Annotated in this window: 48 protein-coding genes, 2 tRNA genes and 1 other RNA gene (1 of these 51 cut by a window edge); 24 read left to right on the plus strand and 27 right to left on the minus strand. The window is 54.6% G+C overall.

Going from position 1 to position 57671, the window contains the following annotated elements; all coding sequences use genetic code 11:
* Positions 1–1034 carry the end of a bifunctional acetaldehyde-CoA/alcohol dehydrogenase gene (gene adhE, locus N1249_RS12525; protein ID WP_259829681.1) on the plus strand. Its footprint begins 1648 nt before the window's first position, so only the last 1034 of its 2682 coding nucleotides appear in the window; the start codon falls outside the window, past its left edge; it ends in the stop codon at positions 1032–1034.
* A gap of 80 nt (positions 1035–1114) precedes the next feature.
* Here the strand turns inward: adhE and tdk are convergent, their stop codons facing one another.
* Complete coding sequence (tdk, locus tag N1249_RS12530) at positions 1115–1729, minus strand: thymidine kinase (RefSeq protein ID WP_259829683.1); 615 nt, start codon at positions 1727–1729, stop codon at positions 1115–1117.
* A 551-nt stretch (positions 1730–2280) separates the two neighbouring features.
* Between tdk and hns the strand changes: the two genes are divergently transcribed.
* On the plus strand, positions 2281–2694 hold the full coding sequence (gene hns, locus N1249_RS12535; protein ID WP_008502781.1) for a histone-like nucleoid-structuring protein H-NS: 414 nt from the start codon (positions 2281–2283) through the stop codon (positions 2692–2694).
* A 205-nt stretch (positions 2695–2899) separates the two neighbouring features.
* Here the strand turns inward: hns and galU are convergent, their stop codons facing one another.
* The 3 genes from galU to rssA all read right to left on the minus strand — a co-directional run bounded on the left by galU (position 2900) and on the right by rssA (position 6014).
* Complete coding sequence (galU, locus tag N1249_RS12540; protein ID WP_014070544.1) at positions 2900–3808, minus strand: UTP--glucose-1-phosphate uridylyltransferase GalU; 909 nt, start codon at positions 3806–3808, stop codon at positions 2900–2902.
* 197 nt (positions 3809–4005) lie between these two features.
* A complete protein-coding gene (rssB, locus tag N1249_RS12545) occupies positions 4006–5019 on the minus strand; it encodes a two-component system response regulator RssB (protein ID WP_014070545.1) in 1014 nt (337 codons plus the stop codon).
* Positions 5020–5111: 92 nt separating this feature from the next.
* Positions 5112–6014, minus strand: coding sequence for a patatin-like phospholipase RssA (rssA, locus tag N1249_RS12550; protein ID WP_259829687.1), 903 nt, complete (start codon positions 6012–6014; stop codon positions 5112–5114).
* A 114-nt stretch (positions 6015–6128) separates the two neighbouring features.
* Between rssA and N1249_RS12555 the strand changes: the two genes are divergently transcribed.
* From N1249_RS12555 to N1249_RS12575, 5 genes are all read left to right on the plus strand, one after another.
* Entirely contained in the window at positions 6129–6587 is a 459-nt protein-coding gene (locus N1249_RS12555; RefSeq protein WP_259829690.1) for a YchJ family protein, read from the plus strand.
* Positions 6588–6635: 48 nt separating this feature from the next.
* Positions 6636–7478 carry a formyltetrahydrofolate deformylase gene (gene purU, locus N1249_RS12560; RefSeq protein WP_014070548.1) on the plus strand — a complete coding sequence of 281 codons (843 nt, stop codon included), beginning with the start codon at positions 6636–6638 and terminating at the stop codon, positions 7476–7478.
* Positions 7479–7635: 157 nt separating this feature from the next.
* Positions 7636–7720 (plus strand) — tRNA-Tyr (locus tag N1249_RS12565).
* 139 nt (positions 7721–7859) lie between these two features.
* Positions 7860–7944, plus strand: a tRNA-Tyr gene (locus N1249_RS12570).
* A 45-nt stretch (positions 7945–7989) separates the two neighbouring features.
* A non-coding RNA gene (locus tag N1249_RS12575) (RtT sRNA) lies at positions 7990–8120 on the plus strand.
* Positions 8121–8317: 197 nt separating this feature from the next.
* Here N1249_RS12575 and N1249_RS12580 read toward each other — a convergent pair.
* Complete coding sequence (locus N1249_RS12580; RefSeq protein ID WP_259829700.1) at positions 8318–8761, minus strand: Lrp/AsnC family transcriptional regulator; 444 nt, start codon at positions 8759–8761, stop codon at positions 8318–8320.
* Positions 8762–8868: 107 nt separating this feature from the next.
* Here N1249_RS12580 and N1249_RS12585 point away from each other — a divergent pair, with 107 nt between their 5' ends.
* Positions 8869–9765, plus strand: coding sequence for a DMT family transporter (locus N1249_RS12585; protein ID WP_259829701.1), 897 nt, complete (start codon positions 8869–8871; stop codon positions 9763–9765).
* Here the strand turns inward: N1249_RS12585 and narI are convergent.
* From narI to N1249_RS12610, 5 genes are all read right to left on the minus strand, one after another.
* On the minus strand, positions 9762–10439 hold the full coding sequence (narI, locus tag N1249_RS12590; protein ID WP_259829702.1) for a respiratory nitrate reductase subunit gamma: 678 nt from the start codon (positions 10437–10439) through the stop codon (positions 9762–9764). The two genes, N1249_RS12585 and narI, sit on opposite strands and share 4 nt — an antisense overlap.
* Positions 10439–11149 (minus strand): nitrate reductase molybdenum cofactor assembly chaperone, encoded by a 711-nt coding sequence (gene narJ, locus N1249_RS12595; RefSeq protein ID WP_166715645.1) that lies wholly within the window; start codon positions 11147–11149, stop codon positions 10439–10441. The genes narI and narJ overlap by 1 nt, the downstream gene beginning before the upstream one ends.
* The gene (gene narH, locus N1249_RS12600; RefSeq protein WP_259829703.1) at positions 11146–12681 is read right to left on the minus strand and encodes a nitrate reductase subunit beta; all 1536 of its coding nucleotides are present in this window, start codon (positions 12679–12681) and stop codon (positions 11146–11148) included. The genes narJ and narH overlap by 4 nt, the downstream gene beginning before the upstream one ends.
* On the minus strand, positions 12678–16421 hold the full coding sequence (locus N1249_RS12605; protein ID WP_259829705.1) for a nitrate reductase subunit alpha: 3744 nt from the start codon (positions 16419–16421) through the stop codon (positions 12678–12680). The genes narH and N1249_RS12605 overlap by 4 nt, the downstream gene beginning before the upstream one ends.
* Positions 16422–16801: 380 nt before the next feature.
* Positions 16802–18199 carry a NarK family nitrate/nitrite MFS transporter gene (locus N1249_RS12610; RefSeq protein ID WP_259829706.1) on the minus strand — a complete coding sequence of 466 codons (1398 nt, stop codon included), beginning with the start codon at positions 18197–18199 and terminating at the stop codon, positions 16802–16804.
* A 309-nt stretch (positions 18200–18508) separates the two neighbouring features.
* Between N1249_RS12610 and narX the strand changes: the two genes are divergently transcribed.
* Both narX and narL read left to right on the plus strand, forming a co-directional pair.
* Positions 18509–20305 (plus strand): nitrate/nitrite two-component system sensor histidine kinase NarX, encoded by a 1797-nt coding sequence (narX, locus tag N1249_RS12615; protein WP_259829707.1) that lies wholly within the window; start codon positions 18509–18511, stop codon positions 20303–20305.
* Complete coding sequence (gene narL, locus N1249_RS12620) at positions 20298–20948, plus strand: two-component system response regulator NarL (protein ID WP_003856701.1); 651 nt, start codon at positions 20298–20300, stop codon at positions 20946–20948. The genes narX and narL overlap by 8 nt, the downstream gene beginning before the upstream one ends.
* Positions 20949–20950: 2 nt before the next feature.
* On the opposite strand, the gene N1249_RS12625 is transcribed toward narL, so the two are convergent.
* The 7 genes from N1249_RS12625 to nasR form a co-directional block, all read right to left on the minus strand.
* Entirely contained in the window at positions 20951–22357 is a 1407-nt protein-coding gene (locus tag N1249_RS12625; RefSeq protein ID WP_259829708.1) for a YchO/YchP family invasin, read from the minus strand.
* A gap of 164 nt (positions 22358–22521) precedes the next feature.
* A complete protein-coding gene (locus N1249_RS12630; protein WP_259829710.1) occupies positions 22522–25020 on the minus strand; it encodes a nitrate reductase in 2499 nt (832 codons plus the stop codon).
* Complete coding sequence (gene nirB / locus N1249_RS12635; protein ID WP_259829712.1) at positions 25017–29003, minus strand: nitrite reductase large subunit NirB; 3987 nt, start codon at positions 29001–29003, stop codon at positions 25017–25019. The genes N1249_RS12630 and nirB overlap by 4 nt, the downstream gene beginning before the upstream one ends.
* Positions 29004–29016: 13 nt before the next feature.
* A complete protein-coding gene (locus tag N1249_RS12640) occupies positions 29017–29805 on the minus strand; it encodes an ABC transporter ATP-binding protein (protein WP_259829716.1) in 789 nt (262 codons plus the stop codon).
* A 9-nt stretch (positions 29806–29814) separates the two neighbouring features.
* Positions 29815–30696, minus strand: a complete 882-nt coding sequence (ntrB, locus tag N1249_RS12645; protein WP_259829718.1) for a nitrate ABC transporter permease — start codon at positions 30694–30696, stop codon at positions 29815–29817.
* A 2-nt stretch (positions 30697–30698) separates the two neighbouring features.
* Positions 30699–31946: a CmpA/NrtA family ABC transporter substrate-binding protein gene (locus N1249_RS12650; RefSeq protein ID WP_259829721.1), complete on the minus strand. Its 1248-nt coding sequence runs from the start codon at positions 31944–31946 to the stop codon at positions 30699–30701.
* A gap of 229 nt (positions 31947–32175) precedes the next feature.
* Positions 32176–33360, minus strand: a complete 1185-nt coding sequence (gene nasR / locus N1249_RS12655) for a nitrate regulatory protein NasR (RefSeq protein WP_259829734.1) — start codon at positions 33358–33360, stop codon at positions 32176–32178.
* 73 nt (positions 33361–33433) lie between these two features.
* Between nasR and N1249_RS12660 the strand changes: the two genes are divergently transcribed.
* From N1249_RS12660 to N1249_RS12670, 3 genes are all read left to right on the plus strand, one after another.
* A complete protein-coding gene (locus N1249_RS12660) occupies positions 33434–33787 on the plus strand; it encodes a DsrE/DsrF/TusD sulfur relay family protein (RefSeq protein ID WP_259829736.1) in 354 nt (117 codons plus the stop codon).
* Between the two features lie 106 nt (positions 33788–33893).
* Positions 33894–35678, plus strand: coding sequence for a methyl-accepting chemotaxis protein (locus N1249_RS12665; RefSeq protein ID WP_259829738.1), 1785 nt, complete (start codon positions 33894–33896; stop codon positions 35676–35678).
* A gap of 213 nt (positions 35679–35891) precedes the next feature.
* Positions 35892–36131, plus strand: a complete 240-nt coding sequence (locus N1249_RS12670) for a DUF1883 domain-containing protein (protein ID WP_010432930.1) — start codon at positions 35892–35894, stop codon at positions 36129–36131.
* 42 nt (positions 36132–36173) lie between these two features.
* Here the strand turns inward: N1249_RS12670 and N1249_RS12675 are convergent, their stop codons facing one another.
* Positions 36174–36869, minus strand: coding sequence for a gamma-glutamylcyclotransferase (locus N1249_RS12675; RefSeq protein ID WP_014070566.1), 696 nt, complete (start codon positions 36867–36869; stop codon positions 36174–36176).
* 177 nt (positions 36870–37046) lie between these two features.
* Positions 37047–37277 carry a putative cation transport regulator ChaB gene (gene chaB, locus N1249_RS12680; RefSeq protein WP_259829741.1) on the minus strand — a complete coding sequence of 77 codons (231 nt, stop codon included), beginning with the start codon at positions 37275–37277 and terminating at the stop codon, positions 37047–37049.
* 270 nt (positions 37278–37547) lie between these two features.
* On the opposite strand from chaB, the gene chaA reads away from it, so the two are divergent.
* Positions 37548–38648 (plus strand): sodium-potassium/proton antiporter ChaA, encoded by a 1101-nt coding sequence (chaA, locus tag N1249_RS12685; protein WP_259829742.1) that lies wholly within the window; start codon positions 37548–37550, stop codon positions 38646–38648.
* Between the two features lie 114 nt (positions 38649–38762).
* On the opposite strand, the gene kdsA is transcribed toward chaA, so the two are convergent.
* From kdsA to hemA, 6 genes are read right to left on the minus strand one after another with little or no spacing between them, the layout of a single operon-like run.
* Positions 38763–39617 (minus strand): 3-deoxy-8-phosphooctulonate synthase, encoded by an 855-nt coding sequence (gene kdsA, locus N1249_RS12690; protein WP_166715679.1) that lies wholly within the window; start codon positions 39615–39617, stop codon positions 38763–38765.
* Positions 39618–39653: 36 nt separating this feature from the next.
* A complete protein-coding gene (gene sirB1 / locus N1249_RS12695; RefSeq protein ID WP_259829743.1) occupies positions 39654–40463 on the minus strand; it encodes an invasion regulator SirB1 in 810 nt (269 codons plus the stop codon).
* Positions 40464–40466: 3 nt separating this feature from the next.
* The gene (gene sirB2, locus N1249_RS12700) at positions 40467–40859 is read right to left on the minus strand and encodes an invasion regulator SirB2 (RefSeq protein WP_259829754.1); all 393 of its coding nucleotides are present in this window, start codon (positions 40857–40859) and stop codon (positions 40467–40469) included.
* A complete protein-coding gene (prmC, locus tag N1249_RS12705; protein ID WP_259829762.1) occupies positions 40856–41686 on the minus strand; it encodes a peptide chain release factor N(5)-glutamine methyltransferase in 831 nt (276 codons plus the stop codon). Before prmC ends, sirB2 begins: the two co-directional genes overlap by 4 nt.
* Positions 41686–42768: a peptide chain release factor 1 gene (gene prfA, locus N1249_RS12710; RefSeq protein WP_259829764.1), complete on the minus strand. Its 1083-nt coding sequence runs from the start codon at positions 42766–42768 to the stop codon at positions 41686–41688. The genes prmC and prfA overlap by 1 nt, the downstream gene beginning before the upstream one ends.
* Positions 42769–42809: 41 nt before the next feature.
* Positions 42810–44066 carry a glutamyl-tRNA reductase gene (hemA, locus tag N1249_RS12715; RefSeq protein WP_259829766.1) on the minus strand — a complete coding sequence of 419 codons (1257 nt, stop codon included), beginning with the start codon at positions 44064–44066 and terminating at the stop codon, positions 42810–42812.
* 234 nt (positions 44067–44300) lie between these two features.
* Here hemA and lolB point away from each other — a divergent pair, with 234 nt between their 5' ends.
* The 4 genes from lolB (at position 44301) to dauA (ending at position 48669) form a co-directional block, all read left to right on the plus strand.
* Positions 44301–44912: a lipoprotein insertase outer membrane protein LolB gene (gene lolB, locus N1249_RS12720; protein ID WP_217186517.1), complete on the plus strand. Its 612-nt coding sequence runs from the start codon at positions 44301–44303 to the stop codon at positions 44910–44912.
* Positions 44909–45778: a 4-(cytidine 5'-diphospho)-2-C-methyl-D-erythritol kinase gene (gene ispE, locus N1249_RS12725; protein WP_259829785.1), complete on the plus strand. Its 870-nt coding sequence runs from the start codon at positions 44909–44911 to the stop codon at positions 45776–45778. The genes lolB and ispE overlap by 4 nt, the downstream gene beginning before the upstream one ends.
* Positions 45779–45902: 124 nt before the next feature.
* Positions 45903–46850, plus strand: coding sequence for a ribose-phosphate diphosphokinase (prs, locus tag N1249_RS12730; RefSeq protein ID WP_003856663.1), 948 nt, complete (start codon positions 45903–45905; stop codon positions 46848–46850).
* A 124-nt stretch (positions 46851–46974) separates the two neighbouring features.
* Positions 46975–48669, plus strand: coding sequence for a C4-dicarboxylic acid transporter DauA (gene dauA / locus N1249_RS12735; protein WP_259829787.1), 1695 nt, complete (start codon positions 46975–46977; stop codon positions 48667–48669).
* Here the strand turns inward: dauA and N1249_RS12740 are convergent.
* Positions 48652–49698 (minus strand): MerR family transcriptional regulator, encoded by a 1047-nt coding sequence (locus tag N1249_RS12740; protein WP_259829788.1) that lies wholly within the window; start codon positions 49696–49698, stop codon positions 48652–48654. The genes dauA and N1249_RS12740 overlap by 18 nt on opposite strands.
* Before the next feature lie 118 nt (positions 49699–49816).
* On the minus strand, positions 49817–50092 hold the full coding sequence (gene ychH / locus N1249_RS12745) for a stress-induced protein YchH (protein ID WP_014070579.1): 276 nt from the start codon (positions 50090–50092) through the stop codon (positions 49817–49819).
* A gap of 274 nt (positions 50093–50366) precedes the next feature.
* On the opposite strand from ychH, the gene pth reads away from it, so the two are divergent.
* The 6 genes from pth to N1249_RS12775 all read left to right on the plus strand — a co-directional run bounded on the left by pth (position 50367) and on the right by N1249_RS12775 (position 57668).
* Entirely contained in the window at positions 50367–50951 is a 585-nt protein-coding gene (pth, locus tag N1249_RS12750; protein ID WP_166715694.1) for an aminoacyl-tRNA hydrolase, read from the plus strand.
* 126 nt (positions 50952–51077) lie between these two features.
* Positions 51078–52172, plus strand: coding sequence for a redox-regulated ATPase YchF (gene ychF / locus N1249_RS12755; RefSeq protein ID WP_014070581.1), 1095 nt, complete (start codon positions 51078–51080; stop codon positions 52170–52172).
* A gap of 458 nt (positions 52173–52630) precedes the next feature.
* Entirely contained in the window at positions 52631–53527 is an 897-nt protein-coding gene (locus tag N1249_RS12760) for a YafY family protein (RefSeq protein WP_259829789.1), read from the plus strand.
* Positions 53528–53530: 3 nt separating this feature from the next.
* Positions 53531–54520, plus strand: coding sequence for a dynamin family protein (locus tag N1249_RS12765; RefSeq protein WP_259829790.1), 990 nt, complete (start codon positions 53531–53533; stop codon positions 54518–54520).
* Between the two features lie 10 nt (positions 54521–54530).
* On the plus strand, positions 54531–56795 hold the full coding sequence (locus N1249_RS12770) for a dynamin family protein (protein WP_259829791.1): 2265 nt from the start codon (positions 54531–54533) through the stop codon (positions 56793–56795).
* A gap of 6 nt (positions 56796–56801) precedes the next feature.
* Positions 56802–57668, plus strand: coding sequence for a hypothetical protein (locus N1249_RS12775; protein WP_259829792.1), 867 nt, complete (start codon positions 56802–56804; stop codon positions 57666–57668).
* The last annotated feature ends 3 nt before the right edge of the window (positions 57669–57671 follow it).

Raw genomic sequence — 57671 nt, forward strand, 5'->3', positions numbered from 1 at the left:
ACGCCGCGAAAATCATGTGGGTCATGTACGAGCATCCAGAAACTCACTTCGAAGAACTGGCCCTGCGCTTTATGGACATCCGTAAACGTATCTACAAGTTCCCGAAAATGGGCGTAAAAGCGAAAATGATCGCCGTTACTACCACTTCCGGTACCGGTTCTGAAGTAACGCCGTTTGCGGTTGTTACCGACGATGCAACAGGTCAGAAATACCCACTGGCTGACTACGCGCTGACTCCAGATATGGCAATTGTTGACGCCAACCTGGTAATGGATATGCCGAAGTCACTGTGTGCGTTCGGTGGTCTGGATGCAGTGACTCACGCCCTGGAAGCTTACGTTTCTGTACTGGCATCTGAGTTCTCTGACGGTCAGGCTCTGCAAGCGCTGAAACTGCTGAAAGAAAACCTGCCTGCGTCCTACAACGAAGGGTCTAAAAACCCTGTAGCACGTGAGCGTGTACACAGTGCAGCAACTATCGCGGGTATCGCGTTTGCTAACGCCTTCCTGGGTGTTTGTCACTCAATGGCGCACAAACTGGGTTCTCAGTTCCACATTCCTCACGGTCTGGCAAACGCCCTGTTGATCAGCAACGTTATCCGTTATAACGCGAACGACAACCCAACCAAACAGACTGCATTCAGCCAGTACGACCGTCCGCAAGCACGTCGTCGTTACGCTGAAATCGCAGACCATCTGGGTCTGAGCGCTGCGGGCGACCGCACTGCTGCGAAGATTGAGAAACTGCTGGCATGGCTGGAAAGCATCAAAGCTGAACTGGGTATTCCTAAATCTATCCGCGAAGCTGGCGTTCAGGAAGCTGACTTCCTCGCTCACGTAGATAAACTGTCTGAAGATGCCTTCGATGACCAGTGTACTGGTGCTAACCCGCGCTACCCACTGATCTCCGAGCTGAAACAGATCCTGCTGGATACCTACTACGGCCGTGAGTTCAAAGAAGGTGAAGTTGCAGCAGCTAAAGTTGAAGCGGCTCCTGCGGCAAAAGCTGACAAAAAAGCGAAGAAAAGCGCTTAATTGACAGCCTGATAAAAAACCCGCCATTGGCGGGTTTTTTTATGTCTGCCTGTCAGGCAATTAAAGGAACAAACCTTATCTTATTTCCGGTTATCGCTCTGAATGGCTGTCAGCGAGCCCACGACCAACGCTTCTTTATAGTGTTTACGGCAGACCGAAACATAGCGTTCATTCCCCCCTATCACCACCTGCTCACCATCAGCGTAGGGTCTTCCGGATTGATCAAGACGCAGTACCATGCTGGCTTTGCGGCCGCAGAAACAGATTGTTTTTAATTCGACGAGTTTGTCTGACCACGCGAGTAAATATTGGCTGCCGGCAAATAGCTCTCCACGGAAATCTGTTCGCAGACCATAACAAAGCACCGGGATATCCAGCTCATCAACGACCTCTGAAAGGGCATGCACCTGCTGGCGCGTCAGGAACTGGCTCTCGTCCACCAGCACGCAATGAACGGGCCGTGAAGCATGTTCTGCACGGATATCCGCTAACAGGTCAGTCTCGGGGTTATACAGCTTCGCAGGAGACGAAAGACCTATTCTTGAACTCACTTTCCCTGCGCCAAAGCGATCGTCAATTTCGGCTGTGTAAACCACCGTATGCATCCCCCTTTCCTGGTAATTGTAGGAGGACTGGAGTAACGCTGTCGATTTCCCTGCATTCATTGCCGAATAGTAGAAATATAGTTGTGCCATTGGCCGTAAAACCCTAATCAATGTGTAATATTCCCGATGGTTCATTGTACCATATTTTGTCTCTCCATCAGCGACACGCAGCACAGAGTATGGGATTCAGGGGGGTGGCATCAGCAGGCAGATTAAGAAAATAATCCGTTAAAACATGAAGTAAACGCATTTTTCAGCAAAGTTTGGTTAAGCGTTTAGTCATAGATAACACTTCTTTTTATACTGGATTCTGCATTCATTAAAATTCACTATTTATTAACTATTCTCGGCAACGCTCTGCTTTTCTGGAGTAATACAAAAGGCTGATATTTATCCGCCGCAACTATAATTCCTGCGGTAAATGTCACAAAAACAAACATGTGTTCGGCAACCTTATGAACTATGACGTGATAAGTAGCATCTCAGGGAGGGGATGAAATTTAAGTTAGCGTAATTAATAATAGCGTCTCATATTTAGTATTTTTTGAATTCCTTACATTCTCACCTATTGCACAAGTCAATTTATGGCTCTATTATTAGGACAACAAACCACCCCCCATTATAAGTTTGAGATTACTACAATGAGCGAAGCACTTAAAATTCTGAACAACATCCGTACTCTTCGTGCGCAGGCAAGAGAATGCACCCTTGAAACGCTTGAAGAAATGCTGGAAAAATTAGAAGTTGTAGTTAATGAGCGTCGTGAAGAAGAAAGCGCAGCTGCTGCTGAAATCGAAGAACGCACTCGCAAACTTCAGCAATATCGTGAAATGCTGATTGCTGATGGTATCGATCCAAACGAATTGCTGAACAGCATGGCTGCTGCTAAAACCGGCACCAAAGCGAAACGCGCTGCTCGCCCTGCTAAATATAGCTACGTTGATGAGAACGGCGAAACTAAAACCTGGACCGGCCAGGGTCGTACTCCTGCTGTTATCAAGAAAGCAATGGATGAGCAGGGTAAACAACTGGATGACTTCCTGATCAAGGATTAATCAGGACGCATTCTAAAAAATCCCGCTAAATGCGGGATTTTTTGTATCTGTAATTCACGCCGAACATCCCCTTACACTCTGTCATATAGCGACAAGACACTATTTAAAAACCCTTACAATCCGGCTCAGGTAACCCCGCCCGGGTTATGGGCATAAAAAAACCGGTGGGCAATGCCACACCGGTTTAGTTCATCCGGGAAACAGATTATTTTTTAATACCCATGCTCTCCTGGAGCCAGGATTTAAATTCTTCACCCAGAGTATTGTGGCGAATGCCATATTCAACAAACGCCTGCATATAACCGAGTTTATTACCGCAGTCATGGCTCTTACCTTTCATGTGGTAAGCTTCAACGGTTTCTTTCTCGATCAGCATATCAATGCCATCAGTCAGCTGGATCTCATCACCCGCTCCTGGAGGGGTTTTCGCCAGCAGCGGCCAGATTTCTGCGCTCAGGACGTAACGACCCACAACGGCCAGATTAGACGGTGCAACATCCGCTTTTGGCTTTTCAACAACGCCAACCATCGGCACGCTTTCGCCAGGCTCGAGATTAACGCCTTTGCAGTCTACAACGCCATATGCGGTCACATCCGCAACAGGCTCAACCATGATCTGGCTGCTGCCGGTTTCATCGAAGCGTTTAATCATCTCAGCCAGGTTATCCTGGGACAGATCGGATTCGAATTCGTCCAGAATAACGTCTGGCAGAATAACAGCCACAGGCTCGTCACCCACAACAGGGTGAGCACACAGCACTGCATGGCCCAGGCCTTTCGCCAGACCCTGACGCACCTGCATGATGGTGACATGCGGTGGACAAATAGACTGAACTTCCGCTAACAGCTGACGCTTAACGCGTTTTTCCAGCATGGCTTCAAGTTCAAAACTTGTATCGAAATGGTTTTCGATTGAGTTTTTGGATGAATGCGTTACCAGCACAATTTCGGTAATTCCGGCAGCGATACATTCATTAACGACATACTGGATTAATGGCTTATCAACCAACGGCAGCATCTCTTTAGGGATTGCCTTCGTTGCGGGTAGCATCCTGGTTCCCAATCCCGCTACCGGGATAACGGCCTTTCTGACTTTCGAATTTAGGGCAGCCATTGAAATTCTCCTGAGCTGTTCAAGTTTTGAACTTATTCAATAAATAACGCGTTGAGTATATCAGCCTCACCATACAGTCCGGGTCTGAAAAGGACGCGTTGCCGATCAATTAGGATAAATACGTATGAATCTGGCGGTGATAGTAGCACTGTCAGCAAAACACCGGAAAAGCAATCTGACGAATAAAAGTCAATTGCTTATTCCGTGGACAACATTAAGCGTAACCGTCCCCCTGCCCCCCAAATTTGGCACTGCCAGGAGGAGCAGCGTTGGCTAATTTGATTAAGATAAGCTGTTCCTAATGTCCCTAAAGGAACGCCATTGCTTACCTGAATATGATGTTCCCCCGTATTGAGCGTTGCGTTTAGCCCGGCAGAGACGAGGATAAGGTTTTTCAGACCGCTGTGGTAATAACCAACCAGCAGGGGAAATTGCCCCGGCAAATTGGCCTGGCGAAAAAGATGATTAACCTGCTTAAGTAAACTGCCTAATTCAGGAAGTCGTTGACCCTGATGGGATAACTGTTCCTGCAAGAGCCCATTAAATAGCGCCCGAAGTAACAGCGCAGCTAATACACCGTTATCACCTGCCCGCGTAACATCCAGACAATAAAACGCGAGGTCGGAATCCGATAAAGGTGCAATATCAAGCACCAGCCCGGGTTCATCCGCGGCGACCAGTTGGCGATAATTTATACGGCAATGAGAAATAGTCTGTTGAACCGGCGGCTGGAGTTCCTGCAACAATTTTGAGGCTGCCAGCGGATTACTGACTAACGCATCCCAGTCCTGGAAAAGGCGTTCTTCTTCCTCAACCCGGGAATTAAACATATTGGGATACAGGCAAGCCAGTACCGTTTCACGCAGGCGATTCAAATCTTTGACCGGTTTTAACAAAATATCCTGCACGCCTAAACGCAATGCCCGGGCAATATCGGCCATGTTTTCGGTGGCAGAAATCACCAGAATCGGGATCTGGTCCCCCTCGTTTCGAAGATGTTCGACCAGTTTGAGTCCGTTCATGCGCGGCATGGCAATGTCACAAATCATCAGATCAGGCGTGATAGTGACCATTTTTTCCAGAGCATCAATACCGTCCTCGGCAAGCGATGTCATCGCGCCTAACGAGGATAACCACGAATCCAGCAGCGAACGGAAAACGGGCTCGTCTTCAACTATCAATATGTGTTTTCCGGCCAATGGCTGCGTCATGGTTCCTCCCCTGGCTGACAGTTACTAAATAGTGGCATGTGATCGGCACTATCGCCTGTCAGATTTTGCTGAAGTAATCAAAAAAAGGGTGCTCAGGCTGATGTCCGCACAAACGGCAACAGCTCATCCAATTTCTTCTCAACGGCTAGCGAGCCCGCAGCAATGGCGGCTTCGGCACGATGGAAGTCCAGGGTAGCAATTTGCGGGCAATACGGTTGAATAAGGATGTCAGGCGGGTCACCCGCCATGCGGTTACGTTTAAGGCGGTTTTCAAGCACCTGGATTGAGGTCGTCATGATTTCGATTGCCGTCGGTGCGGCTACCGCACGACGCGCCGCCATCCGCCCGATTCGCCCACGCAGGCGTTCATGCCAGGCGAGTTTTTCGCCTTCCGCATCCTCGCTTTGCAGATTGACGGGCAAAAGCTCCTGCTGCATCAGGTGCGCATCGTGTTGCAGATCGACGGCAATCACGATGTCTGCACCCATCGCGCGGGTGAGTGAGATAGGGATCGGGTTCACCACGCCACCATCGACCAGCCAGTAGCCGTTATGCGGAACGGGCGCCATTAAACCCGGCATACTACAGGAGGCACGTACGGCGAGATGGATATCGCCTTCGGTAAACCAAAGTTCCCGGCCCGTGCTGAGGTTGGTCGCTACAGCGCCGAAAGGCAGCTGGCAATCGCTGAAGTCTTCAAGAGGCATTATCTGGCGGAACTGATTAAACACTCGTTCGCCACGCAGCAAACCGCCGCGTTGCCAGGAGAGATCCATAAGGCGCAGAACATCCCAGTAACTGAAGGAACGCACCCAGGTTTCCAGCTCAGGGAGCTTTCCGCAGGCATACGCAGACCCGACCAGCGAACCGATAGAACACCCTGCAACGATATCAATCTCAATGCCCATCTCTTTTAAGGCACTAATTACGCCGATATGTGACCAGCCGCGAGCTGCACCTGAGCCCAGCGCCAGTCCAATTTTAACCTTTCTCATTAGCCCTGATTTACTTCCCCTGGATTCCCAACATAGCGTCAACGCAACTGCTCAGTTAACATGGTGCTACCCGAAGCGTTTTACGCCCTTAATTTTTGTTCCAGGAAGAGAATCGTGTCTCAACTCTGCCCCTGTGGTAGCGCTCTGGATTATAGCCTATGTTGCCAGCGATATCTTACTGGCGAGCAGGTTGCACCAGACCCGTCACACCTTATGCGTTCGCGTTATACTGCTTTTGTGATCAAAGACGCAGACTATCTGATTAAGACCTGGCACCCGTCTTGTCATGCCGCCGATTTTCGTCAGGACATTGAAGCTGGCTTCGCCAACACGCAGTGGCTTGGCCTGACCGTTTTTGAAGCATCAGCCGGAAGCAACGACAACGAAGGCTACGTCAGCTTTGTTGCCCGCTTTACCGAGCGCGATAAATCGGCTGCCATTATCGAACGCTCCCGTTTCTTAAAGGAAAGCGGGCAGTGGTATTATATTGACGGTACGCGCCCGCAAATCGGTCGTAACGATCCCTGCCCTTGTGGTTCAGGTAAAAAATTTAAAAAGTGTTGCGGGCAGTAATGCCTGACAACTCAGATTTCGCAAATACTCAAACAGGATTTCCCGGCGATGCAATCATTACAACGTAAAGTTCTGCGCACCATCTGTCCCGATCAAAAAGGGCTGATCGCACGAATTACCAACATTTGTTACAAACATGAACTGAATATCGTGCAGAACAACGAGTTCGTTGACCACCGTACCGGTCGCTTCTTTATGCGTACCGAACTGGAAGGTATTTTCAACGACACCACCCTGCTTGCCGACCTGGATAGCGCATTACCTGAAGGCTCTGTTCGTGAACTGACGCCAGCTGGCCGTCGTCGTATCGTGATTCTGGTCACCAAAGAAGCGCACTGCCTGGGCGATCTGCTGATGAAGGCAAACTACGGTGGGCTGGATGTGGAAATTGCCGCCGTTATTGGTAACCACGACACGCTGCGTACGCTGGTGGAACGTTTTGATATTCCGTTCGAACTGGTGAGCCACGAAGGTCATACCCGTGAAGAGCACGACGACTTAATGGCGCAGGCCATTGAAGCGCATAATCCGGACTACGTGGTGCTGGCAAAATACATGCGTGTGTTGACCCCAACCTTCGTGTCACGTTTCCCGAACAAGATTATCAATATCCACCACTCGTTCCTGCCGGCATTTATCGGCGCTCGTCCATACCACCAGGCGTATGAGCGTGGTGTGAAGATCATCGGTGCAACCGCGCACTACGTGAATGACAACCTGGACGAAGGCCCAATCATCATGCAGGACGTGATTCATGTGGATCACACCTACACAGCAGAAGACATGATGCGTGCCGGGCGTGACGTAGAGAAGAATGTATTAAGCCGCGCGCTGTATCAGGTACTGGGTCAACGCGTCTTTGTTTACGGTAACCGGACGATTATTCTTTAATCGACTGAGAAATGAATTGGTTAGCTTTGCGTCTTTGCGCATAAAATTCAGCCAACCAGTTTATTTTTATCGTGGTAACGCTTTACAGGGGCGCCTCATTTGATATGATGCGCCCCGCTTCCAACAGGAAGCAGGCCTGTAAATAGCATTCCCCCGTGGTGGGGTTCCCGAGCGGCCAAAGGGAGCAGACTGTAAATCTGCCGTCATCGACTTCGAAGGTTCGAATCCTTCCCCCACCACCATTATTCACCACAGCGATGTGGTAACACCGATAAGATAATGTGAAGTTTGCACTTATCGGGAAGGGTGAGGAGCGAAGCGACGAATAATCCTTCCTCCACCACCATCTTCAAGCTGTACCTCAAAATTAGCATTACCCCCGGTGGGGTTCCCGAGCGGCCAAAGGGAGCAGACTGTAAATCTGCCGTCATCGACTTCGAAGGTTCGAATCCTTCCCCCACCACCATCATTTTTAAATCACTCCACATTCACTCTTTGCACCATGCCACATATATTTCCGATGCAGGGAAGGATGAGAAGCTTCGACTAAGGTTCGATTCGAGCGCAGCGAGAAAGCGTTGCCGAAGGCAACGACCCGAAGGGCGAGGCGCAACGCGCCGGGTAATCCTTCCCCCACCACCATCACTTTTAAATCACTCCGCATTCACTCTTTGCACCATGCCACATTTATTTCCGATGCAGGGAAGGATGTATACCAATGCCTGTATCTGGCATCTGCACACCTGCTTTCCCCGGTGGCGCTTCGCTTACCAGGGCTACAAATCGTACTCCCCCCTTGTAGGCCGGGTAAGGCGCAGCCGCCACCCGGCAACAGACAGCTACATCGGCGGCAGCCGGCGCTTCACAGGCGAACTCTTCACAATAGATGTATTGCACTGGGCATGTTCAGCGAGACCATCCAGCAACGTATCAAGCTGCTCAATTGAGCGCACCACCAGCCTGATAACAAAACAATCCTCACCGGTCACTTTGTCGCTCTCAATACACTCCGGCATGGCCTGAATGTATTTATCCACCTTATGTAACAATCCCGGCAGCGGCCGCACACGCACCAGCGCCTGCAAGGTATATCCCAGCACAGCTAAATTCACGCGTGCGCCATACCCCTGAATCACGCCCCGCTCCTCCAGTCTTTTCAGCCGCTCTGCGGTGCTTGGCGATGTCAGCCCGACACGGCCACTCAGCACTTTCAACGACACGCGCGCATCCTCCACCAGGCAGGCTAATATCTGGCGGTCGATATCATCGAGAAGGTAATCCATAGCATTCACCTAATTTAAAAACGCCATAACTGTATTTCACCTTATATCACCACTGTAAAAGCCCACACGCTTTTTCGACAATATAGCCATTAATCAGGAGGTACATTATGGGTGATAGACAAAAAGGCGTCTGGCAAATGAGCCTGGCGATGCTTATTTCCGGCTCAATCGGAGCTTTTGTTTTACTCTCCGGTTTACCGGTCACAGAAGTCGTGTTCTGGCGCTGCCTCATCGGCGCCGTTGCTCTGTTTCTTTTTATCCGTATCAACAAACAGCCTTTTAGCCCGTTAACCAAAGTTACCCTGGGGCTGGCCATCCTCGGCGGTATCGCGCTGGTCGTTAACTGGATGCTGCTTTTTGCCGCCTACGCGCGCATCTCGATAGGTCTGTCGACCGTGGTCTACAACACGCAGCCGTTTATGCTGGTAATGATGGGGATGCTGCTGGGTGAACGCGTGAGTCTGGCAAAATGGGGATGGCTCCTGCTGGCCTTCGGCGGCGTGGTGGTTCTGCTCTCAGGCGAATTGACCGGCAAAAGGGAAGCTGGCTGGCTTAGCGGTATTGCGCTGGCGCTCGGTGCAGCCTTCTTTTACGCGCTGACGGCCATTATCACCCGCAAGCTCAGAAGTATTGCGCCACCACATATTGCGTTTATCCAGGTCTTAACCGGGGTGGTTATGCTATTGCCGCTGGCGCAGATGCCCACGTTTTCCGGGCACTTCCCGTGGGGAATGCTCTTAACACTGGGGATTGTGCACACCGGCATAATGTACCAGTTGCTCTATAGCGCCATTCAGAAGCTCCCTACCCCTGTCACCGGCTCCCTCTCCTTTATTTACCCGGTGGTAGCGATTGTGGTTGATAATCTGGTCTTCGGGCATTCGCTGACTGCACCTCAACTGGCAGGTGGTGCGCTGATCCTGGTTGCCGCCGCGGGCAACAACCTGGGCTGGGGCGAAAAAAAACCCCGCGAATGCGGGGTTGGTATCAAAACAGTTAACTAGCGGCGGGCACGCACAATCTGGTATTTGCGCGTCAGGTACTCCACCGGCGCGCTCCAGATGTGCACCAGACGAGAGAACGGGAACAGCACAAACAGGGTCATCCCCAGCACCAGGTGCACGCGGAAGATAAACGCCACGCCATCCAGATGCTCAGACGCACCACCGTGGAAGGTCACGACAGACTGCGCCCAGCCCACCAGCTTCATCATTTCGCTGCCGTCCATATGTTGGGCAGAGAATGGAATGGTCAGCAGACCCAGCGCACACTGCACCATCAGCAGGGACAGGATCAGGATGTCTGCACCGGTTGTGGTGGCACGCACGCGCGGGCTAAACAGACGACGTTTCAGCAGCAACAACCCGCCGACCAGACACATCACACCGCTGGCGCCACCCGCAAACATCGCCATCTTCTGCTTCACTTCGATTGGCAGCCAGGCTTCGTACATCCAGTGCGGAGTCAGCATCCCCAGGAAGTGACCGGCAAAAATACCCAGAATACCGATATGGAACAGGTTAGAGGCCAGGTTCATCCCTTTGCGATCCAGCATCTGGCTGGAGGCCGCACGCCAGGTGTACTGACCGTAGTCATAACGCAGCCAGCTTCCCACCAGAAACACGGTGCCTGCAATATACGGATAGATATCAAAGAAGAACATATTCAGGAAGTGCATTATTGCTGTCCTCCGTTAGAGATATTCAAATATTGCGGGGCAACAGCTCCGGCAAAACGACGCTGGTGAGCCGAGATTTCTGACTCGCCGCAATTCTGGTCAGCAAAGAATTTCACCTGCTCTTCTTCCCAGACCGCATCCAGCGCCTGCGGGGTATCATCGCGAGCTTCATCGGCAATTTTTTCCGCCACTTTCTCGCTATCGACTGCCGCATTCGCGAGTTTCACCAACAGGTCGAACAGCACCGCATAGCGGCTCTCACGCTGTTGCAGACGCGCACTGAGCAGCGCCAGAATCGGGGCGATGTCCTGCAACCCGCCGAGCGCTTCTTCTTTTGGCAGCTGCGCCAGATATTCAAGGTACAGCGGCAGGTGATCCGGCAGCTCGCGGCTGTCGAGTTGCAGACCGTGCTGCTCGTACTGCGCCATCAGGTCGACCATTGCCTGACCCCGGTCACGGGATTCGCCATGAACATGTTCAAACAGCAGCAGTGAAGTGGCACGGCCACGGTCAAACAGCTGGCTGTAGTCAGCCTGTGCATCCAGAAGATCGCGCGCTAACAGATCGCGCAGGAAAACGCCCAGGCTCTGGGCATCTTCTTTATCCAGGTTTTCAGATGACGCGAGTGCATCGAAAAGTTCCTGTTGATGCTGCGCAAGCGCAGCATCCGGGTACTCGAGCAGACGCGAAACAATGACGAGTTCAATCATTGGTGCGGCTCCGTTTTGCTGGTCACATCCATGGCATCAATGCGACGGCTGTTGAACAGGTTGAATTTGGTATCTGAACCGTGGCAACCGTCACCGAAGGTAAATCCACAGCCGCCCTTTTCCGGGAAGGCTTCACGCGCCTGTTCACGGTGGCTGCTTGGTACCACGAAACGGTCTTCGTAGTTAGCAATTGCCAGATAACGGTACATTTCCTGCGCCTGCGCTTCGGTCAGACCCACTTCCTCCAGTGCACGGGTATCAATCACGCCGTCCACGGTTTCGGTGCGTTTAAAGTGACGCATTGCCAGCATACGTTTCAGTGCCAGCACCACCGGCTGGGTATCACCCGCAGTCAGCAGGTTTGCCAGATACTGAACCGGGATACGCAGGCTTTCCACGTCCGGCAGAATGCCATTGCTGCCCAGTTCACCGGCATCCGCAGCAGACTGAATCGGTGACAGAGGCGGCACATACCACACCATTGGCAGCGTGCGGTATTCCGGGTGCAGTGGCAGAGCCAGCTTCCAGTCCATCGCCATTTTATATACCGGTGACTGCTGTGCGGCGTCGATCACGCTCTGCGGCACGCCGTCTTTTAGCGCCTGCTCAATCACTTTCGGATCGTTCGGATCGAGGAACACATCCAGCTGACGCTGGTACAGATCTTTCTCGTGTTCAGTGCTCGCTGCGCTCTCAATGGCGTCCGCGTCATACAGCAACACTCCTAGGTAACGAATACGGCCTACGCAACTTTCGGAACAGACGGTAGGCATCCCTGCTTCAATACGTGGATAACAGAAAATGCACTTCTCTGACTTACCGCTCTTCCAGTTGAAGTAGATTTTTTTGTACGGGCAACCGGTGATACACATGCGCCAGCCGCGGCACTTGTCCTGGTCGATCAGTACGATACCGTCTTCTTCGCGCTTGTAGATGGCGCCGCTCGGACAGGTCGCCACGCACGCCGGGTTCAGACAGTGTTCGCACAGACGCGGCAGGTACATCATGAAGGTGTTTTCGAACTGGCCGTACATCGCCTTCTGCATGTTCTCGAAGTTTTTATCTTTCGACAGCTTCTCGAATTCACCGCCCAGATCGTCTTCCCAGTTCGGACCTTTCTCGATCTTGTTCATCCGCTGACCGGTGATCAGCGAGCGAGGACGAGCGATCGGCTGATGCTTACCTTCCGCGGCGTTATGCAGGTTCTGGTAGTCAAAATCAAACGGCTCGTAGTAATCATCAATGCCCGGCAGATGCGGGTTAGCAAAGATTTTTCCCAGCAGCATGGTACGGTTACCCATGCGCGGCTGGATCTTACCGTTGATTTTGCGGATCCAGCCGCCCTTGTACTTCTCCTGATCTTCCCAGTTGGTCGGGAAGCCGGTACCTGGCTTAGTTTCAACGTTGTTGAACCACGCGTACTCGGTACCTTCACGGCTGGTCCAGACGTTTTTACAGGTGACTGAGCAGGTATGACAGCCGATGCACTTATCCAGATTCAGCACCATGCCGACTTGTGAACGAATTTTCATTTTACGCTCTCCTGTACCTGGTCATTACCTTCGCCGTCTAACCAGTTAATATTCTTCATCTTACGAACCACCACAAACTCATCACGGTTAGAACCCACGGTGCCGTAGTAGTTAAAGCCGTAGGCCAACTGCGCATAGCCACCAATCATATGGGTTGGTTTCGGCGTAATACGGGTGACCGAGTTATGGATACCACCGCGCTGCTCGGTAATTTCTGAGCCAGGAATGTTCACGATACGTTCCTGCGCGTGGTACATCATGGTCATACCGGCTGGCACACGCTGGCTGACGACGGCACGCGCCGTCAATGAACCGTTGGTGTTAAACACTTCAATCCAGTCGTTATCCACGATCCCCAGGTCTTTAGCATCGGCTTCGCTCATCCACACAATCGGACCACCGCGACCTAACGTCAGCATCAGCAGGTTGTCGCTGTAGGTGGAGTGGATACCCCACTTCTGGTGCGGCGTCAGGAAGTTCAGCGCTTTTTCCGGGTTACCGTTGGATTTCTCGCCCATCACCGCTTTCACCGAACGGGTGTCGATTGGTGGACGGTAAACCAGCAGGCTTTCACCGAAATCACGCATCCACTGGTGATCCTGATACAGAGACTGACGACCTGTCAGGGTGCGCCATGGGATCAGCTCGTGAACGTTGGTATAACCGGCGTTATAAGACACGTGCTCATCTTCAAGGCCAGACCAGGTCGGGCTGGAGATAATTTTGCGTGGCTGCGCCTGAATATCGCGGAAGCGGATCTTCTCGTCTTCTTTGTTCAGCGCCAGATGCTTGTGGTCACGACCGGTGAATTCACTCAGCGCTTCCCAGGCTTTCACTGCCACCTGACCGTTGGTTTCCGGTGCCAGAGTCAGGATCATCTCTGCCGCATCAATCGCCGTGTTCAGCATTGGCTGGCCTTTTGCCGGGCCGTCTGCTTTGGTGTAATTGAGCTTGCGCAGCAGATCCATTTCGCTCTGGGTATTCCAGGCAATCCCTTTACCGCCGTTACCGATTTTTTCCATCAGCGGGCCGATAGAGGTAAAGCGCTCATAGGTCGCCGGGTAGTCACGTTCAACCGGAATGATGTGCGGAGCAGTAACGCCCGGGATCAGGTCACACTCGCCTTTTTTCCAGTCCTTCACGTCCAGCGGCTGCGCCAGTTCGGCAGCGGAGTCGTGCTGGATTGGCAGCGTAACCACGTCAGTTTCTTTGCCCAGATGCCCTACGCACACTTCGGAGAATTTCTCAGCGATGCCTTTGTAGATCTCCCAGTCGCTTTTGGATTCCCATGCCGGGTCAACGGCCGCAGACAGTGGATGAATAAACGGATGCATATCCGAGGTATTCATGTCGTCTTTTTCGTACCAGGTCGCGGTTGGCAGCACAATGTCGGAGTACAGGCAGGTGCTCGACAGACGGAAGTCCAGCGTCACCACCAGATCCAGTTTGCCGTCCAGACCGTTGTCTTTCCATTCCACTTCTTCAGGCTTCACACCGCCCTGCTTGCCGAGATCTTTCCCCTGAATACCGTGATCGGTACCGAGCAGATACTTCAGCATGAACTCATGGCCTTTACCGGATGAACCCAGCAGGTTGGAGCGCCAGATGAACAGGTTACGCGGATGGTTTTTACCGTTTTCAGGCTGTTCCGCCGCAAAGCGAATAGAGCCTTCTTTCAGGGATTTGACGGTGTAATCCACCGGCGTCATGCCCGCTTTCTTCGCCTCTTCGGCGATACGCAGCGGGTTGGTGCCCAGCTGTGGAGCAGACGGCAGCCAGCCCATACGTTCAGCACGTACGTTGAAGTCAATCAGGTGACCGCTGTAGCGGGATTTATCCGCCATCGGTGACAGCAGTTCCTGCGCGGTCACGGTTTCGTAGCGCCACTGGCTGGAGTGGTTATAGAAGTAAGAGGTACTGTTCATGTGACGTGCCGGACGCTGCCAGTCAAGCGCAAACGCCAGTGGCTGCCAGCCTGTCTGTGGACGCAGTTTTTCCTGGCCCACATAGTGTGCCCAGCCGCCGCCGCTCTGACCGACGCAACCGCAGAAGATCAGCATGTTGATCAGGCCGCGATAGTTCATATCGAGGTGATACCAGTGGTTCAGACCGGCACCGACGATGATCATCGAACGACCGTGCGTCTTGTCAGCGTTCTCCGCAAATTCGCGTGCGATACGGGTGATCTGTGCAGCAGGTACGCCAGTGATTTGCTCTGCCCAGGCCGGGGTGTACGCTTTCACTTCGTCATAGCTGGTCGCGCAGTTTTCATCATTCAGACCGCGCTCCAGGCCGTAGTTGGCCATGGTCAGGTCGTAAACGGTGGTTACCAGCGCCGTGGAGCCATCCGCCAGTTGCAGGCGCTTGACCGGCAGCTTGTGCATTAAGACGTTTTGCAGCTCAACTTTGTTGAAGTGTTCGGAACCTTCCCCCCCGAAGTACGGGAAACCTACATCAGCGATCTCATCCTGGCTGCCCAGCATACTCAGGCGCAGGTCAGTTTCTTCACCGGAGGTACCATCGCGCTGCTCAAGGTTCCATTTCCCTTTTTCACCCCAGCGGAAGCCGATAGATCCGTTTGGTGCCACCAGCTCACCATTGCTGTTACAGGCAACGGTTTTCCATTGCGGGTTGTTTTCCTGACCGAGTGCATCCACGAGGTCGGCCGCGCGCAGCATCCGGCCTGCCGCGTAGTAGCCATCGCGCTCTTCCAGCATGACCAGCATCGGGAAGTCGGTGTAGCGACGCACGTAGTCGGTGAAGTACTGGCTCGGTTTATCGAGGTGGAACTCACGCAGCATGACGTGGCCCATCGCCAGCGCCATCGCGGAATCGGTACCCTGTTTTGGTGCTAACCACAGGTCGCACAGTTTGGCGATTTCTGCATAGTCAGGGGTAATGGCGACAGTCTTGGTGCCTTTGTAACGCACTTCAGTAAAGAAGTGGGCATCCGGTGTACGGGTCTGCGGAACGTTAGAACCCCACGCCAGAATGTAGCTGGAGTTATACCAGTCGGCCGATTCAGGAACGTCGGTCTGCTCACCCCAGGTCTGCGGAGACGCAGGCGGCAGGTCGCAGTACCAGTCGTAGAAGCTCAGGCAGGTACCGCCAATCAGGGAGAGGTAGCGCGCGCCAGATGCGTAGGACACCATCGACATCGCCGGGATTGGCGAGAAGCCTGCTACGCGGTCCGGGCCGTAGGTTTTGACGGTGTAGACGTTGGAGGCGGCAATCAGCTCGTTCACTTCTTTCCATGAGGAACGCACGAAACCACCGCGACCACGAGCCTGCTTGAAGCTTTTCGCTTTGTCGGCGTCTTCGATAATAGAGGCCCAGGCATCGACCGGATCGCTGTGCTGGACTTTCGCTTCACGCCACATTTTCATCAGGCGTTTGCGCATCAGCGGGTATTTCAGGCGGTTAGCACTGTACAGATACCAGGAGTAGCTTGCGCCACGCGGGCAGCCACGCGGTTCATGGTTTGGCAAATCCGGGCGGGTGCGCGGGTAATCCGTCTGCTGCACTTCCCAGGTCACCAGACCATTTTTAACGAAAATCTTCCAGCTACACGAGCCAGTACAGTTAACGCCGTGGGTTGAACGGACGACTTTGTCATGCTGCCAACGCTGACGGTAACCGTCTTCCCAGTCCCGGTTGGTCTCCAGAACCTGGCCGTGCCCATCGGCAAAAGTTTCGCCCTTCTGCTTGAAGTAGCGAAACCGGTCCAAAAATTTGCTCATCGGGTATCTCCTGTGTGGAGCCTGTGGCTCTCTAAATCGACATTGCTGATTTGCAGCGAAAGTAACGCTCTGATAGATGACGGGAATTGATAACGATCAAGGCAAAGGAGGTCTCTGCGCGGTGGTATTAGTGCACATACCACCAAAGCGGTATTATTTTCTATTTTTTATAATATTGATTTAAAAGGGAAATATTGATTTATCGTACAAACACTACGGCTTTTTTTAACATATTAGGTATTAAGGGGTAGAAACGGCTGCAAAGCGATGAAGATCACAGTGTTACCCGCGGCGACAGGTAAATACCCTATCAGTATGTTGTAACTATTCAGGATCAAAAAAAAGCGCGGCTCTAAGGCCGCGCAAACGGATAATCAAACTTACTTATTTTTCTTGGTATTACGGCCATATACCAGCCACGTAATCACTACGCAGGCGATATAGAATACGAGGAACACTTTCATTGCCCCTGCCGGAGAGCCCGTCAGGTCAAGCGAAATACCGAATGCTTTCGGGATGAAGAAGCCACCAATGGCGCCAATGGCAGAGATAAAGCCCAGTGCCGCTGCAGTATCGGTCGCAGCTTCACGCATGGCCTGTGCTTCGTTACCACCCTGCGCTTTCACGCGGTCCATCGTCAGCTTACGGAAGATAACCGAAATCATCTGGAAGGTAGAGGCACTACCGAGCCCGGCCGTCAGGAACAGCACCATAAACACACCGAAGAACGCGGTAAAGTTACCGCCCTGGCCGTTGGTTGGCAGCGTCAGGAACAGCAGCGCACAGAAGATAGCCATCACCACAAAGTTCACCAGCGTCACGCGCGTTCCACCCAGACGATCGGAGATTATCCCGCCAACAGAACGGGCCAGCGCGCCAATGAACGGCCCGAAGAAGGCGAAATGCAGGATCTGAATTTCAGGGAACTGGGTTTTCGACAGCATCGCGAAGCCTGCGGAGAAACCAATGAATGAACCGAAGGTTGCCAGGTACAGCAGCGCCATCACCCACAGGTGCCCACGCTTCAGAACCGGAAGCTGTTCGCTCAGAGAAGCTTTCGATGCAGACAGGTCATTCATAAAGAACCAGGATGCCAGGGTGAAGATCACCAGGAACGGTACCCAGATCCATGCCGCGTTTTGCAGGAACAGAGAAGAGCCATCAGGTTGCGTCACACCGCCGCCGCCAAACGCCGCAAAAATAGAAACAGAGATCGCCAGCGGTGCAATTAACTGCATCACGCTCACCCCCATATTCCCCAGACCGCCGTTAATGCCCAGCGCTCCGCCCTGCTTCGCTTTCGGGAAGAAGAAACTGATGTTTGCCATGCTGGAGGCAAAGTTTGCGCCAGCAAAACCGCACAGCAGAGAGATAATCACGAACACACTAAACGGTGTAGAGGTATCCTGCACGGCAAAACCAAGCCATACGCACGGCACGATCATGATCCCGGTACTGAACGCCGTCCAGCGACGGCCGCCAAATACCGGCACCATAAACGCGTAAGGAACACGCAGCAGCGCACCCGACAGCGACGGCAGCGCAGTCAACATAAACAGCTGATCGGTTGTGAAGGTAAACCCAACTTTCGGCAGGTTAACCGCCACCGCACTAAACAACATCCATACGCAAAACGCTAACAGCAGACACGGAACGGAAATCCACAGATTACGACTTGCTACACGGTGGCCGCGTTGTTCCCAGAACGCCGGATCTTCCGGACGCCATTCTGTAATTACGGCACCATTATCCCTTTCGGGGGCGGATGAGTGACTCATAGACACCTCTGATTCTCGAATGATGCTGCAAACATTAGGGTTTTAGGCCGACGGTAAGTTGATATAAATCAAAGGAAAAGTGGGCAGATTTGCGGCGAAAAAAAAGCCATTACTCTAAGTGAGTAGGCTTTTCCGGTAAAAAAGGTGTGGTTTTTCACGGTGCTGACGCTTCCCCGTACTCCCTTCCCCCCAGACATCACCCGCCTGGCAATTTAGAGGTAATCCTTTATTGGTATGGGTATACTCCAGGGTATGCATGAAAATAGCGCCATTCCTGCAAGCAGGCCACGTCAGGAGCCCGGCAACCCTATGTTAAAAAGATGCTTATCCCCGCTGACACTCGTTAACCAGTTGGCACTGATTGTCTTGCTGTCCACCGCTATCGGTGTGACCGGCATGGCTATCTCTGGCTCGCTGGTACAGGGTGTGCAGGGTAATGCACATGCCATTAACGAGGCAGGCTCGCTACGTATGCAGAGTTACCGCCTGCTGGCAGCAGTGCCCCTTTCTCTGGACAATGAGCCGCTGATCGACGAAATGGAACGCACGGCGTTCAGCCCAGAGCTGGAAAGAGCCGCCACCCGCGACGGGCAAGAGTCGCAGCTTAAGGCGCTCCAGGGCTACTGGCACTCGCAGCTGAAACCCAACCTGAAAAGTGCCCAACGTGCAGACACCGTATCACAGGATGTCGCCGGTTTTGTCTCGCGCATCGATACGCTGGTCTCTTCGTTCGACCAGACCACTGAACACCGTATTGACCGGGTGGTCGTCGTCCATCGGGTGATGGCGATATTTATGGCGTTATTGCTGGTGTTTACCATCGTCTGGCTGCGTGCGCGGTTGCTCAACCCGTGGAAACAGCTGCTGGCGATGGCGCGAGCGGTCACGCAACGTGATTTTACCCAGCGCACCCACATCAGCGGCCGCAATGAAATGGCGATGCTCGGACAAGCGCTCAATACCATGTCGGAAGAGCTGTCCGAAAGCTATGCGGTGCTGGAAAAACGCGTCCAGGAAAAAACGGCCGGTCTTGAGCAGAAAAACGAAATTCTCTCGTTTTTATGGCAGGCCAATCGCCGTCTGCATATGCAGGTTCCCCTGTGTGAACGCCTCTCACCGGTACTGAACGGCCTGCAAAATTTAACCCTGCTGCACGACCTGGAGCTGCGGGTTTACGACATCGAAGATGAAGAAAATCATCAGGAGTTTACCTGTCAGTCGGACATGTCCTGCGATGATAAGGGTTGCCATCTTTGTCCGCGCGGATTACCGCCGCTGACCGGCAGCGGGACCACGCTCAAATGGCGTCTGACGGACGGCCACACGCAGTACGGTATTTTGCTGGCCACCCTGCCTGCGGGGCGTCACCTGAGCCATGACCAGCAACAACTGGTAGACACGCTGGTTGAACAGCTGGCCGCCACACTGGCGCTCGATCACCACCAGGAAAAACAGCAGCAGTTGATCGTTATGGAAGAGCGCGCCACCATTGCCCGCGAGCTTCACGACTCCATTGCCCAGTCGCTCTCCTGTATGAAGATGCAGGTCAGCTGCCTGCAAATGCAGGACGATGGGCTGCCGGAAAGCAGCAAACAGCTTCTCAGCCAGATCCGCAACGAGCTGAATACCTCCTGGGTACAGCTTCGCGAACTGCTGACCACTTTCCGTTTGCAGTTGACCGAGCCTGGCCTGCGCCCGGCACTTGAGTCCAGCTGCCACGAATTTAGCGCCCGACTGGGGTTCCCGGTGAAGCTCGACTACCAGCTGCCCCCGCGTTTTGTCCCCTCTCATCAGGCCATACATTTACTGCAAATCGCCCGTGAAGCCCTGAGCAACGTGCTCAAACACTCCGGTGCGACGGCAGTAACCGTGACCGTCAGCCAGCACAATAATCAGGTGAAACTTACGGTCCAGGACAACGGCTGCGGCGTGCCAGAAAATGCCGAGAGAAGTAACCACTATGGTTTAATTATCATGCGAGATCGCGCACAAAGCCTGCGCGGAGATTGCCAGGTTCGCCGGGGAGAGTCTGGTGGCACCGAGGTAGTGGTCACCTTTATTCCCGAAAAGCCCCAAATAACTGCTCAAGGAGAAAACCATGACTAATCAGGAACCGGCATCCATCCTGTTGATTGACGACCATCCGATGCTGCGCACAGGCGTGAAGCAACTTGTCAGCATGGCACCGGATATCACGGTGGTTGGCGAAGCCAGCAACGGCGAACAGGGTATTGAACTTGCCGAATCGCTTGATCCTGATTTGATCCTGCTCGATCTCAATATGCCGGGTATGAACGGTCTGGAAACGCTCGACAAACTGCGTGAAAAATCACTGTCTGGTCGTGTTGTGGTGTTCAGCGTTTCGAATCATGAAGAAGACGTTGTGACCGCGCTGAAACGGGGTGCCGATGGCTATTTGCTGAAAGATATGGAGCCGGAAGATCTGCTCAAAGCACTGCAGCAGGCCGCCGCCGGTGAGATGGTGCTGAGTGAAGCCTTAACGCCTGTGCTGGCCGCCAGCCTGCGCGCCAACCGCGCCACTTCTGACCGTGACGTCAGCCAGCTAACGCCACGCGAGCGTGACATTCTCAAGCTGATTGCTCAGGGTCTGCCAAACAAAATGATCGCCCGCCGTCTGGATATCACCGAAAGTACGGTCAAAGTGCATGTGAAACATATGCTCAAGAAGATGAAATTAAAATCCCGCGTTGAAGCGGCGGTTTGGGTACATCAGGAACGTATCTTCTGATTTCATTCGTCCGGCAGCAGCTTCCAGCGTGGGTCGTCGTTAGGTAATGCCACCAGCGGTTGTGCCACAGCAAGCGTGATCTCATTGGAAGAGACACGCTGCCCGTCCTCATCTTCCACCACCACCGATAATTTCCAGCTATTACGTGCATCGCTCTGCTCACTCCAGGCAGGCATAATGACGCTCCAGCCATCGCTGCTGTTATTTTTAGCCGGCGACGTCAGGCTCAGGGCCAGCGTATCGCCCTGCCAGTGTAGTTTACGGATACCGTGGGTACTGCGCACCTGCAGCTTCAGCATCACCGTTTCGCCCCCTTTCAGATCCCAGGGTGGCGTCGCCAGATACACCGATAAGGTTTTGCGCTGGCGGAACTCCATCACCGGCAGGTTATCCCTCTCTGGCGAATCGTAACGACTGCCGCGCAGCGAACGTGTGGCGGCCACTTCACCGGCAGAGAGCTGCTTAACCAGCGGAACTCCGAAACGATAATTGACCTTAAGGCCCAGATTGTTCTGGCTGACGCCGCTCTCACCCTGCTTGTGGGCAGCGGAAAAGGTCAGCAACGGCACGGGGGTATAATCCAGCCCCAGGTTTACCGCCATCGGGTTGTGGTAGCCGGTTCCGCTGTTAAACAGATCCACGCTATCGCCAAAATACTGTTCAAAACTGACGCTGGTGTTGAGGTGATGGAACCACGGCAGCCATGCTTTCGCCGTGACATCGTAGCCACGGGCCATGCGCTGCTCCTGGAGATCCGAGCGGTTTCGCCAGCTGGCAAACGGCTGGTAGTAGTTTGCCGATAAACGCAAATTCTCACCCCAGGCTTCGGCGCCCAGCCCCGCACGCTGCAAGTTTTCATCAAGCAGGTTGTCATAGAAGGTGTTGTAACCCAGCAGCCAGGTCCCGGCCAGCCAGCGTTGGCCGATACCGGCATTGCTGACCAGGCCGTCCGTCTGTTGAGTCAGCCCAAGCTGGCTCCAGCTCAGGTAGCGGTTATTATCCTGCCAGGGCACAAACCATCGCCCGCTGCTGCCGGTGAAATTCCCCTCCTCATCCACCAGCAAATCCACGCTGGCGTTACCCCAGGGAGAGAGCCAGGTTTCAATTTGCTGATTCACTTCACCGCTTAACGCATCACGCACTTGGCCAAAGGCGAACTGGCGGGCCTGCTCGCCGGTCGTCAGGCCGTTATCGGTCATGCTCGCTTCACCGAATGCTTTTGCCATCTCCGCCAGATGTTTTTCTCTTGCGGACGACGGTGCCGCCAGACCGAGGTCGGGCAGACCATCACCGTTATTATCGAAGGGATTTTGCGCCTGCTGGATAAAGGAATTCGGCGCACCGTAAACGGCTCCGGCCGAAATAAGGGGGAGTAAAAACAGCGAACGAATGCGGGACGATACAGCCATCAACGTCGTAAATAAGAACCTGTGTTTATGAATAAACTCTTATTATGTTAACGCGATAAGCAGTGAAATGCAGTCCTAGCCGAAATTTCAGGATTATCCTGAACATTTTCGTCGGGCGGCGCGCATTTGTCGGACGGGTAAGGCGAAGCCGCCGCCCGACACCGTTACACTGTCACCTTACACAACCCTTTCAGCTCCGGTACGCAAGAGCCGCAGTTGGTGCCACAGCGCAGCTTCGCTCCCAACGCTGCCGCTGAATCGCACCCCTCAGCAATTGCCTCGCGTATCGTATTTTCACCCACGCTAAAACAGCTACAGATAATCCGCCCCGGCTCCACCCGTTCGCCCGGACGCTGCCCGTTCAGGATCGCATGTCGCTCGGCCAGCGCCACGGGCGCGGTGCGAAACGTCTCTTCAATAAACGCATGTGCCAGTTCCGGCAACGTCTTTCCTTCCCAAAAACCGAGCATCAGCTCCCCCTGCTGCCAGGCCAGCACGCTGCTGCGCTCACCCGTCTGCGCAATTTGCAGCTGCCAGCCTTGTCCGGTGCAGTGCGCCATGACCCACTCCAGTAGTGATTTATCCCCAGCCAGGGTGATGCGCTGCACATCCTGCGCCGCTTTGCGCCAACAGCAGGCCGATGGCGGCAGTTCCGGCAGTTCGCGGGCGTACAGCTCCCCCTGCCAGGCGGGCTGCCAGGGCATGACTCTGACCGCCGTCTGCTTACTTTCGGGCTGGCCTGAATGCGGATCGCAGCGCCCTTCCACCAGAGCATTGACCTTCCCCTGACGGGCAAAACAGCCGTTCCAGTGCATCGGGGTAAACAGTTCACCGGCCCGCTGACCATTGTTGATCTTCACTCTGGCGACCATCACCCCGCGCGGTGAACTGACGCGTGCCAGCTGGCCATCGCACAGGTCAAAACGCGCAGCATCCTCTGCACCTATTTCAAGGCGAGGTTCATCCATATGCTGCATCAGCCTGGGTACGTAGCCGGTGCGGGTCATGGTGTGCCACTGATCGCGGATACGCCCGCTGTTCAGCAGCAGCGGATAAAGCGCATCCACCGTGGCACCGTGCTTTTCTGGCTCCACGGGGATTATCTTCCGGCGCGGAAAATCCCCCGCCGCCCACTGGTACGGGGCCAGCGCGTCCCACTCTTCGCGGCTCAGCGAAGCCAGCTCCTTCAGGTTAAAGGCCCGCGCGCCGTCATTCTCAAACGCCGAGAGCGCCGCATGTTCACAAAAAATCTCCTGCGGATGCTGCCAGGAAAACGCCTCGGCGTAGCCAAGCTGTTTTGCCACCTGGGCGATGATCCACCAGTCCGGTCTGGCTTCTCCGGGCGCAGGAAGAAAAGCACGCTGGCGCGAGATACGCCGTTCCGAGTTGGTGACGGTGCCGTTCTTTTCTCCCCAGCCGAGCGCCGGAAACCGGATATGGGCGAAGTGACTGGTATCGGTGTCACGCATGACCTCAGAGACAATCACCAGCGGGCAGGATGCCAGTGCCTGGCACACCGCGTGGCTGTCCGGCAGCGATACGGCAGGGTTCGTCCCCATGATCCACACCGCTTTGACCTCTCCACGCGCGATGGCATCAAACAACTCTATGGCCATCAGCCCCGGCGTTTGCGCCAGTCGTTCGGTTCCCCAGAATCTCGCCACGCGCGATAAGTCATCCGGTTCAAAATTCATATGTGCTGCCAGCTGATTCGCCAGCCCGCCCACCTCTCGCCCCCCCATCGCATTGGGTTGTCCGGTCAGGGAAAACGGGCCACAGCCCGGCCGGGCGAACTTCCCGCTGGCCAGATGGACATTGATGATCGCGTTGCATTTATCGCTGCCGCTGGAGGACTGATTAATGCCCATGGTGTAGAGCGTGATCGCCCGGGGCGCGGTAATAAACCAGTCATAAAACGTACCGACATCTTCTGCCAACAAACCACAAAATTCTGCCACCCGCGCGAGCGGCCAATCCGTTGTCCCCTGAATCATATTCAGCAGGCCGACAAACAGCCCGGCATCGCTGCCGGGGAGTAACGGCAGATGCAAATCGGCAATATCGCAGGTGGCTGTCTTGCGCGGATCGATAACCACCACTTTCATCGCCGGGTTCTGCTGGCGCGCCTGCACCAGACGCTGATAGAGCACCGGGTGCGTCCACGCAGCGTTCGAGCCCACCAGCACCACCAGATCGCTGTTTTCTACGTCCTCGTAACTGCACGGCACGATATCTTCGCCAAACGCGCGTTTGTACCCCACCACCGCCGACGACATACACAGCCGGGAGTTAGTGTCGATATTCGCCGCACCGATAAATCCCTTCATCAGTTTATTGGCGGCGTAGTAATCCTCGGTCAACAGCTGGCCGGAGGCGTAAAACGCTACTGCCTGCGGCCCCCAGGTTTCAATGACCTCACGCAGGCGCTCACCGGCTACGTCCAGCGCCTGCGGCCATGTCGTCTCTTTGCCCTCCACCACAGGGCGTAACAACCGCCCTGCTAACCCTGTGGTTTCACCCAGCGCCGAGCCTTTAACACAAAGCCGCCCCAGATTCGCAGGATGGGTTTCATCCCCCCGCACGCTCACTGTCTCACCCTCAACGCGGGCAACGACACCGCAGCCTACGCCGCAGTAAGGACAAGTGGTACGGGTTTCATTCATGAGGCCTCCGCGCGCATCACTAGCTCTTCGTTTCCGACCCACACCTTGCCGTTTTCAATTTTCACCGGCCATGCGCGCACGGCAGGTTCACCGTTTTCAGCCTGACGCCCATCGCGCAGACGGATGCGTTGCTTATAGAGCGGCGAAATGACAACAGGCTCGCCCCCCGCATCGCCCAGAATGCCGCGCGAAAGCACGCGGGCGGTGCTGCCGGGCTCGAGATCGTCAAGGGCATAAACGGTTTTTCCGAAGCGGAACAGCGCAATGTGTTTGCGGCCAAGTGTCGCGCCAATGCCCGCCTGCTCAGGAATATCCTCAATGCCGCAGATTTCCTGCCAGCGTTTGTTCTCGTCCGCTGGCGTACCGTTCACCGCCGTGCGGAACAGCGCCAGACGATCGGGATCGTTAAGCGTGGTTTGCCATTCGCACTGATAAGTATCCACGACCCGCGCCATCTCCTGCTCCAGCTCGTGGGCAATGCCCAGGCTGTCGTCCAGGATCACCTCGCGAAGGTAATCCAGACCGCCTTCCAGGTTATCCATCCAGGTGCTGGTGCGTTGCAGACGATCCGCGGTGCGGATATAGAACATCAGAAAACGGTCGACCGTGCGGATAAGCGTCTCGTCATCCAGATCGCTGGCGAACAGGTCAGCGTGGCGAGGCTTCATGCCGCCGTTGCCGCACAGGTACAGGTTCCAGCCTTTGTCGGTTGCGATAACGCCGACATCTTTGCTCTGGGCTTCCGCACATTCGCGGGTACAGCCCGAGACGGCCATTTTGATTTTATGCGGCGCGCGCAGCCCCTTGTAGCGATGCTCCAGCCTGACGGCAAGTCCGGTGGAGTCCTGCACGCCGTAGCGACACCAGGTTGAGCCGACGCAGGATTTCACCGTCCGCAGGGATTTGCCGTACGCGTGCCCGGTTTCAAAGCCCGCTTCCACCAGCGCCAGCCAGATCTCCGGCAATTGTTCGAGGGTGGCACCAAACAGGTCAATTCGCTGCCCGCCGGTAATTTTGCTGTACAGCTGATAGCGTTTGGCAATCTGGCCAATGGCAATCAGCCCGTCGGCGGTAACTTCACCGGCCGGCATTCGCGGCACGATGGAGTAAGTCCCGTCCTTCTGGATATTGGCGAAGTAACGGTCGTTGGTGTCCTGAAGCGGCAAATGCGCAGGCTTAAGCAGATACTCGTTCCAGCAGGACGCCAGCACAGAGCCCACCAGCGGCTTACAGATTTCACACCCGTGTCCTTGTCCGTAACGGCTAATCAGCTGATCGAACGTGTGGATGTGGTTAACACGCACCAGGTGATAAATCTCCTGACGCGAGTACGGGAAGTGTTCGCAAATGTCCTTTTTCACCTCAACGCCCTGCCCGGCAAGCTGGAATTCCATTACCTGTTTGACCAGCGCGCTACAGCCGCCGCAGCCGGTGGCCGCTTTGGTGCACTGCTTGATGGCGCCGATATCCGTTGCCCCGGCGCTGACCGCCTGGCAGATGTCGCCTTTGCTGACGTTATGGCATGAGCAAATCTGCGCACTCTCAGGCAGCGCCGCCACGCCGAGCGCTTTGGGCGCACTGCCGGCAACGGCCGGTAAAATCAGCGTTTCCGGCTCTTTTGGCAGACTGATGCCGTTCAGCATCATCTGTACCAGGGTCGCGTATTCGCTGGCATCGCCCACCAGCACGCCGCCGAGTAACGTTTTACTGTCGTGGCTGACGACGATTTTTTTGTAGATCTGCTGCGGGCCGTGGGTCCACTGGTAGCTTAATGCCCCCGGCGTGCGACCGTGCGCATCGCCAAACGAAGCAACATCCACCCCGAGCAGCTTCAGTTTGGTGCTCATATCAGCGCCAGCAAAGGTCTTCTCTTCACCCGCCAGACAGGCTGACGCCACGCGCGCCATCTGGTATCCCGGAGCCACCAGGCCAAAAATTTTACCCTCCCACAGGGCGCATTCCCCGATGGCAAACACGTTTTCATCCGAGGTCTGGCACCGGGCATCAATGCAGATCCCTCCGCGTTCGCCTACTGCCAGGCCACTGCTGCGCGCCAGCGCATCCTGCGGGCGGATCCCCGCAGAGAACACCACCATATCGGTATCAAGCTGTTCGCCATCGGCAAAACGCAGTACCAGCCCTGCGTCGGTCGCAGCGATTTCCGTTGTCGCTTTGCTGGTATGCACACCCACGCCCAGCGCTTCAATCTTTTTACGCAGCATCGCCGCACCGTCGTTGTCGAGCTGGACCGCCATCAGATTCTGGGCAAACTCCACCACGTGCGTTTCAAGCCCGAGCTGTTTCAGGGCATTTGCCGCTTCCAGCCCCAGCAGGCCGCCGCCGATCACCACCCCACGGCGGGAACCCGTGGCATGAGCTGCGATATTGTCCAGATCGTCGAGCGTGCGGTAGACAAAGCACCCTTGCAGGTCATTGCCCGGTACGGGTGGCACGAAGGGATAAGAGCCGGTGGCCAGCACCAGTTTGTCCCAGTGGGTTTCATGCCCGCTGGCGGTGCGTACCACCCGGGACTCCCGGTCGATAGCGGTGATCTGCTGGGATAAACGCAGTTCGATTCCGTTGTCAGCAAAGAAATCGCCCTCGACCAGTGAGAGGGAATCTGCGCTGCGCCCGCCAAAATACTCGGAAAGATGTACGCGGTCATAGGCGGCATAACGCTCTTCACCAAAGACGATAATCTGGTACTGCTGATGCAGATTGCGGTTTACGCAATCCTCAAGAAAATGATGGCCGACCATACCGTGCCCAACCACCACCAGAGTAGGTTTTGTCATAGTTTTCTGTCCTGCAACCTGCGGTTGCGTAGTGAAACGATCGAACAGCCAGTCCACGTGCGCGGGAACAGGCGTTGCCAGTAAATCGGTAAATGTTGCCGCGCTGCGGCAATCTCCCATCAGCAGCACGCCAGCAAGGGCACCGCGATGAATTAATAAACGGCGATAATGGCGGGTCAGCGGATCCCACGAACTCCAGACCACATCCTCCGGCAGCGCCCGGGCGCGCCCGGCGCTGAACAACTCCACCCCCGTCACCTTGAGGCGCATCCCGCTGTCGTGATGACTCAACGCTGGTGGCCTCTCCCCGGCCAGGCGTGCGGCGAGAATATCCGCGTGTGCCAGACAGGGGGCGACCAGGCCAAACGTCTGGCCGTCAATCTCGCAGCACTCGCCAATCGCGCTGACGTGTGGGACGGAAGTCTGCATCTGGTGGTTAACCAGGATGCCTCTGGCGCAGGCAATACCGCTCTCGTTCGCAAGGCGGCTGTTGGGGATAACGCCGGTGGCCATCACCACGCGTGCCGCCGGTAGCTGACGACCATTCGCCAGCGTGACCGAATCCTCCGCAATCGCCGTAATACCGGACGACAGTTCACAGCGAACACCTCGCTCTGCCAGCGCTTCTTCCAGAAGTACTCCGGCCTGCTGATCCAGCTGCTGTTCCATCAGCCATTCCCCACGATGCACCAACGTGACGTTGTCACCTGAGAGTGCAAGCGCTGCGGCCGCCTCTACGCCCAGTACTCCACCGCCCAACACCACCGCCGGGCCTGCGATCCCCTGAATGGCGCGGGTATCCTTTAGCGTGCGAAAGGTAAAAACATGCGGCGCCTGGTGGCCGGGGATCGGCGGCACAAAGGGGCTGGATCCGGTAGCGAAAACCAGCTCATCCCACGGCAGCGTCCGGCTCTGGGTGTGAATTTCACGGCCTGCCACATCCACCGCCGTGACTTTTTCACCCCGCAGTACCGTCACCCCCTGTGCGCGATAGCTTTCGTCATCCTGAAGACGGATTTTCGCTGCCTCTTTCTCGCCACCCAGCACCGGAGAGAGCTGAATGCGGTTATAGGCATGTTCTGGCTCATCACCGATGACGGTGATAACAAAACGGCCCGGTGCGCGCTCAGTGAGCGCGGTGATCAGTCGTGTTGCTGCCATGCCGTTGCCGATAATAACCAGACGCATCGTGGCCTCCTCGCTACGCCGCTTTCGGCTGTTTTTCGTAGAGGAAATGCAGGATCTGCTGGCGCATATGGTGATAGCGGCTGTCGTCAGCAAGCTGTACCCGGTTACGCGGGCGCGGCAGATCAACATTAAGGATCTCCCCGACGGTGGCCGCCGGGCCGTTGGTCATCATCAGGACCCGGTCGGAAAGCAGCACCGCTTCATCCACATCGTGGGTAATCAGCACGATGGTGGTGTTCAGCTCCTGCTGAATTTGCATTACCGAGTCCTGCAAATGGGCACGGGTTAGCGCATCCAGTGCGCCGAAAGGTTCATCCATCAGCAGCACTTTCGGCTTCATTGCCAGCGCGCGGGCAATGCCCACTCGCTGCTTCATGCCACCGGAGATCTCCCCCGGGCGCTTATGCAGCGCGTGGCCCATCTGCACGCGATTGAGGTTGTGCTCAATCCACTCCTTGCGCTCGGCCTTGCCCATAGAGCGGCGAAACACCTGCTCGACCGCCAGCGCCACATTGTCGAAACAGGTCAGCCACGGCAGTAAAGAGTGGTTCTGGAAGACCACCGCACGCTCCGGCCCGGGACCTGCGATTTCGCGGTTATCACAAATCAGCCCACCTTCGGTCGGCAAGGTGATCCCGGCGATAAGGTTCAGCAGCGTCGATTTACCGCAGCCGGAGTGGCCAATCAGGCTCACGGTTTCGCCTTCGTGAATATCGAAAGAGACATTTTGCAGCGCCAGAAACTCACCGCTGGCGGTGGAAAAACGCTGGCTCACGGCCTGTACCTGAATTAATGGTTTCATAGTCACTCCTTATTTTTCCTGCCAGCTAAAGCGACGGGCGATCAGCATCAGCCCCTGCTCCAGCAGCAACCCGACCACGCCAATGATCACAATGGCGATGAGAATGTTTTCGACGTTGAGGTTGTTCCACTCATTCCAGATCCAGAAACCGATCCCCAGCCCCCCGGTGAGCATTTCGGCAGCGACAATCACCAGCCAGGCGATCCCGATAGAGAGGCGCACCCCGGTCAGCACGGCAGGTAACACCGCCGGGAACAGAATTTTGCGCATGATGGTCCACTCGGAAAGCTGCAATACGCGGGCGACGTTGAGGTAGTCCTGCGGAATACGGCGCACGCCCTCGGCGGTGTTAATGACCATCGGCCAGATAGAGCAGATAAAAATGGTCCAGCTTGAGGCAGGCTCCGCTTTCTGGAACAACAGCAATCCAATAGGCAACCACGCCAGTGGGCTAACCGGGCGCAGGAGCGCAATCAGCGGCGTAAACATGCGCGAGAAAAAGGTGAAACGGCCAATCAGGAAGCCCAGCGGGATCCCCGCCAGCGCCGCCAGGCCAAAGCCCACCGCCACGCGCTGTAACGATGCCAGCACGTTCCAGCCAATCCCCATGTCGTTTGGCCCGTCGCGGTAAAACGGATCGGCGAACAGCGTTAACGCGGAATCCAGGGTGCTGAGCGGCGTCGGGAACCCTTTGCTGTTAATGGCCGCCAGTTGCCAGAGCACCACCAGCAACCCCAGCCCCAGAAATGCCGGAACAATGCGTTGTAAAAGTGCATTGACCTTACGCGCCAGTGCCGGTGCACGACGGCGAACCTGAACCGGCGGCAGGGCTATCACTTCCCCGCTCAGTGGCTTCTCTTCAACATGTCTGGTGTTTTGCAGATGCTTCATAATCAGGCCCCTTTACGATGAATGGCGAAGCGGTTTGCGTAACCTTCCGGGTCGGTGCCGTTCCAGACGGTACCGTCCATCAGGGTGCTGCTACGAACAGGTGATGGTGGTGCAGAGATCCCGCCCACTGCGGTGGCGGCGTCCTGCCAGACCGAGGTCTGATTAATGCGTGCGGCAATGGCCGCGTAGTCCGGTGCGGTTTTGAGTAATCCCCAACGGCGGAACTGGGTTAAGAACCACATTCCGTCGGACAGGTACGGATAGCTGACCTCCCCGTCGTTGAAGAAGCGGATGGGGTTGGCATCCTGCCAGCGCTTGCCAATTCCGTTGTCGTATTCGCCGAGCATTCTCCCGGTGAGGTACTGCTCTTTGGTGTTAAGCCACGCCCGACGCGAGAGGATCTGCGCGGTTTCGCGTTTGTTTTCCGGTGAGGCGTCTATCCAGCGAGACGCTTCCAGCACGGCACTCACCAGCGCGCGGGCGGTATTGGGGTTTTTCTCTACCCACTCCCGACGCGTGCCGAGGATCTTTTCAGGATGTTCCGGCCAGATGGACTGCGAGGTTGCAGCGGTAAAACCGATGCGGTCGTTAATGGCGCGCGCATTCCACGGCTCCCCGACACAAAAGCCGACCATGTTGCCAATGCGCATGTTCATCACCATTTGCGGTGGCGGCACCACCACGGTGCGCACGTCGTCGAACGGATTAATGCCCGCACTGGCCAGCCAGTAGTACAGCCACATGGCGTGCGTCCCGGTCGGGAAGGTGTGCGCAAAGGTGTAAGTCCCAGGCACCTGCTGCCCGACCAGCTTTTTCAGCCCGTCAAGATCGCGCACGCCCTTCTCCGCCAGATCGGCTGACAGCGTGATCGCCTGGCCGTTCTGGTTGAGGGTCATCAGGTTTGCCATCTGCTGCGGCTTACCGGCGATGCCCAGCTCCAGCCCGTACAGCAGGCCGTAAAGGATATGTGCGGCGTCCAGTTCACCGGCTACCAGCTTGTCGCGTACCGCAGCCCAGCTCGCCTCTTTGGTAGGCACAATGGTGATACCGTATTTTTTATCAAACCCTTTCAGCGCCGCGATCACCACCGGGGCGCAGTCGGTCAGAGGGATAAACCCAATGCGCACCGTGTCCTGCTCTGGTTTATCCGAACCTGCTGCCCATGCGGCCTGCATAACGCCCGGTAACAACATTGCGCCACTCGCCAACATGCTGGCCTGCAAAAACCGCCGTCTCGACAAATCCGCCATGACCCACTCCTGAAAAAAAGACAAAAAAAAGCGCCCTACAGTGCCGAAGCACCGCTGGACGCCTTTATCCCGCAGACGATTGCACCGCCGTTGGCGCATCGTCAAAAATGGTTAATCTGTTAATGCAAACTCAATGCCAGCTTTTAAGCCCTTGTTTTGCTGCTCATGGCGGGGTTCCCGCCCCCTTTACGCACCTCAATCAGGCAGAAAATGCCCACTGATTGTGCAACTACTCCTTTGGAGTTATCTGCCATAAGGTCTTCACGGTGAGCAACGCACGGGCGATATCCACCATGCGCTGGTTCTTGTCCATCGCCATTTTACGCAGGGCATACCATGCCTGTTCTTCGTTCATATTCTGGTGGGTCATCAATACGCTTTTGGCTTTATCAATGGTTTTGCGCTCTTCCAGCGTGTCGCGAAGCGATGCCAGCTGGCGGGACAACAGCTCTATTTCCCGAGCCTGCTGGCGTACCAAGGGCAGTAAGGGTTTGTCCGGGTAACGTACAAGGGGGTCGTCGTGCTCGTCCCCGGCGGGGGTGACATCATCGTCACTGTGAATACGCGCATCCACGGCGACCATCAGATCGGCGATGACCATCTCCTCCAGCGTGCGCAGATGCTCAAGGCGCGCCGTTTGCAGGGCAAACCAGTTGAGGGCCGTCTGACCATTATCCGCCGCAGGCTGGCGGGTGCAGGCCACGCGACGCAGCTGTTCTGTTTCCAGACACGGCTGGCAGTTGAGAGTAAATGTCTGGCGGATATCATCGCCGCTGCGTGACAAAAAGACCTCAAAACAGGCCTGCTGGCCATCAATACGGTCAACCAGCTTTTGGCGGGTATCATCGCTAAAAAAGCCCTGCGTGAAGCCAATCGCCCCTAACGCCCGCTCCTGCCCCACCAGCTCTTTACCCTGCATCAGGCTATAGAGCGCGACAAATCGCCCGGCGATTTGCGGATCATCAATACTGTCATTGAGTTGCGGTACGATACTGAGCAGCTGGCGCAGCATCCGGCTGTAGTGCTCCATTGCCATCGGTGCCGCAATGTGTTGCCCGCTGACGCCATCGCGCAGGGCGATAAGTCCTTCCAGGCTTAGCAGCGCGCTGGCGATGCGTTCGCACACGGCGCTGCCCGGCATCGGGGATTGCTGGTTAAGCATCCGGTGAAGTGCGGTGAGGTTTTCGTCCACCAGCGCCCGGCTGGCCTTGCATTCCGGGGCGTAAAGTTGCCCCTGCGAACACAGCCAGACGTTTGACGCACCGCGCTCGCACTGTAGCATATGCACCAGCCGACTGATGCCGTTCACCAGCTCACCCAGCTGTGCGAGCTTGCTGAGCTGTAACTGGCGCATCTGTTTTGCGCGCAGGAACCATTCGGTTGCGCCGGGCGAACTGCCAGCCATTAACGTCATACTTATTCTCCCGGATAGGTTCTATATCCAGAAACAAGCAAAATTCGTGCCTTTTCAAAGAACAGGAGTCAACATGCAGAAGATTGTGATCGTCGCGAACGGTGCGGCATACGGAAGTGAATCTCTTTTCAACAGCCTGCGCCTGGCCATTGCCCTGCGCGATCAGGACAGCGAACTCCAGTTACGTCTCTTTTTAATGTCAGATGCGGTGACTGCCGGGCTGAAGGGACAAAAACCAGCCGAAGGCTACAACATTCAGCAGATGCTGGAGATCCTGACGGCGCAAAACATCCCGGTGAAGCTGTGCAAAACCTGCACCGACGGGCGGGGTATTACTGCCCTGCCTCTGATCGACGGAGTGGAGATTGGAACGCTGATTGAACTGGCGCAATGGACTCTGACCGCGGATAAAGTATTAACGTTTTAATAATAAACTCGTAAAAATATTATTTTCTTATGGACGCGGTTTCAGCATCAAGTTTACCTGCGAGGTTGCCGATAGGCATGGAAACAACACAGCAGGTATTTCACTTATGTTCAGGTCCATTCGTGCACGCATCATTGCCGCGACGACAGGTTGTCTGATCGTCGCTCTCATTCTTAACACCGTTATCAACTTCCAGGTTACCCGCCAGGATAACCAGCAGTCACAGCGCGATATTCTGACCAGCACCAGCGCCAGCCATAACATGGCCATTGCTGACTGGGTAAACAGCAAAATGACCGTTATCTCCTCCGCACAAACCGTTGCCCTGAGCGATGACCCGGTGCCGGTCTTCAAACAGCTGGCGCAGGCGGGCGGGTTTACCAACGTCTATGTGGGTTATACCAGCAAGACGGCGAAATTCTCTGATCCTGCGGGTGTGCCTGCGGATTACGATCCTACCGTGCGTCCGTGGTATCAGCAGGTCGTCAGCACCGATGCACCGGTGGTGACCGCGCCTTATGTTGACGCAGGCACCGGGAAACTGGTGGTGACCTTTGCCGTGCCGGTGAAAGACAACGGAACGCTGAAGGCCGTTGTTGCAGGCGATGTAGCGATGGATAGCGTGGTGTCTAACGTGCGCGGCATTCATCCGACACCATCAAGCAGCGGGCTGCTGGTGGACAGCGATGGCACCGTGATTGCCGCCAGTGATCCTGCCCTGACCCTGAAACCCTTCGCTGAAACCATCAAAGGCGTGGATTTTGCGGCGCTGAAAAACGGCAACCCGCTCGACGGCACCTTTAATGGCACAGAAAAGACCTTTGTGGCGACGCCGGTTGCCGGCACGCACTGGATGCTCATTGTCGCGCTCGACAACAACGACGCCACCTCCGGGATGCGAGCCTTACTGAAGGCTTCTGCACTGTCGCTGGTGATCCTTGCCCTGCTGAGCGGTGCCATTGTCCACTTCCTGATTGCCCGTCTGCTGAAGCGCCTCTCTGATATTCGCGATGCCATGCACAACATTGCTAACGGCACCAACGACCTGTCACAGCGTCTGCCGGACAGTGGCGACGATGAAGTGGCGCAAATTGCGCAGGCGTTTAACGCCTTCAGCGATAAGTTATCGGTGGTGATGGCGCAGCTGCGTGATGCCAGCGCCTCGGTGAAAAATGCGGCCCAGGAGATCGCCGCAGGCAACCACGACCTTTCCGGGCGTACCGAACAGGCGGCATCCAGCCTGCGCGAAACCGCCAGCGCCGTCGAGGAGATCACCGCATCCGTTACCCAGTCGAACGAATCGGCTGCGGAAGCTAACGATCAGGCCAGCAAAGCCTCTGCTGCCGCCTCGCGCGGCGGTGATGTAGTGTCTCAGGCCATCAGCACCATGCAGTCAATTGAAGTGGCATCCGCAAAAATTGGTGATATCACCAGCGTGATTGACGGCATTGCCTTCCAGACGAATATTCTGGCGCTGAACGCCTCGGTAGAAGCGGCCCGTGCGGGGGAACAGGGCCGCGGGTTCGCCGTGGTGGCCGGTGAGGTGCGTAACCTTGCCAGCCGCAGCGCCCAGGCCGCGAAAGAGATCAAATCCCTGATTGATTCCACCACCGACAGCGTGGCAACGGGCTCACGCTACGTGCACCTGGCGGGTGAAAGCATGGATGAGATCCGCTCCAGCATCGGTAACGTGTCGGGGATTATGCGTGAAATCTCTATCGCAACCAGCGAGCAGATGAAAGGTATTCATGAGATTAACCACGCGGTAACACATCTCGATCGTATGGTGCAACAAAACGCCGAACTGGTGGTGCAATCGGCCGCTGCGGCCAGCGCATTGCAAAGCCAGGCGGGCGACCTTGCTGAAACGGCCGGTCATTTCCGCATTTAATGTTCCTTCCGCGCGCATTTACCTGGCTAAATGCGTGCGGGCTAAAAGTTTTCAGGTGTTTTGTCATTTTTGTTTAAACGTTATGCCATTTTTTGATCAAAATCAGCATCCCGTACCCTCCCCTTTGGTGTTATGCAATGAGTGAATTGTGAACAACATCACGCTCAGGATTGGCTGCAAGGAGAGCGTTGTTTAAGACTACGGGGTTTAAAAATGGCACTGGTAAAAACAAGTTTGAAGCTATTTGGCGGGGATACTGTTGTGGTGCGTTGCTCTGAGCGCTGCCGCATTCATTTGATGAGTTCTAAAGCGCAAAAGCAATCGCAAGCCGATATTCTGACCGTGCAGGACGATAAAGCGTGGCTGACCGTGCCCTACACCGGCACCTGGGATGTGCTGATTGACAGCCACAGTCAGTCTCTTGAGCATTCTGTAAGCTACGTTGCCGCGTAATAAATGAACGCCCGGTTTGCCCTCTGGCAGCCGGGCGTTTTATCAGGCAAAACCTGGACGCAACGGGTTATTCAGCAGGTTCCCTTCCAGCAGCGCTTTCACCTTCATCACCAGTTCATTCAGACAATCGTCTTTCATGCCGAGGCGAGTCAGTTCTTGATCCAGTGAAAATAGATACTGGGCGTTGGTGCCAAGCGGCCCGCTGGCGGCGGCAATCAACGGAGCAATAACCTGCGTACGGGTATCGGCTTCGTACAGGGGATGGCGCGGGTCCATAATAAACACCAGCGCATTGACGGTACGACCGTCGTCGAGTTCAAGCTTGCACCAGCTCGGCATATAGCAGCCGGTGATCATTTCACGCTTCCAGAGCAGCGTCAGCTCATCTTCCAGGGTCGCATCCGGCAGCCGGTATGCCACACCCGTGGTGCGCCCGCCCTCTTTCAGTGCAAGCATTCTTCCAGGCTGACATGCACTGCCCCGCCCGGCGGTCAAACGCAAACAAAATGCGCGATGCCAGCCAGGGAGCGTCCCTGTTGCTGATTCTACAAATTCAAGCGCCGGATTCCACATCAGGGAGCCGTAGCCAAAAATCCATACCGGGCCATCATCCGGGCGGCACGCAAGCGTGGCAGCAAGCGATGCCGCACGTTGTTCAGCCGACCAGAGAAGCGATTCCTCAATAGCACCAAATGCCGTCTTACAATCTGCCTTCATTAAGAAATCACGCGTTAACACTTTACACCTCCGCCACTGCATGCTTCCTTGCGACATCTGTAATTCACCTTCCCGGTTATCTTTGCTGGTCATTTTGCCAGCAGTGAATTAACGATAAGCAATTCATGGGCCAGTTGCAATACAACGAAAGTTCAACCGCCTGAAAAGTCAAAATGAAGGCAGCGTATTATTTGGTCGCTATTTCTTTTTGTGCCATTTATCATCGTCTCCTTTCTCATATTCATGTTTTACGGCGGCCCAGGCGACTTTGTGCGCCGTCTCTTCGCGGCTGGCATCATCCCGGCGATCCTCTTTATCTTTGTACTGTTCCCAGGCGCTGTTGAAGGCCTCTTTGTAGATATCCTGCGCGTGGGCGGGGAGTACGTGTTGTACGCTATCAGGTAATTCGTGTTTCGCTTTATATGGCATCACTAACCTCTTTTTTTGCTAAAGAGTTAAGTGTGGCCGATCCCTTTCAATCACGCCATTGCGATAATAATTTTGTTATTTCACATTAATTAATTATCTGTTATTTAATGAATATTTATAAAAGATACTTATTTTCAATCAACACAATCTAAAGAAATGGAAAACAGTAAAATTAAGTAAAAATTAAAGGGTATTTAACAGAGATCTGTTAGTTTAATGACCTCAAAATTCTATCTATAATTACAAGCACCTGCATTGATGGAGAAGCACATGACAGCAGCACACGAGGCGGTAAAGACCCGCCACAAGGAGACGTCGCTCATTTTCCCGGTTCTGGCACTGGCTGTGCTGCTCTTCTGGGGAAGCAGTCAGTCACTGCCAGTGGTCGTTGGTATCAATATTCTTGCGCTGATTGGTATTTTAACCAGCGCATTCAGCGTTGTTCGCCACGCTGATGTTTTAGCCCACCGTCTGGGCGAGCCGTACGGTTCCTTAATATTAAGCCTTTCCGTCGTTATTCTTGAGGTCAGCCTTATTTCTGCCCTGATGGCAACCGGTGACGCCGCGCCAACGCTGATGCGCGACACGCTCTATTCCATCATTATGATTGTAACGGGTGGCCTGGTCGGTTTTTCTCTGTTACTGGGCGGGCGTAAATTCGCTACCCAATATATGAACCTGTTCGGGATTAAACAGTACCTGATTGCCCTCTTCCCGCTGGCGATTATCGTGCTGGTGTTCCCGATGGCGCTGCCGGGCGCGAACTTCACCACCGGCCAGGCGTTACTGGTTGCGCTGATTTCTGCGGCCATGTACGGCGTGTTCCTGCTGATTCAGACCAAAACGCACCAGAGCCTGTTTGTCTATGAGCACGAAGACGACAGCGACGACGACGACCCGCATCACGGTAAACCGTCTGCGCACAGCAGCGCGTGGCATACCGTCTGGCTGATCGTACATCTTATTGCGGTTATCGCGGTGACCAAGATGAACGCGAACCCGCTGGAGACGCTGCTGACCGAACTGAACGCGCCGGTGGCATTTACCGGCTTCCTGGTCGCGCTGCTGATCCTTTCGCCGGAGGGCCTTGGTGCACTGAAAGCGGTGCTGAACAATCAGGTACAGCGCGCAATGAACCTGTTCTTTGGTTCGGTGCTGGCGACGATTTCACTTACCGTACCGGTGGTGACGCTGATTGCCTTTATGACGGGTAACGAACTGCACTTTGCGCTGGGCGCGCCAGAGATGATTGTGATGGTGGCGTCGCTGGTGTTGTGCCATATCTCGTTCTCAACTGGGCGCACTAACGTGCTTAACGGTGCGGCGCATATGGCGTTGTTTATTGCGTATCTGATGACGATATTTGCGTAGCTTTTTGCCCAGCGGCGCTTCGCTTGCAGGGCCTACGGGTTTTGTCGGCCGGGTCAGCGCAGCGCCACCCGGCAATATGCCCCATAAAAAAACCCGCCGAAGCGGGTTTTTTTATTAGTTGCTGGTATCCAGCTCGTCGAAGCTTTTCACCAGATCGTCAATTGCTTTGATCTGTTTCAGGAACGGCTCCAGCTTATCCAGCGGCAGTGCGGATGGGCCGTCGCATTTCGCGTTAGCCGGATCCGGGTGAGCTTCAATGAACAGGCCAGCCAGGCCAGTTGCCATACCGGCACGCGCCAGCTCGGTAACCTGCGCACGACGACCGCCAGACGCAGCACCAAACGGGTCACGGCATTGCAGGGCATGGGTCACGTCGAAGATAACCGGAGACTGGTTGGACACGTTCTTCATTACGCTGAAGCCCAGCATGTCCACTACCAGGTTGTCGTAACCGAAGTTTGCACCACGGTCACACAGGATAATTTGGTCGTTACCACCTTCGATAAACTTATCAACGATGTTACCCATCTGGCCCGGGCTAACGAACTGTGGTTTCTTCACGTTGATCACCGCACCGGTTTTCGCCATCGCGGCAACCAGGTCGGTCTGGCGCGCCAGGAAGGCCGGAAGCTGGATCACGTCAACCACGTCAGCCACTGGCTGTGCCTGAGCGGCTTCATGCACGTCGGTGATCACTTTCACGCCAAAGGTCTGTTTCAGCTCCTGGAAAATCTTCATCCCCTCTTCCAGGCCCGGGCCACGGTAAGAGTTGATAGAGGAGCGGTTGGCTTTGTCAAAAGAGGCTTTAAACACATACGGGATGCCCAGCTTCTGGGTCACGGTCACGTAGTGCTCGCAGATGCGCATCGCGAGATCACGGGATTCCAGCACGTTCATACCGCCAAACAGCACGAACGGCAGGTCGTTTGCTACCTTGATATCACCAATGCTAACCACTTTTTGTTTCATAGGATCGCCTTATTCAGGTGTGAATCGGAATTAAATTTAATGCAGTGTAATTTGTTTATGCGAGATCGAGTTGATCTGCGCACGAATCATTTCGCTAATCGGATCTTCCGGGCATTGCTCGACGAAATAACTCAAATCATTCAGCGCCACGTGCTCGCAGTCGAGCTGGGCATAAATAAGACCACGGTCGCGAATTTCGTACGGATCTTCCGGGTTAAATTGCAGCAGCACTTCACTGGCACGCAGCGCCAGCTCCATCTGCCGCTCTTCCATCAGCGCGGCTTTCAGCGTATCCAGCAGCTTGCGGATAACTTCTGAGTTATCGGCTTCGTCGAGATCTTCGTTGAAGAGCTCAGCCACCGGGCTAATGTTGCCTTTAAGCCAGACATCCAGCGTGTGTTCGTCCAGCGTGTCGCCGTTGAAGGGGTTAATTAACCACATCTCACCGTCCAGCCACTCCGCACGCAGGATCATCTGCGTCGGGAAAATGACCGGCACCAGCGGAATATCCAGACGGTGGGCAACCCACAGTAAAATAGCCCCCAGCGCAACGGCGCTGCCCTGGCGATTTTTTAAAACCTGATCCAGCCATAACGCATCAGAAAGGCGGTACACGCCACGCGTGTCGCAAAAGCCCCATTCGCCATAGAAAAGCTCAACCAGCTTCTCTAACTGCCAGTCCTGAGGACGCGCCTGATTGATCTCTTCTCGCGCCAGGCTGACCAGGCTTTCCAGCTCATCGTAGACAAAGCGTGACGAAAAATCGTCGCGGATCATCTCCGAAATCAGGACCATCCCATCGCAGAGCGGGACTTTGTTAAATTCGAAATCGGCTAAGGACCTCATGACTTACCCCAGTAACGGTATTCTTGTGGTGGCGAGTTTAATGATGATGTACAGCACCACCAGACCCAGCAGAAAGGCAATAAACCCCACCTGCTGGCTGCGCGGACGACGACGCCCAAGCGCGATAAAACCCAAAACGATGTAGATGATAACGCCAAACAGCTTCTCAGTCAGCCATGTGCCTTTATCAGTAAATGGCAGATAACCGGTCTTCCACATTAATCCTGCGCCGGACAGGAACAGCACCGTGTCGATACAGTGCGGCGCAATACGCACCCAGCGCGCGTCAATCAGTGGATTATTGCTGTAGCGCCACCAGTAACGGACAATGAAAAATCCGATGGTCAGCGCAACCGACGCCAGGTGGACGGTGATAAGAACAGAAAACAGGCTCATGACCACTGTCCCAGCGTCAGGCGGTCATTTCCGCCATAGTCGCGACAGGTTTCCACCGCGGTGTAGCCTGCCGCAGTAAACAGCGCGCGAACGGCTTCGCCTTGTGTCCAGCCGTGTTCGACCAGCAGCCATCCGCCCGGCAGTAAATGCTGGCGCGATGACGACACAATATGATCGAGGTCAGCCAGCCCTTCATTGGCGGCGACCAGCGCCGTCAGCGGTTCAAAGCGCACGTCACCCTGCGCCAGATGCGGATCGTGTTCGTCGATATAGGGCGGATTACTGACGATCATGGCAAACGTGCGGTTTGCCAGCGCGCTAAACCAGCTGCTTTGCAGAACCGTCACGTTGCAGAGCCCGAGACGTTGCTGGTTACGCTGCGCCAGCGCCACGGCATCGGGCATCACATCCACCGCCGTCACGTCGCAGTCCGGGCGTTCGCTGGCAAGCGCCAGCGCAATCGCGCCGGTGCCGGTGCCCAGATCGAGAATGCTACAGCGAGTGGCCGGTAAACGCGCCAGCGCCTGTTCCACCAGGCATTCGGTGTCGGGCCGCGGGATGAGCGTGGCCGCTGAGACGTACAGCGGTAACGACCAGAACTCGCGTTCACCCACCAGATGCGCCACCGGCTCGCCGGTTTTACGGCGGGCAAGCAGCGCGGCGAGCTCTGTTTCCTGTTCAGCAGTGAGCATCGTCTCGCCGAAAGCCAGCAGGTAAGTGCGGGGTTTCCCCGTCACAAACTCAAGCAATATTTCGGCATCACGCTTCGGGCTTTCACTTTCTGAAAGCGCGCTGACGGCATGACGTAACCAGTGCTGAAAATCCATTATTCCTGCTCGGACAATGCCGCCAGCTGGTCGGCCTGGTATTCCTGCACGATAGGCTCAATCAGCATATCGAGTTTCCCTTCCATCGTTTCGTCCAGACGGTACAGCGTCAGGTTGATACGGTGGTCGGTGACGCGGCCCTGCGGGAAGTTATAGGTACGGTTACGATCGCTGCGATCGCCGCTACCCAGCAGGTTACGACGGGTCGAGGCTTCTGCCTGCTGGCGTTTAGCCACCTCAGCGGCACGGATACGCGCGCCGAGCACGGAAAGCGCTTTGGCTTTGTTTTTGTGCTGGGAACGTTCGTCCTGACACTCCACCACAATGCCGGTTGGCAAGTGGGTGATACGAATGGCGGAGTCGGTGGTGTTAACGTGCTGACCACCCGCACCGGATGAACGGAAGGTGTCGATACGCAGATCGGCCGGGTTGATGTCCGGCAGTTCTGCTTCCGGCAGCTCTGGCATCACCGCAACCGTACAGGCGGAGGTGTGGATACGCCCCTGCGATTCGGTAGCCGGAACGCGCTGCACGCGGTGGCCGCCGGATTCAAATTTGAGACGCCCGTACACACCGTCACCGCTAATTTTGGCGATCACTTCTTTAAAACCACCATGCTCGCCTTCGTTGGCGCTCAAGATTTCGACACGCCAGCGGCGCGTTTCCGCGTAACGGCTGTACATGCGGAACAGATCGCCTGCAAACAGCGCAGCTTCATCACCGCCGGTCCCGGCGCGCACTTCCACGAAGGCATTGCGTTCATCATCCGGATCTTTTGGCAGCAGCAGAACCTGGAGCTGTTGCTCCATCTCTTCTGAACGCGCTTTTGCTTCCTGTAACTCTTCCTGCGCCATTTCGCGCATTTCGGGATCGTCGAGCATCATCTGCGCGGTTTCGATATCTTCCTGGACCTGTCGCCAGTCGGTAAAGCATTTAGAAACATCACTTAACTGCGCGTACTCACGCGACAGCGCGCGAAAACGGTCCTGGTCTGCGATGGTCCCGGCATCGCCGAGCAGCGCCTGGACTTCTTCATGGCGCTCGTGCAGAGCTTCCAGTTTGGCGACGATAGAAGGCTTCATAGGCGTAAGTGCACCTTGTAATAGAAAATGGGTATGTGGCGCTATTCCAGCCCGAGGCTGTTGCGCAGAATAGTCAGGCGTTCGTCATCCCCGTCTCGGGCTGCCTGCTGAAGAGATTTGGTTGGTGCATGGATCAGGCGATTGGTCAGTTTCCAGGCCAGATCCTGCATAATTGCTTGTGCGTCGCCACCCTGTTCAAGGGCAGCCAGCGCTTTGGCAGTCAGATCGTCACGTGCCTGTTCTGCCTGCCCGCGATACTCGCGGATAGTCTCGCTGACGCTTTGCGCGCGCAGCCAGGCCATAAACTCACTGGTTTCCTGCTCGACTATCGTTTCCGCCTGAACTGCCGCGGCTTTACGCTGCGCCAGGTTGTGCGAAATGATGCTTTGCAGGTCATCCACGCTGTAAAGATAGGCGTTAGCCAGTTTGCTGACTTCTGGCTCAACATCGCGCGGAACCGCGATATCCACCAGTAGCATTGGCTGATTACGACGGGATTTTAAGGCACGTTCTACCATCCCTTTACCGATAATCGGCAGCGGGCTGGCGGTGGAACTGATAATGATATCCGCCTCTTTCAGGCGTTCATCGATGTCGCTGAGCGCAATCACTTCTGCGCCCACTTCGTCTGCCAGCACCTGCGCACGCTCACGGGTACGGTTGGCGATAATCATCTTTTTCACTTTATGTTCGCGCAAATGACGCGCCACAAGTTCGATGGTTTCACCCGCGCCGACCAGCAGCACCGTAACGGTGGAGAGCGATTCAAAGATTTGACGCGCAAGCGTACAAGCTGCGAAAGCAACAGAAACCGCACTGGCACCAATGTCGGTTTCGGTTCGCACTCGCTTCGCCACAGAGAAGGATTTCTGGAACATACGTTCCAGTTCACTGGCTTTAAGGTGCCCTTTTTGTGAATCAGCAAAGGCTTTTTTTACCTGACCCAGGATCTGCGGTTCGCCCAGAACGAGTGAATCAAGGCCACTGGCCACGCGCATAAGATGGCTGACGGCATCGTTGTCCTGATGCCAGTAGAGGCTTTTACGCAGCTCTTCTTCGTTCAGATTGTGGTAGTCGCATAACCAGCGAATAAGCGCTTCGTGCAGGTTGTCCTGCTCTTCAACGCTTAAGTACAGCTCGGTACGGTTGCACGTCGACAACACCACACCGCCCTGCACCATTGGCTGTGCAAGCAGGCTGTCCAGCGCCAGGTCGAGCGTATCCGGCGAAAACGTTACGCGTTCTCGCAGAGAAACCGGGGCTGTTTTGTGGTTAATACCGAGTGCTAAAAGGGTCATATGAGCGGGAGTAGTACCAGCGTTAATAAGGTTAGCAGGTCGCATCATACAGGATGCGCGAGATCAATAAAAGGGACTGCACCCTTTCGGAGTAATAGCTTATCCCGGTCAAGCAACTCACATTATTTAGGGCATAGAGAACGCTTTGAGATAATTTGAACGTAGACGGTGGCACCCTGTGACGCTAGCATTAACAGTTATAACTGCAACGTATCTCAAGGATTTGTCATTATCATGACCCGACTGATTCGCCTTTTGCCGCTGGCGGCGCTGGTTCTGACCGCGTGTTCGATTACTCCACCGAAAGGACCAGGCAAAAGCCCGGACTCCCCGCAATGGCGTCAGCACCAGCAGGACGTACGCAATTTGAGCCAGTACCAGACGCGTGGCGCCTTTGCTTATCTGTCTGACGAACAAAAGGTGTATGCGCGCTTCTTCTGGCAGCAAACGGGTCAGGATAACTATCGCCTGCTGTTGCTGAACCCACTGGGCAGCACTGAGCTGGAGCTTATCGCCAAACCTGGTGAAGCGCAGATAACTGACAACAAGGGCCAGCACTACACCGCGACCGATGCCGAAGAGATGATCGGCAAACTGACCGGGATGCCGATCCCGCTGAACAGCCTGCGTCAGTGGATCCTCGGCCTGCCGGGTGATGCGACCGACTACACCCTCGACGACCAGTATCGTCTGAGCCAGGTCAACTACACTCAGAACGGTAAAACCTGGAAAGTGGTTTACAGCGCCTACGACAGCAACACCAAACCGTCGCTGCCGTCTAATATGGAGCTGACCCAGGGTAGCCAGCGTATCAAGCTGAAAATGGACAACTGGATCGTTAAATGATGACCCAATGGCCCTCACCCGCGAAGCTGAATCTGTTTTTATACATCACCGGGCAGCGTGCTGACGGGTATCACACGTTGCAGACGTTGTTTCAGTTTATCGATTATGGCGACACGATCTCGATTGAACTGCGCCGCGATGGCCAGATTCACCTGCTCACCGCAGTAGAGGGTGTGGAACACGAAGACAATCTGATTGTGCGTGCCGCGCGCCTGCTGATGAAGGCAGCCGCCAACTCTGATCGTTTGCCTGCCGGAAGCGGTGCGGATATCAGTATTGAGAAGCGTCTGCCAATGGGCGGTGGTTTAGGTGGTGGTTCATCCAATGCCGCTACCGTGCTGGTCGCGCTCAATCATCTTTGGGGATGCGGGCTGTCGCAAGACGAACTGGCCGCCTTAGGGTTAACGCTGGGCGCAGATGTTCCGGTGTTTGTGCGGGGTCACGCGGCGTTTGCCGAAGGCGTAGGTGAAATCCTCTCGCCCGCAGAACCCGCGGAAAAATGGTACCTGGTTGCCCACCCGGGAGTCAGTATTCCGACACCGGTCATCTTTAAAGATCCTGACCTGAAAAGAAATACCCCGGTGCGGTCAATAGAAACGTTATTAAATTGTGAATTCAGCAACGATTGCGAGGATATCGCAAGAAAACGTTTTCGCGAGGTTGATGCGGTGCTTTCCTGGCTGTTAGAATACGCGCCGTCGCGCCTGACTGGTACAGGGGCTTGTGTCTTTGCTGAATTTGACACCGAGTCCGCTGCTCGTCAGGTGCTTGAGCAAGCGCCGGTTTGGCTGCATGGTTTTGTAGCACGCGGGATGAACATCTCCCCCCTACAGCAGACCATTCTGGCGCAGACTGAGTTTCGGTGACAACGTCACCCTGTTCCAGACGTTGCATCGCGCTCTTTAATACACGCCTGGATAGCGTTCGCCTGGCCCGCACAGTTTTTGGCGAAGGTTATCCACCACTGGACGCATGCCTGAGGTTCTTCTCGTGCCTGATATGAAGCTTTTTGCTGGTAACGCCACCCCGGAACTAGCACAACGTATTGCCAACCGCCTGTACACTTCCCTCGGCGACGCCGCTGTAGGCCGCTTTAGCGACGGCGAAGTCAGCGTACAAATTAACGAAAATGTACGCGGTGGTGATATTTTCATCATCCAGTCCACCTGTGCTCCAACGAACGACAACCTGATGGAATTGGTTGTTATGGTCGATGCCCTGCGCCGTGCTTCCGCAGGCCGTATCACTGCTGTAATCCCTTACTTTGGTTATGCCCGCCAGGACCGTCGCGTCCGTTCCGCGCGTGTGCCAATCACTGCCAAAGTTGTCGCTGACTTCCTGTCAAGCGTAGGCGTTGACCGCGTACTGACCGTTGACCTGCACGCAGAGCAGATCCAGGGCTTCTTCGATGTTCCGGTTGATAACGTATTCGGCAGCCCAATCCTGCTGGAAGACATGCTGCAACTGAATCTGGATAACCCGATTGTGGTTTCCCCGGACATCGGCGGTGTGGTACGTGCTCGCGCTATCGCGAAACTGCTGAACGACACCGACATGGCGATCATCGACAAACGTCGTCCACGCGCTAACGTTTCTCAGGTGATGCACATCATCGGTGACGTTGCTGGCCGTGACTGCGTGCTGGTTGACGACATGATCGATACCGGCGGCACGCTGTGTAAAGCAGCAGAAGCGCTGAAAGAGCGTGGTGCTAAGCGCGTATTCGCTTACGCAACTCACCCGATCTTCTCCGGTAATGCCGTGAACAACCTCCGTAACTCCGTTATCGACGAAGTTGTGGTGTGCGATACCATCCCATTGAGTGACGAAATCAAAGCGCTGCCAAACGTGCGTACTTTGACCCTGTCCGGGATGCTGGCCGAAGCGATTCGTCGTATCAGCAACGAAGAATCCATCTCTGCAATGTTCGAGCACTAATCGAACACGGCCAAAAAACCCGCTGCGGCGGGTTTTTTTGTCTCTGGTTTTAATTTGTATGACTAATGCCTCCTTCACCTGCCATTCTTATGACAGATGATGCGCACACGGATGATAGATAATTGTGAAAAACGTAGCCTCCTCACATGTTCTGCCCTTTCGCGCCCTCATCGACGCTTGCTGGAAAGAGAAATACACCTCGTCACGCTTTTTGCGCGACGTTATTGCCGGGATAACCGTTGGCATTATCGCCATTCCCCTGGCAATGGCGTTGGCTATTGGCAGCGGCGTGGCACCACAGTACGGGCTGTACACTTCGGCTGTTGCCGGGATTGTCATCGCGCTGACCGGCGGTTCGCGCTTTAGTGTCTCTGGCCCGACGGCCGCGTTTGTGGTCATTCTCTATCCGGTATCTCAACAGTTTGGGCTGGCAGGCCTGTTGGTTGCGACCCTGATGTCCGGCGTCTTTTTGATTTTGTTCGGGCTGGCCCGCTTCGGCCGGTTAATCGAATATATCCCCCTTTCTGTGACGCTGGGGTTTACTTCCGGGATCGGTATCACCATCGGGACAATGCAGATCAAGGACTTCCTCGGCCTGCAAATGACTCACGTTCCTGAGCATTACCTGCAAAAATTGGGTGCGCTGATTATGGCGCTACCGACGGCGAACCTGGGCGATGCCGCCATTGGGATTGTCACGCTGGGTACGTTGATTGTCTGGCCGCGCCTGGGTATTCGTCTGCCCGGTCATTTACCGGCACTGCTGTTAGGATGCGCAGTAATGGCTATCGTCAATATGCTCGGCGGCCATGTGGCGACAATTGGCTCTCAGTTCCATTACACGCTGTCTGACGGATCTCAGGGAAGCGGGATCCCGCAACTGTTGCCGCAACTGGTGCTGCCGTGGGACATGCCCGGCTCCAGCTTCACCTTAAGCTGGGATTCTCTGCGAGCTCTTCTTCCTGCCGCCTTTTCTATGGCGATGCTGGGGGCGATAGAGTCTCTGCTGTGCGCCGTAGTGCTGGACGGCATGACCGGCACCAAACACAAAGCGAACAGCGAACTGGTGGGCCAGGGTTTAGGTAATATCATTGCCCCATTCTTCGGCGGTATTACCGCCACGGCGGCCATCGCCCGCTCTGCGGCTAACGTGCGTGCGGGGGCGACGTCTCCTGTATCGGCGGTCATTCACTCCGTGCTGGTGATCCTCGCTCTGCTGATCCTCGCCCCGCTGCTTTCCTGGCTGCCGCTCTCAGCAATGGCGGCCCTGCTGCTGATGGTGGCCTGGAATATGAGTGAGGCGCATAAAGTGGTGAACCTGCTGCGTCGCGCGCCGAAAGACGACATTATCGTGATGCTCATCTGTATGTCGCTGACCGTATTGTTCGATATGGTCATCGCCATCAGCGTAGGTATTGTGCTGGCCTCTCTGCTGTTTATGCGCCGTATTGCGCGGATGACACGCCTGGCCCCGGTCAACGTCGACGTTCCGGACGATGTTCTGGTGCTGCGCGTGATTGGCCCGCTTTTCTTTGCCGCCGCAGAAGGTCTGTTTAGCGATCTGGAGTCACGTATCGCAGGCAAACGGATTGTGGTGCTGAAATGGGATGCGGTGCCGGTGCTGGATGCGGGCGGTCTTGATGCCTTCCAGCGCTTTGTGAAACGCCTGCCGGAAGACTGCGAATTGCGGGTAAGTAATCTTGAGTTCCAGCCGCTGCGCACGATGGCACGTGCTGGCGTGCAGCCAATCCCTGGCCGCCTTGCCTTCTATCCTGACCGTTCCGCTGCGTTAGCAGACCTGTCACCGACCCTGCACTGACATTCGTCTTTGCATCATGATCCCTATCGCCTGCTGTAGCCATTCGAGCACAGCAGGCGTCATCCAGGTTCCCTTCATCAGATGCGGCTCTTGCTGCATCGCAACGCGAAACTTTTGCTGTGTCGCCGGATCGGTTCCGGCGTAAGACTGGAACAGTTCCAGCCAGTTCTCCGCCAGTTTTTGCGCCTCTTCTGATGAGGGCTCCAGGCGCTCGCGCTGTGCCTGGTGCAGTTTTGCTACCAGCGGTGGCCACTCCATCATGCGGTCGAAATAGTGTGCGCGGGTGAATGCCATCTCGTCGGAGGACAGATAGTTCTGCCAGATAACGAGCCTGGTTTCCGCAAATGCCCGGGTAATGTAGTCCGTCATGTCAGCGGTGATCCCCGTTTGCTGGCGCATCTGCGGCTCAACGCTGTGCATCTCGTTGAGACGGGTGAGAAACTCCGGTTTTCCGGCTGTATCTTGCTCCAGGCGCACCATCCAGCGGGTGGCCAGATCCATGGCACGTGGGTCTGATACGTCGGCGTGTTGTTCCAGCAACGCTTTTGCCTCTGCAACCAGCCCTGCCCAGATAACGCCCAGTTCCTCTTTCTGTACCGCGAATGGCAACTGCTGCAACTCTTCTTTGCTAAACCAGCGATCGTACATGTTCATTAACTCCAGAGTCTGTAGCCAGGACTCAAGATCGGGGTCCTCATCGGCGCTAAGCCCGGTACGCAAATCCACCAGCCTGTCACGCAGTGTCGTAATGCTGCGAGCCTGTTTTTCCAGCAACGTGATTTGTGCGTCGAGCAGTTCCGCCAGTGAGAGCGACTCCTTTTCCAGAAAGTCCCTGATTTCAGCAAGTTCCAGCCCCGCTTTTGCCAGCGCCTGTATCATGTGCAAACGCTGAACATCGCGCAGATTGTAAAGCCGGTAACCTGCTTCGCTTCTGGCAGAAGGCAGCAACAGCCCAGTTTGTTCGTAGTGATGTAGTGTGCGTACGGTGATCCCGGCACGCTTTGCCAGTTCCCCCACCTGAATCAACATAGCGGCTCCTTTTCTTCGCCAGTTGCCCCACTCTGGAGCCTTACGTTACGTGAGGGTCAAGATAAAAAGCAAAAAAAACGGCTCCAGAAGGAACCGTTCTTATAAAACCGTTTAACCGCTAACTGTGTTTATGCTGATCGCGGCGACAGCGTTTATCGTAGTGGCGCACCCACCAGTACCTGTCACTTACCTGTTCATGGCCGCTCACACGCGCACCTGCCAGCCACAAAACCGCACCGAGGAAGATACTCAGCACCGCACCGTGTGCGAAGTATTGTGGAAGGTCAAGCTGTGGCAACTGGTTTAAAATAGAATAACCCACACCGGCCACCATCACGAACAGCCCCAACCCCATGAGCACGTTACCGAGCATCGAAGCGTTTTTGCGTTTCATATGTCACCTCCGGAACTTTGGGTTGTAAGGGGAAAAGCCCCTAATCCTTGTGTGTAAAGTATAGACAACGCCCGTTTTGTGAGTTGCGTGAACGATCACAATAATGGTTACCGTTGGTACAAAAATTTACAAATAAGCAACTGAACAGCTTGAAATTCTAATTGTTCAAATAAGTAATTATTCGTATTCCGTCGTTGTTGTCGCAGAATTTTGTCAACCGGCTCGCCAGACAGTAAACTACGCGCCAGATCCGGAACCCTTTAGGAATTACATCGTGACGATTAAACTGATTGTCGGTCTTGCCAACCCGGGCGCAGAGTATGCAGCAACTCGCCATAATGCGGGCGCCTGGTATGTTGATCTGCTGGCCGAACGGTTACGTGCCCCTCTGCGTGAGGAACCGAAGTTTTACGGGTATACCTCACGTATTAACCTTGCCGGGGCGGATGTGCGTCTGCTTGTCCCGACCACTTTTATGAACCTGAGTGGTAAAGCGGTTTCTGCAATGGCGACGTTCTATCGCATCAATCCTGACGAAATCCTCGTCGCCCACGATGAGCTTGATCTGCCACCGGGAGTGGCAAAGTTTAAACTCGGCGGCGGTCATGGCGGCCACAACGGTCTGAAAGACATTATCAGCAAACTGGGTAATAACCCCAATTTCCACCGTTTGCGCGTCGGAATTGGCCATCCGGGCGATAAAAACAAAGTTGTCGGTTTTGTGCTGGGTAAACCCCCGGTTTCTGAGCAGAAACTGATTGACGAAGCGGTAGACGAAGCGGTGCGTTGTACCGAAATCTGGCTCAAAGACGGTTTAACCAAAGCCACAAATCGCTTGCACGCCTTCAAAGCGCAATAATCCGCACATTACGGCTTTTTTGCCGCGCAGCGTGCGGGTTACGTGTATAATAGGCAGAGTTATTTACTTTTCTTCAGTCGGTTAACGCTAACGGATTGATTATCAAGATATTAAGGTGATTTAGAAATGGGATTCAAATGCGGTATCGTTGGTCTGCCTAACGTTGGCAAATCCACCCTGTTTAACGCGCTCACCAAAGCGGGCATCGAAGCAGCGAACTTCCCGTTCTGTACCATCGAGCCAAACACCGGTGTTGTACCGATGCCCGATCCACGTCTGGATCAGCTCGCTGAAATCGTTAAACCGCAGCGTATTCTGCCAACGACGATGGAATTCGTGGATATCGCGGGCCTGGTAAAAGGCGCATCTAAAGGTGAAGGCCTGGGTAACCAGTTCCTGACCAACATCCGTGAAACCGAAGCCATCGGCCACGTTGTTCGTTGCTTTGAAAACGACAACATCATCCACGTAAACAATAAAGTGGATCCGGCTGACGACATCGACGTTATCAACACCGAGCTGGCATTGTCTGACCTGGACACCTGCGAACGCGCCATTCACCGCGTGCAGAAGAAAGCTAAAGGTGGCGATAAAGACGCTAAAGCCGAACTGACCGCACTGGAAAAATGTCTGCCACAGCTGGAAAACGCAGGCATGTTGCGTGCGCTGAAAAACCTGACAGAAGAAGACAAGGCAGCCATCAAATACCTGAGCTTCCTGACGCTGAAGCCAACCATGTACATCGCTAACGTCAACGAAGACGGTTTCGAAAATAACCCGTACCTGGATAAAGTGCGTGAAATCGCAGCTGGCGAAGGTTCTGTGGTTGTTGCTGTTTGTGCAGCCGTTGAGTCTGATATCGCTGAGCTGGACGACGCAGACCGTGAAGAATTCATGGCTGAGCTGGGTCTGGAAGAACCGGGTCTGAACCGCGTGATCCGCGCAGGCTACGAACTGCTGAACCTGCAAACTTACTTCACCGCTGGCGTGAAAGAAGTACGCGCATGGACCATCCCAGTGGGTGCCACAGCACCTCAGGCTGCGGGTAAAATCCACACCGACTTCGAAAAAGGCTTCATCCGTGCGCAGACTATCGCGTTTGAAGACTTCATCACCTACAAAGGTGAGCAAGGTGCGAAAGAAGCCGGCAAGATGCGTGCAGAAGGTAAAGACTACATTGTTAAAGATGGCGATGTGATGAACTTCCTGTTCAACGTCTAAATAAAATTTGTTGTCTCATGAGGTTTCGCTCAATCTCACAAGAGTCATAAAGAGCTATAAAATCCACGCAATTGCGTGGATTTTTCATTTCACAGAGCCTCAACTCCTCTCGTAACATCGCAGTCCTAAATGAGTACATGGATGTGATGGCGTCACCACTTAAAAACCTGTCAACGATTTTCTCGCTAACCTACCTATTTTTGCCTTCTGCTCGCGTCAACATTTTTTGCTATCTCTTAACTGACTGTTATGAAAGGAATTTCAGATAAAGGCCAAATAAAAACATCTTTCTATGTTTTTAACACACTGTTACTTATCAAGTTTATTTGAAATTTGCCGTTAATCACTTTGGGGCAAAAAGTATATCGCTGCCATTTATTGATAGTGTCAGGTGTGACACTCCCTGTCATTTCGGCATGGCAAGATGCCGGTGTTCAGGAAAAAGGGACAGACAGTCAATGAGTAAACGAAATACACAGTTAGCGCTTCGCATCGCGGATATTCTGACGCGCCTGAATAATGGCGAGACGTTGCATCTGGCAAAACTGGCAGAACAGTATGACGTCTGCACGCGCACGATTCGGCGTGATATTGAAGAACGCCTGCTATTTCTTGAACTCCAGCGCGATACAAATAATGGTGGCTATACGCTGTCACCGGAAATGCTGGGGCGTTTCGACAGCAACAGTATTGAACGCTATTCCGGACTGGCTGGCATCAAAGGCCTGTTTCCGGCACTCGATAAATCCATGCTGAACACTATTTTCCGTCCTTCCGGTCAGCATAATTTTTTGGTACACGGTCATAAATATATCGACGACGACATGCATAGCGTTAATTTCCCGCGTCTGCAACGTGCGATCGACGAACAGCGTATTGTGTCGTTTCGCTACCGTCGTAAAGATGAGCTACGCCACTATAGCGTTGAACCTTATAAACTGATTAATTACAACGGCATCTGGTATCTCGCCGCCCGCCATGCGGAAAAAACAAAGCACTTCACCCTCAGTAAAATTGCCACACTGGAGTGTACATTTGAGCACTTCAGTGCTGATGAGAATGTACGCCAGAACATTAATAAGGAACAAAGTGTCTGGGCAGGCGAGGAAAAATTCGAAGTGGTGCTGAAAGTCTCGGCAGATGTCGCCGAATATTTTGAACGCCGCCAGCTTTTGAATGAGCAGGTCATCGAAAAGAAAATGGCCGATGGCGGTTTAATTATCTCTACGCGGATCTCCCACAAAACGGAAATAACGCCAGTGGTGCGCTACTGGATCCCACATCTGAAAATCATTGCGCCCCAGAGCTTACAAAACGAGCTGGCGCAGGAAATTAAAACCTGGCTGGATGAATAAAATATGTCCTCGTTGAAAACACGCATTATGCGCAAGAATAAAAAACAGCCGCCCCGACATCTCGTACGCAACTTCCCAAAAGTGAATATTATTGTTGCCGCAACAATGAGCGCCGGGAAAACATCGCTGATCAATGCCCTCCTCGGCACGGATTTACTATGGTCGGCGAATGAAGCGGCGACAGCGACCATTACCCGCATTCAGCATGCCATTCAGGATGACAATAGTATGCGTGGTATCTGTTTTACCTGGGAGGGAAAGCGCTATCAGATGGCGGAGGCCGTGGATAAGCAGCTTCTGCATACCTGGAACGGTAGCCCGCAGGTGAAACATATTGAACTTAGTGGTTGCGTGAAAGCCTTCAGCAAAAGCCGCTTTTTACCGGTTATTTACGACACCCCAGGGGCAAATAACAGCCAGGACAGTAGCCATGCGCAACTGCTGAAAGAGGCGCTGGAAGCCTGTGACGACGGCATTATCGTCTATGTTCTTAACGCCACCCAGCCAGCAACTCGGGATGATGCCCTTCTGCTGGGCGACATCAAACAGCATCTGGATGCCAGGCCAGGGAAGCAAATTATCTTCGTGCTAAATAAAGTCGACGAACTTGACGAAGATAAAGGTGAAACCACTGAACACGCGGTGCAGTCCGCCGCCCGCTACCTGGAACAGAATGGCTTTAGCGCGCCGGTTATCATTCCGGCAATGATGCAATGTGCCCTGGTAGCCAGAAAAATGCTCACGCGTCTGCGCACAACGCGTTCGCAGACCCATCATTTACGTAACGAACTGGCGCGTTTTCGCCTGAATAAGCACGTCCTTAACAATGCAGCCCTGATCCCACCACCGCTACGCGAGACATTGCGGCAGGAATTAACACACAGCGCAGTATCCACCGTCAGCAACGATACGTTTTGCCGGAGCGAATTGCGCCAGTTTACCGCCTACAGCGGCGTACGGACGCTGGAACTCTATCTGACACATTATCTTTGAAGAGCGCATCATGAATAATATATATATCGAACATAACCCGTTTATTGTTGAAACCCGCTTTTTAATCAACGGCTCCGAACCTGCCGAAGGCTGCAAATTGTCAAGCTACAAAGAGTTGCGTCTTCAGCTTTGGGTCGAAACCCTTTTCGATGAACTGAGCCGTCTGCTTAACGGCGATCTGGCTTTTAATGTCGAGTTCAAAGGCGTTGAATCCGATTATCTGGATGTGCTGGAAGCGGCAGACGCCGCCCGCCAGAAAGGCATGACCATCGAACTAGAGCAGACCCGGGTTAAAGAGGTCCATCATCGCCTGAATGTGATTCAGGCGATGATGGAAGAAGCCCGACAGAATCCACAGTTTAACGACTACATCGAAAATAACGAAAAGGTAAACCGCGGGTTCCAGGAGGCCTTTAACCGCGACTTTAACCTTTATGTTGTCGCCACCATGTCGTCGGGTAAGTCCACATTAATAAACGCCATGCTCGGCCAAGATCTCCTGCCCGCAGCCAACGAAGCCACCACCGCCACCATCGCGCAGATAACCGACGACAAAACACTGGGATCCTCTTTTATGGCGCGTCGTATCAGCAGCCACACGGGGCCAGGCGAAGAAATTCCGGTATCTTCTGAGTTGCTCAAAGAGTGGAACCAACTGGAGGACACCCACCAGATTGATCTGCGCGGTAACATTGTCTCGATGCAAGAGCGTGATAATGTGCGCCTGGTGTTAACCGACACCCCAGGGCCAAATAACAGCCAGGACGGTGAACACCAGCGAATCACCATGAGCTATATCCAGGATTCGCAGCGCAATCCGCTGATCCTGTATGTGCTGAACGCTTCACAACTGGGGATCAATGATGACCAGCATCTGCTTCGCCTGGTCGCGCAAACCATGATGCGTGGCGGCAAGCAGAGCAAAGATCGCTTTATTTTCGCCGTCAACAAAATGGATAACTTTGATCCTGAAAACGGTGAAAACGTCGGCGCGGCGCTGGAGCGGATCAAAACCTATTTGCAGAATAATGGCATTCACAACCCGCAGGTGTACCCGATCTCTGCCAACCTGACGCGCCTGCTGCGTAAAAACCCGGATGCCCTAACCCGCAAAGAGCGCGGCGAGCTCAACACCATGACCGAGCTTTTCCTCGAAGAAGCCAGCATGAATCTGCCCTCTTATATGCCGCTCACCTCCCGCGTCAGCCGCGCACTGGAGCAACGCAACCTGTCGCGTGTCCTCTATCGCAGCGGGCTGCCCGCCGTTGAAGTGATGATTGACGAATATATTGATAAATACACCTTCCCGAACCGACTGAAACGAGCCTATGAGGCTCTCAATCATGCGATCGAGAAAGGCATGCGCGAAGCCGAGCTCACCGAGCAACTGGATCAGGATGAACGCGCACTCGCGTACCTGAACGAACAAATTACCCGGCTCGTAGAAAAGCGCAAAGAAAGCGCAGATACCGATGTGTACAAACAGTCACTGCGCCAGAAAGGGAAAGAACTGCCGCCGGACATTGCTGCCGTATTCACGCAAAAACTGGCGCAGGTGCGGGCAGCCATCAGAGAGCAAGGTAACGAATTCACAAAAGTGCCTCAGCAGACACCCGCCGATGCACAGCGGCTGTTGGATGCAGCTGAACGCGACGCGTGTTTTCGCTTCAAAGAGTTGATCAACGAATTCGAAGCCGCATTCCAGGCCGCACAGGTGTTAATTAAGGACGAGTTGCAAGTGGAGTACCGCCGCTATATCAGCGAATTGTTTGAAGACACCCGCGAACTGAAGCTCCCGCTGTTCCAGGGGCTGAAAGAAAACATGGCCGACTTTTCGCTCAACTTAAGCCTTAACTCCAATAACATTAAAAACCGGGAAGAACGCTATAACCCGCGCGAGGTTAGCGACGCAACGTGGTGGAACCCGTTCTCCTACTTCAGAACCCGCACCGTCTGGGATTACCGCACGGTGGAATATGTTGATATGTCCGAACTATGGAATGAAAAACGCAGCGAGATCGAGGGCAACTTCCGGGACCTGATTGATACGGCGCGCAAGAAAACCGAAACGGATAAAGACCGGTTAGTCGAAAACTACATTGCGTTTATCGAACGCGAATTTAACAGCAAATTCGATGCACTGATCGCCACCCTGAAGGAGAAAACGACCGATCGTGAAGCGCGTGAAGTCGCAATTTCCGAAGCACGTGCGCAGAAATCGTGGATCAGTGAATTTAAATCACGCCTCGACAACACATTGAGCCTGAAGGAGTAACCGCAGATGGAGCCGAATTTTCACCACGCATTTTTGGCAGCGCTCAACTGCCCGCAGCGTGATTTTGCGCTGCTGAACGCCATGCTGGAGGAGTCTTACGCGGCGAAACCGGCGCTTTTCGACACCCACCGGGAAGATAGCATCTGTGAGGCCATCAACCATGAAACCATTGACTGGAACAGTGCTTACTTTGCGTTGCAGGTCAGAAGCCTTGAACACAACTTCTCGCTGGAGCGAGCGCAGCATCTGACTGCCCTCAGCCAGTGGCTGACCGAGCAGCAGCATGATGGCTTTCTTGCCGCCCCTGCAGCGCATAAAGACAAGGGAAACCAAAACATGAACAACAATGAAACCACGACGTTTACACCGGGCCAGAGCCTGCTTGCCGCACTGGAGTCCGGCTCCCTCAACCGCCTGCGTTCTGCATTGGTTGCAGAACTGGAAAATAACCGACTGGATGCACAGACGGTTCGTCAGGCGATGAAATGGGCAGAGTCTCGTGCAACCGGACTGTTTGCCGACTATGAAGAAAGCACGCTGGCGCTCGGTTTTGAGGCCGACAAAAGCAAGTGGGATGTGGATTACTACAATCTTCAGTCCGCGTATCTGGTGATGAACTTCTCACGGGAGCGTTTTGAGCACCTGATTAACATCTACCAGGTACTGCGCGATCGCGCGGTTTCCGGCTTTGTCCACCAGCCGAAAGCCGCACCGCGCTCTGCAAGTGCCCCTACGGCATCGGCACCGCGCAGCCCGACGCCTGCACCTGGCACACCAGTGCATCAGAGCGGTTCCACTTCGGCCCTGCGCGTTGCCGCACTGGCAGGGGGGGCGCTCGCCGCGCTGGCACTACTGATTTTCGCACTGCTTTAACGG

This window comes from Enterobacter sp. CP102 (assembly GCF_025152625.1).
Lineage (GTDB): Bacteria > Pseudomonadota > Gammaproteobacteria > Enterobacterales > Enterobacteriaceae > Enterobacter > Enterobacter soli.

Bases quoted from the DNA above. Each gene is read 5' to 3' on its own strand.
- tdk (WP_259829683.1), bottom strand. From the start codon at position 1,729: ATGGCACAACTATATTTCTACTATTCGGCAATGAATGCAGGGAAATCG.
- hns (WP_008502781.1), top strand. From the start codon at position 2,281: ATGAGCGAAGCACTTAAAATTCTGAACAACATCCGTACTCTTCGTGCG.
- galU (WP_014070544.1), bottom strand. From the start codon at position 3,808: ATGGCTGCCCTAAATTCGAAAGTCAGAAAGGCCGTTATCCCGGTAGCG.
- rssB (WP_014070545.1), bottom strand. From the start codon at position 5,019: ATGACGCAGCCATTGGCCGGAAAACACATATTGATAGTTGAAGACGAG.
- rssA (WP_259829687.1), bottom strand. From the start codon at position 6,014: ATGAGAAAGGTTAAAATTGGACTGGCGCTGGGCTCAGGTGCAGCTCGC.
- purU (WP_014070548.1), top strand. From the start codon at position 6,636: ATGCAATCATTACAACGTAAAGTTCTGCGCACCATCTGTCCCGATCAA.
- N1249_RS12580 (WP_259829700.1), bottom strand. From the start codon at position 8,761: ATGGATTACCTTCTCGATGATATCGACCGCCAGATATTAGCCTGCCTG.
- N1249_RS12585 (WP_259829701.1), top strand. From the start codon at position 8,869: ATGGGTGATAGACAAAAAGGCGTCTGGCAAATGAGCCTGGCGATGCTT.
- narI (WP_259829702.1), bottom strand. From the start codon at position 10,439: ATGCACTTCCTGAATATGTTCTTCTTTGATATCTATCCGTATATTGCA.
- narJ (WP_166715645.1), bottom strand. From the start codon at position 11,149: ATGATTGAACTCGTCATTGTTTCGCGTCTGCTCGAGTACCCGGATGCT.
- narH (WP_259829703.1), bottom strand. From the start codon at position 12,681: ATGAAAATTCGTTCACAAGTCGGCATGGTGCTGAATCTGGATAAGTGC.
- N1249_RS12605 (WP_259829705.1), bottom strand. From the start codon at position 16,421: ATGAGCAAATTTTTGGACCGGTTTCGCTACTTCAAGCAGAAGGGCGAA.
- N1249_RS12610 (WP_259829706.1), bottom strand. From the start codon at position 18,199: ATGAGTCACTCATCCGCCCCCGAAAGGGATAATGGTGCCGTAATTACA.
- narX (WP_259829707.1), top strand. From the start codon at position 18,509: ATGTTAAAAAGATGCTTATCCCCGCTGACACTCGTTAACCAGTTGGCA.
- narL (WP_003856701.1), top strand. From the start codon at position 20,298: ATGACTAATCAGGAACCGGCATCCATCCTGTTGATTGACGACCATCCG.
- N1249_RS12625 (WP_259829708.1), bottom strand. From the start codon at position 22,357: ATGGCTGTATCGTCCCGCATTCGTTCGCTGTTTTTACTCCCCCTTATT.
- N1249_RS12630 (WP_259829710.1), bottom strand. From the start codon at position 25,020: ATGAATGAAACCCGTACCACTTGTCCTTACTGCGGCGTAGGCTGCGGT.
- nirB (WP_259829712.1), bottom strand. From the start codon at position 29,003: ATGCGTCTGGTTATTATCGGCAACGGCATGGCAGCAACACGACTGATC.
- N1249_RS12640 (WP_259829716.1), bottom strand. From the start codon at position 29,805: ATGAAACCATTAATTCAGGTACAGGCCGTGAGCCAGCGTTTTTCCACC.
- ntrB (WP_259829718.1), bottom strand. From the start codon at position 30,696: ATGAAGCATCTGCAAAACACCAGACATGTTGAAGAGAAGCCACTGAGC.
- N1249_RS12650 (WP_259829721.1), bottom strand. From the start codon at position 31,946: ATGGCGGATTTGTCGAGACGGCGGTTTTTGCAGGCCAGCATGTTGGCG.
- nasR (WP_259829734.1), bottom strand. From the start codon at position 33,360: ATGACGTTAATGGCTGGCAGTTCGCCCGGCGCAACCGAATGGTTCCTG.
- N1249_RS12660 (WP_259829736.1), top strand. From the start codon at position 33,434: ATGCAGAAGATTGTGATCGTCGCGAACGGTGCGGCATACGGAAGTGAA.
- N1249_RS12665 (WP_259829738.1), top strand. From the start codon at position 33,894: ATGTTCAGGTCCATTCGTGCACGCATCATTGCCGCGACGACAGGTTGT.
- N1249_RS12670 (WP_010432930.1), top strand. From the start codon at position 35,892: ATGGCACTGGTAAAAACAAGTTTGAAGCTATTTGGCGGGGATACTGTT.
- chaB (WP_259829741.1), bottom strand. From the start codon at position 37,277: ATGCCATATAAAGCGAAACACGAATTACCTGATAGCGTACAACACGTA.
- chaA (WP_259829742.1), top strand. From the start codon at position 37,548: ATGACAGCAGCACACGAGGCGGTAAAGACCCGCCACAAGGAGACGTCG.
- kdsA (WP_166715679.1), bottom strand. From the start codon at position 39,617: ATGAAACAAAAAGTGGTTAGCATTGGTGATATCAAGGTAGCAAACGAC.
- sirB1 (WP_259829743.1), bottom strand. From the start codon at position 40,463: ATGAGGTCCTTAGCCGATTTCGAATTTAACAAAGTCCCGCTCTGCGAT.
- sirB2 (WP_259829754.1), bottom strand. From the start codon at position 40,859: ATGAGCCTGTTTTCTGTTCTTATCACCGTCCACCTGGCGTCGGTTGCG.
- prmC (WP_259829762.1), bottom strand. From the start codon at position 41,686: ATGGATTTTCAGCACTGGTTACGTCATGCCGTCAGCGCGCTTTCAGAA.
- prfA (WP_259829764.1), bottom strand. From the start codon at position 42,768: ATGAAGCCTTCTATCGTCGCCAAACTGGAAGCTCTGCACGAGCGCCAT.
- hemA (WP_259829766.1), bottom strand. From the start codon at position 44,066: ATGACCCTTTTAGCACTCGGTATTAACCACAAAACAGCCCCGGTTTCT.
- lolB (WP_217186517.1), top strand. From the start codon at position 44,301: ATGACCCGACTGATTCGCCTTTTGCCGCTGGCGGCGCTGGTTCTGACC.
- ispE (WP_259829785.1), top strand. From the start codon at position 44,909: ATGATGACCCAATGGCCCTCACCCGCGAAGCTGAATCTGTTTTTATAC.
- N1249_RS12740 (WP_259829788.1), bottom strand. From the start codon at position 49,698: ATGTTGATTCAGGTGGGGGAACTGGCAAAGCGTGCCGGGATCACCGTA.
- ychH (WP_014070579.1), bottom strand. From the start codon at position 50,092: ATGAAACGCAAAAACGCTTCGATGCTCGGTAACGTGCTCATGGGGTTG.
- ychF (WP_014070581.1), top strand. From the start codon at position 51,078: ATGGGATTCAAATGCGGTATCGTTGGTCTGCCTAACGTTGGCAAATCC.
- N1249_RS12760 (WP_259829789.1), top strand. From the start codon at position 52,631: ATGAGTAAACGAAATACACAGTTAGCGCTTCGCATCGCGGATATTCTG.
- N1249_RS12765 (WP_259829790.1), top strand. From the start codon at position 53,531: ATGTCCTCGTTGAAAACACGCATTATGCGCAAGAATAAAAAACAGCCG.
- N1249_RS12770 (WP_259829791.1), top strand. From the start codon at position 54,531: ATGAATAATATATATATCGAACATAACCCGTTTATTGTTGAAACCCGC.
- N1249_RS12775 (WP_259829792.1), top strand. From the start codon at position 56,802: ATGGAGCCGAATTTTCACCACGCATTTTTGGCAGCGCTCAACTGCCCG.